The sequence below is a fragment of the Pontibacter sp. 13R65 genome (assembly GCF_047525655.1).
Taxonomy (GTDB): domain Bacteria; phylum Bacteroidota; class Bacteroidia; order Cytophagales; family Hymenobacteraceae; genus Pontibacter.
In genome coordinates this window covers 1-57671 of the sequence record NZ_JBLIQL010000023.1, presented here as the reverse complement: position 1 = coordinate 57671, position 57671 = coordinate 1, and the positions used below count along the sequence as shown (strand labels likewise).

The window sequence follows — 57671 nt, the reverse complement described above, 5'->3', positions numbered from 1 at the left end:
CTGTTGGATGGGACTGGCTCATGCTGTTGCTGGTCGGCATCCTGACGCAACTGGGGCAGTATTACATGACCATGTCGTACCAGGCAGAGGAAATTTCTAAGGTTGCCAACCTCAATTACATCGGCATGTTGTACGCCCTGGTACTCGGCTATATTCTCTTCGATGAGCAGTTCAGCCTGCTGACTTACTGGGGCATGGCGCTGGTATTGCTGGGTGTTATTCTGAACATCCGCTACAAGTCACGGCAAAACAAGCTACAACTCAAAGCTTCCGAATCCGGAAACACATCCGATACTTAATAGCGTGAGAGAGGCTGACCCGGCAATACAATTATGCTAATGAAATTACCCTTCCGGAGCCTGTTTGTATTGAAATGATCTAAGGTCTTTCTTCTCATAAAGTAGCACAGGTAAAATAGTGTCATCTAAATTCAATATTTTATCAGCTAATATTTTAATTTTTCGTACATTTAAGCATTGGTGCTGTCGTTAATTTTCGCAGCGCCAATGGCCTACTTTATCATGTGCTGGAAACAAGCTCCGTACCTTGTACTGCCCAACCAGATGTTATGATCTTGCGCATCAGCCGGTTAAGGCTTGCGAAACTTTCACCTGAATTTTCAAAACACTAAAAGCCATGGTTAACAAGATTTTATCTTACCTGTATCAGTTTCGTGGCGATGGCCAGTTTCATGATTTAACTCCCCTGATTAACGAAAACCGTAACGATTTATCAGAAGTAGAAGTGGACGAAATGGCGCTTGATGGCTTAATTGAAACCCACCACGAGTCTGCCTTTGATGAGCCGCACATAACTGGCGCCGACAAACCTTTTCTGGCCCGCATAACCGACAAAGGCATTTTTTACCTGGAGGGCGATCAGAAGTTCTTATCTATAATCGAAGCCATTGAGCACCAACGACTACTGCACTTTGTGTACACCCATACCAACGGCAAGCGAGAAGACATACTGCTGGCGCCCTACGTTTACGGCCGCGATACTGAAGACAGACCTGTGGTGTGGGGAGTGCTGCCAGGCTCAGACCGCGAACACCACCGTTTTCTGCTAGAGCACGCTATTATAGCCGACAGTCCCCTGGAAACATTTGAGGTGGACCGGGAAATGAAGCTGAGCCAGCCAAGAGACCTGGAAGTAATAGCTCAGGTGCAATACAGCACCGGCCACTCTTAGTCCCGCTAAGGGCATAATTTTCTGTTAATTCATTTTTTTCGACAACTGCAGCCCGCTCCGGTGCCTGCAGCAGATCCGCCATGGCCTTTTTCCTCATGAAACACCACCATAACCCTAGTGCCTCAAAGCCCTAAACTGCCTCTGCAAGGGTGTTTTTATTAAAATAATTTAGCTAGTAGCTAATCAAAAGCAATGTATTGCGGCAGGAGGCTACAGAGCGAATAAAGTTGCCAAGTGCACTATATGAGGCTCCACTGTCTGAGCGTTCAGCGAGTGGGGGTAGGGGCCCTCGATTTGGAGCATCTTGATTTTTTTGGTTCTTTTTGTATCAAGACAAAAAGAACAAGAAAGCCAGCAATGAAATAGCTTTACGCCGCTGTCACAGCAAAAGCAGATGCTATGCGAACTTAGACTAACTACTGCTTGTGCCTCTAGCCCACACAATCCTTACTGGATGATAAATAAGAGTGAAAGATCAGGATAAATAACTACAGCACAACTTGCCTCACAAGCAATTTAACGCCAGCTAATAGCTTTTAATTTGCTACAACGCCTAACTAATTGCCTGGCCGAAACAAACAAAAGTGTTACATCAATTCTTCTCTTCAATAAGATCCAAAGCGCTAACTGACTTTTATCATATGGAGTAGGGGATGCGGTCATTTTTTAGGGGGCTGAATGGCTGTAGTTTTGCACCATTACCACCTTACTCAGGTATAGGCAGCCAGATGGATTTTACTCGTGGTGCCGCTTTGTCGGAAGGCGGCAAACCCCTTATCGCCTTGCCTTCTGTTACAAGTAAAGGCATCTCCAGAGTTATACCCTTCCTCAACCAGGGAGCCAGTGTGTTAACTATCTGGGCGCATGCTCACTACATTGTAACCGAATATGGTATTGCTTTTCTGTGGGGGAAAAACCTGCGGCAGCGTGCCGAGGCGCTCATTCAGATTGCACACCCCGACCATCGGGAGGCGCTGGAACGGGCTGCTTTTGAACGCTTTAACAAGTATAGCCGTAGTTTGCAAGGAGCTTAGTTTAATTTTATTGAATGCTGGAGCAAAAGTGAGGGCAGGCAATCAGAACAGGCATTACACTTGATCATCTACCAAAAAACATCCGCATATGAAAGTTATTTTCTTCAGCTCGAAAGCTTACGACAAACAATTTTTTATGGAGGCCAACCAAGACCATGGGTTTGAGCTGAATTTTATGGAGGTGCCCCTCAACCCTGCAACCGCCGTGCTGGCAAAAGACCACGATGTAGTGTGTGTGTTTGTAAATGATACCGTAAGTGCCTACATTTTGAAGGTGCTGGCAGAGCAGGGTATTAAACTATTGGCCTTGCGCTGTGCCGGGTTCAACAACGTAGATGTAAAGGCAGCAGTGGCTCTAGGAATAAAAGTGGTGCGGGTGCCAGCCTACTCGCCCTACTCGGTAGCAGAGCACACCATCGCTCTTATATTAACCCTAAACCGCAAAACGCACCGGGCCTACAACCGTGTAAAAGAAGGAAACTTTGCCCTCAGCGGCCTCATGGGCTTCGACTTGCATGGCAAAACTGTTGGCCTCATCGGGCTGGGTAAAATCGGTTTGTGCACCGCCCGTATTTTAAAGGGCTTTGGGTGCCGGGTGCTGGGCTACGATGTGGCCGAAAGTGAGGAGCAACGGGAGATTGGCATCGAATTTACGGACCTCGACACACTGTACAGAGAATCAGACATTGTATCGCTGCACTGCCCGCTCACGCCTCAAACTTTCCACCTGATTAATGAAGAAGCCATAAACAAAATGAAGAAAGGGGTGATGCTGATAAACACCAGCCGCGGTGCCTTGGTAGATACCAAAGCCGTCATTGTGGGGCTGAAGTGTGAGCAGNGATTAATGAAGAAGCCATAAACAAAATGAAGAAAGGGGTGATGCTGATAAACACCAGCCGCGGTGCCTTGGTAGATACCAAAGCCGTCATTGTGGGGCTGAAGTGTGAGCAGATCAGTTACCTGGGCCTGGATGTGTATGAAGAGGAAGCCCACCTGTTTTTCGAGGACCTCTCAAACCAGGTCATTCAAGACGATGTTTTCATGCGCCTGCTTTCTTTTAATAACGTGCTCATTACCGGCCATCAGGCTTTTTTTACGAGCAACGCACTGCAGGGAATAGCCGACGTAACCCTCCAGAACATTGCGGATTATGCTGCTCAACGGCATCTTCAAAATGAAGTAGTGTAGGAGCAAAGCAAGGGCAGGTACTCGGCAACCTAAGCATTCCTGCGTTGCCAGAATATGAATTTTTCTAATGAAAATAGCCTTCCGGAGGTGTTTTGGGCTTCCGGTATACACGGAGCTATGCATTTTCTCTTGTCTTATGGCTGGCATGTGGTTGTGCCGGACCTTCAGAAGCAAAACCTGCTATGATTTACTTGTTGTCTTTTTTACCGGTTGCTGTTCTGGTTGTTGTTTCGTTGCTCAAAGGCGTGCGGGAGGCAGTTATGGTGGGGCTGGTGGTTACGAGTGCGCTTTTCTTTTACTGGGGAGCCTCGCTGCCGCATTTTGCGGGGGTAATCAGTATTTCGTTGCTCATGAGCCTCAACATTCTGATGATTGTGTTCGGGGCGCTTTTTCTGTACAACATCATGGAGGGCACAGGAATGATCCGGCAAATCAGTCAGTCGCTCGACGAGCTGCACCCGGCCAAGGAGGTGCGCTTTTTTCTGCTGGCCATTTGCCTGACGGCTTTTTTTGAAGGAGTGGCAGGTTTCGGTACACCTGGTGCTATTGTGCCTTTGCTGCTGATTGCCCTGGGCTTTAATGCGCTGCTTTCGGTGGCGGTAGTCCTGCCGTTCGACAGCCTGTTTGCCATGTTCGGAGCGGTAGGAACCCCTATTCTGACCGGCCTGCAGTTGCCCCTTCACCTGGAGTGGCCGCAGGTGCAGCAAATTGGGCTGTTGGCTGCTGTAACCGGTGTAGTGGCTATGTTGCCCGTGCTGTACTTTATTTTCAGGATGTTCGGGCGACTGCACGCGCCCCTGGAGCACAAAGGCAAGGTGTTGGTGATGTTTTCGTTTTTTGCTATACCCTATTGTCTGCTAAGCTATTTTGTGCCCGACTTGGCCACTGTGCTGGCTGCTCTGGTTATGCTGGTGCTCTCGGTGCTGTACCTGCGGGAGGGGAAGACAAAAATAGATTTAAAGTCCTGGCTTCCGTATGGGGTGCTGGCGGTGCTGCTCCTGCTGCCCAAAGTGTTTGGACCTCTGCGGCACGTGCTGGGTTGGGAGTTAGCTTTTTCCGATTTGTTCGGTACCGGACTAAAGGCTGGTATCCGGCTGCTGCAGTCGCCGCTCATTCCGTTTGTTCTTGTGGGCGTGGGAGTGGGGCTGCTCCGCAAAACCAAGTCGTGGTATCTGGCCGAAGGCATGCAGAAGCTGTTGCAGGTTTTGCTGGTGCTGTTTCCTTCTATTGCCGTGGCGCAACTCATGATTCATTCTGAAGTTACGCAGCCTTCTATGGTAAGCAATATTGCCCATACCTTAAGTGCCATGGGCAGTGCTTACGTTATTTTCTCACCATTTCTGGGTATAATCGGGACTTTTATTACGGGCAGCACTACCATATCGAATGTGGTATTCGGCGCTTCGCAGCTGGGCACAGCGCAGGCTTTGCAACTAGATCCCACCGTAATTCTGGGGATGCAGCTTTTTGGCGCCTCCATGGGAAACGGTGTTTGCCTTTTTAACATTATTGCAGCCGCCTCTATCGCTAATCTCAAAAACTACAAAGATATTTTGTCTATAAACCTGTTGCCCACTGTAGCAGCAGGCTTGGTAGCGGGTGCCGTTGGCTGGCTGCTGTTAAACGCACTTTAGGATTATTGCTTATGGAGGTGTTAAAGGCCGCTTTCCCTGCTCAACCAATTGGCCGTCAAGTCTAAGTTCGCATAGTAACTTGCAAGGCTGTGGTAGCGCAGAGCTCCAATTCTGCTAATGAAATGACCTTCTGAAAGCTTTTTCGGAGGTTATCGATTTGGAGCAAAAGCATTATAACCTTATGGCCAGTACTTTTTCCGTTCGCCTACATTATTCTATTTAACAGATAGATAAGCGATGATGCTATTACTTGATTTTTACTACCGTACAAATACGGTTATACTAGTTCTTTTCCAGATTAAATTGTGCTGTTGTTAAAAAGTGTTGTTAGGCGATAGATAAGATCTGTACCGCCAGATTACCCATAATAGTATTGTAAAGGTTCAGGGGGACAAACAGCCCTTGTGGGTGAGAAAGTACCCCCTCTTTGTTTTCAAAATGTTCTTTGAGATTTCCCGTTACCTTAACATAGGTTTCGGATGGCTCAGCGTAATTCCAGGTGATCATAATGGAGTGTTTTTAATACGTAAATAGCTTGCATTCAGGCTAGTATACTGTTTGTGTTGTGTTAAGTTGCTTTATATAACACTTGTTAGCCTATAAGTTGCAATAACGCACACAGGCAAATTTGAACAGATTTTTCCGTTTCTTAAGTGAGTCTTTAACATGCAAGCTTGTGGGTTGTTACAGCACCTTGTGCCGCTATTTCACTGTAAATCGAATTTCCTGCACTACTTCTGCTGATTCTCCTGCACCAGCTTCCCCAGCTAAAAATGGACTGAAAACAAACAGCTAATTTAAGTTGATGCTTTTCCGGAAGTAGTATAAAAAAAGATTTTGTCTGACCTTAATCTTGCTTTCAAAACATTATTTTTTCTGTTTTTAATGAGAATTTTGCTCAACTTAGGCTTTGTTGCGCAAGTGCCTGTTTAAAAGGGGGACTGGCTCGACCTACTTACCTTTTGGTTTTGTGCCCGGCACAAATATAACTTTGTTACCTAACTACATCAGATATGAGAGCAATGTACCTTCAGTGCCTTGTTTGGCTATGCCTTGGTTTAACTGTACTGCCGTCTTGCCAGGAGGTAGAAGAGCAGCAGGTGGAGCAGCAGGCTATACTGGTTTTTTCTAAAACGGCGGGTTTCCGACATGAGTCTATTCCGGCCGGCATAAAGGCTTTACAGGCACTGGCCCAGGAGCATGGGGTGCGGCTAACGGCCACCGAAGAGGCCGCCTATTTTGCGGCAGATTCGCTTAAAATGTATAAAGCAGTGGTTTTTCTGAACACAACTGGCGATGTACTAAACCAGGCGCAGCAAGAGGCTTTTGAAAGTTATATACAGGCTGGTGGTGGCTTTGCAGGCATACATGCGGCCTCCGATACCGAATTCGACTGGCCTTGGTACAACAAGTTGGTGGGCGCCTACTTTGATAGCCATCCTGCAACGCAGCACGCTGCCATTGAGGTGCTGGATAAAAAACATTTGTCCACCAGCCACCTTCCCGACCGGTGGGAGCGGACTGACGAGTGGTACAATTTTAAAAGCATGAACCCCGATGTGCAGGTGCTGGCGAATCTGGACGAGTCTTCTTACGAGGGAGGCAAAAACGGGAGTCACCATCCTATTGCCTGGTACCATGCCTACGATGGTGGTAGAGCTTTTTATACAGCCCTTGGCCACACCTCCGAAAGCTATTCTGAACCTCTCTTTCTGCAGCACATGTGGGGTGGCATACGCTATGCCATGGGAGAGTAAGTAAGCCAAGCCTTGCCCTTTTAGAACTAGTATTGCCTCTGGAAGGGCATTTTCATTAGAATAATTCTAGTTGCAGGAAGGCTTTGAGTTGTGCAGCAACTGGGTTTATTACACCATTAACAAATCTGTTATCTAATTCTAAAATCAATTTTAAAATACATTACCTATCATGGCCGTCTCATCAGATTCGAAGTTGGAGTTTACCTATTTAGCGCTTGGCGACTCTTATACCATAGGAGAGGGAGTGCCTGAAGCAGATAGGTGGGGTGTGCTATTGGCAGAATTGCTTCGAGAGAGAGGAGTGGCTGTTTCCAACCCCGAAACAATTGCCCGTACCGGCTGGACAACCTCTGAACTTGCCGCCGCTATTTCAGAAGCAGCGTTAAGCGAGCAGTATGATCTGGTCTCACTCCTGATTGGAGTCAATAACCAGTACAGAGGGCAACCGCTTGAGAGTTACCGTACCGAGTTTGCCGGCTTGCTACAAACTGCAATTGAGCTAGCCCGGCAGCAGCAGGGCCACGTGCTGGTGCTTTCGATACCCGACTGGGGCATTACACCCTTTGCCCATGACCGCAACCAGCAGCAAATTTCAGAAGAAATTGATGCTTTCAACCAGGTAGCCCGCCAGGAATGTGAGAATGCAGAGGTTACTTATATAGACATTACACCGCTCACCCGCGCCCATGGCTCCGACCCAACTTACTTGGCTGCAGATGGCTTGCATTATGCGAGAGAAATGCACCTGGAATGGGCTAAACTAGCACTGCCAGCCGCGCAACGGATATTGCGTTAGCTACTTCAGCAACATTATTTTGATCCTCAGATAGTAACCAATCCAATTCTTCTAATCAAAAAGCCCTTTCGGAGCATTTTTAGGGTTTTTATGCTAAGGGCTTCTGCGGCTCTAGGCTTATCTTCTGCGCTTAGGGGCGGCAGAGGCACCTGCCAAATGCTGCAGTTTGCTTACCTCCTCCTGTGTTAGCTCACGATACTCACCGGGCTGGAGGTTCTCGATGGTCAGCGGCCCTATAGCCGGCCGGATCAGGCGTAGCGTAGGAAAACCAACGGCGGCGGTCATGCGGCGCACCTGCCGGTTCATGCCCTGGCTTATTTTAATTTCAACCCAGGTAGTAGGAATGTGTTGCCTGAAGCGGATTGGTTTAGTGCGTTCCCATATCGGTGGCTCCTCCGTCAGAAGCCGTGCCTGTGCTGGTGCCGTTTTAAGATTTTTAAGGTAAACTCCTTTTCTTAGCTCCGTCAGCGCCTGTTCTGTTGGCAGCCCTTCTACCTGCACCCAGTACGTTTTTTCGACTTTAAACTTGGGGTCTGACAAACGGTGCTGCAAGGCTTTGTCGTCGGTGAGTAGCACCAGGCCTTCGCTGTCGTAGTCGAGGCGGCCAACCGGGTAAATTCCGGCTACCTGCACAAAATCTTTCAAAGTAGCTCTGCCAGCCTCGTCTGTAAACTGGGTTAGCACTTCGTACGGTTTATTCAGGATGATGTATTTCAATAGAGTAAATTAAGTAAAGTTGGTGGCATGCGTTTATTAACCAAATGGTGCGGCATTAATGTAAATATAAAAACCAGCGACACTCGGTGGTTAAGCTACCTCGTACAGCTACAACATCTTATGGACTAACACAAAAGAAAACAATCCCTAACACAATTTGAAGTTTATTTACTGCCAGCAAAAATAAAAATGACACTTTTTTGATCTACAGGCGGTTACTTAGGTAGGAGCTTAGCCTTAAGGAAATAATTTACTGAGTTACTTTTTGTGCATAAATTAAGTTATTAAAGTATTGAAAGTCAAATATTTATAGTTGTATATGAAATTTATTTGGTTGTATTTGAATGTTACTTAAGTGGTAGTTGTTTCCTTTTTTTATGAACAACTATGTTGTTGTTTTGAATCATGCCTGGAAACAGGTTATTCATTTTACTTTAGAAACGAAAGCGATGAAAACTTTTATCATAGATGATGACCCGATTAGCTCTTTTTTGACAGAGACGGTCTTAAGTATGGAGGAATTTTCTCAGAATATTGTTACGTTCTCCTCTGCGGAAGAATCGTTGAACTTTCTTTCTGAAGACATGGAGGCCAATGTGCCAGAGGTTATCTTTCTTGACCTGAACATGCCTACTATGAACGGTTGGCAGTTTCTGCAGGCCCTGAGCCCACACGAGAATACCATTTCTAAAAACTGCTCTATTTTTATCCTGACTTCTTCAATAGATTCTTCAGAGCAGAAGTTGGCACAGGAGCACACGGTAGTGAAAGGATTTATCAGCAAGCCCATTACAGAAGAACACATTCATTCTATTAAGCAACACTTGAGTAGAGTGGCTTAATTTACAGGACCAAATAAACTAAAAGCAGAAAGCCCGGCACATGTGCCGGGCTTTCTGCTTTTAGTGAAATTACTGTTTTGTTGGCAATCCTATACTCCAGACAAGCCGTTGTCCTTGATTCAGGAAAACGGCTCGTCTGGAGAATAGCTAGCTTAAATTATTGAAAACAAGCTAGGGAATGCTACTGATACTAGAGTATTGTATCAGATATAGGCTGACTAACCAGTTAATATCCAGGGTTTTGCTTAAACTCATTTTTATTTGTTACAGCGTTCAGCTCTGTTAAGGGTATTGGTCTCAGAACGTGGTGGCTCTGGATATTTGGTGCTGCATCGGGGTTGTGCAGTTTTACACGTTCCACTAATTTGCCTGTTCTTTTTAAATCGAACCAGCGCATCTGTTCGCCGGCAAACTCACGGGCTCGTTCGTCTAGTATAAAGTCTAAAGTTAACTGCGCTTCCGTAACTTCCATTTCAGATTCTTTACCTGGTTCGGCAGCTCTTTTACGTATAGTGTTCAAATAGTTGATGGCACTGGCTGTGTTGCCTAGCTTCATGTCGGCTTCGGCGGCAATCAAGTACATTTCAGCAAGCCTGATTAAAAAAACATCGCGCACACTTTGATCCTCGTTTACCGACAGTCTGGTAGGATCATCGAATTTTTTCAACGAAATATAGTGAAAGCGATCTTTGGGTGTACCGTCAGCTGCATAGATGTCCTCTATATCATATATGGAATAAACTTTTCCCTCTCTTTTGGCTGCGCTAACGGTGTTTTTGGCTATATAAATAGCAGTATCGCCTATACTCATGCCGGCAGGACGTTTTGTCTGGTCGGGGTTGTTGGCGTACCAAACCTGTTTAAAAGATCCAGCAAAACGAGCATCTGTTTCTTCGTTAAATAGATTTAGCAGAAACCGGGTTGGCATGTACCGCATGTCTGGTCTTCCGTTGGCAAGATCCTGCATCATCCCGGGCATATCTTTGTATTGAAAACCATATAGTGGTGCGGCTTTGTTGCTGCCTGCATTCAAGGCCAGGTTGGTAGAGTGGTTAATGGCCCACAAAACTTCTGGGTTTCGCAGATTGCTCATGCTCCATAGGTCGGCATAGTTAGGTAATAGGCTAAAATTATAGTTCTTAATTACCTTTTCAGCATACTCTTTCGCCTTTAGATTTTCTCCCCTGGTCAAGTATACCCTGGCAGAAAATGCTTCGGCGGCTGGTTTGGTTACTCTGCCATAATTAGTAGTGGTTGCCGGAAGGTTTTCTGTTGCAAAAGCCAAATCAATAAAAATCTGCTCATAAATTTGGGCGGCAGGTGTGCGGTTAGCAGTAGTGACAATTCCTTTTGTTGGCTCTAACGAAAAATGGGTATCGCCAAAAGTTTCTGTTAAATGCCAGTAATACCAGGCCCTTAAAAAGCGTAGTTCTCCTTCCAGTACAGCTTTACGTGTGGCAGGGAGCCCAACAGTATTTAGGTAACTAAGGGCCGTGTTTGTTAAGTTTATAGCGGCATAACATTGCTGCCACATTTTAGACCTGATCCAGGTTTGGTCAGATAACAAATTTTGGTATGTTGCCAATTGCGGCTCCTGCGCATTGGCTGCAATGGTCCAGATGTCAGTTCCTACTTCTAAAAGCCCGTGGCCTTCTAATTTGCCGTAGAGTTCCCGCTGATAGGTATAGGCGGCATTTACAGCCGTTTCTATTCCGGCGGGGGTTGTGTATACACTTTCTGCTGTTATGCCACTAGGGTTGTATTCTTCAAGCTGTTTTTCACAGGAAGCAAACAGAGAGGCTGCTAAAAGTATGGGTATGGCCCTAAATATATATTTTTTCATGTTGCTCAAGTTTTGGTATTAAAAAGTAAGATTTAATCCGCCTACATACAGTCTGTTCAAAGGTTGGTCTGTAATACCTTCGCTCTCAGGGTCAAAGTCTTTAAAGTCGCTAATGGCGAACAGGTTTCTGCCAGATATGTAGATGCGCACATTCTCTAATTTGAACTTGCTGGTAATGGCGTTAGGAATGGTGTAACCCAGGGTGGCGTTGCGGAGCTTTACATATGATGATTCGTAAAGAGTGGTAGTAGTAATAAAGTTGTATGCCGCGGTGGCATGCGGGCTCGGAAAGGCATTGGTCGGGTTTTCTGGAGTCCAATAGTCCACCCGAGGGTTGTTGTTTTGCCCGTTTCTTCTGTATTTACCATAATAATCAGAAGATGCCCATTGGCCTACTCTGGCGAAGAGGTAAACATTCAGGTCAAAACCTTTGAATTTGAAATTGTTATTCAGGCCACCACTCCACTTAGGTACTGTAGTGCCAATTATGGTTTTGTCGTCGGCTGTGATTTTGCCATCCGGCACCCCATCCGGACCAGATAAATCTGCTATTTTTATTTCTCCAGGCTTAGCACCAAACTGAGCTGCCTCTGCTTCCTCACCAAGTTGCCAGATGCCTATCTTTTTGTAGTCAAAGTAAATCTGGGCAGGCTGCCCCTTGATTAAGGATCGGCGGTAATCATTATCTATTACATTGCCATTGGGCAGCTCCACAATCTCTTCTTTGTTTTTAAAGAAGGTGAAGTTAGATGACCAGGAAAAGTTTTTGGTTGTAATGTTGTGGGTTGTAATCGCTAGTTCAACACCCTTGTTTCTGGTTTTGCCAATGTTCTGGTTTACTGTGGCTACCCCGGTAGAAAGCGGTAAAGACAAGGGAAAAATAAGATCGCTGGTAAGAGCGTCGTAATAGTCTATAGAGCCAGTTATTCTGTTGGTTAGGATGCCGAAATCGAGTCCAAAGTTAGCAGTTGTGGTAAGCTCCCACCTTAGATTAGGGTTGCCAATGGTAGGATTTAGTCCATAGGCCATAGCAGGATTGGCATCGTCGTAAGAGAATTGAATTTGGGTAAGGGAGTTCTGAGTGGCATAGGGGTTTATTACGTCGTTACCCGATACACCATAACTTGCTCTAAGTTTAAGATCATTTACCAGCTCCTGGCCCCGCATAAAGCTTTCGTCACTGATTCTCCAACCCACCGCAGCCGAAGGAAAAAACGCCCACTTGTTACCTGGTCCGAGTTTCGAAGAACCATCGCTTCTGCCGGTCAGGGTGAGGAGGTATTTGCCTTTCCAGCTGTAGTTCAGTCTTCCTGCAAAAGAGATCAGGTTATGCTGTGTATAATTGCTGCCTAAATACATGTTTTGGGCTGCACCGGTCAAGTTAAAATATTCCTGACTTTCCAGTAGCTGATTGTTTCCACCGGCATAACTGGAAATGCTCATACTCGATATGTTACTAGCAATACCGGTAACTGAGATAGTATGATCCTTAATGTCTTTAGTATAATTCAACACGTTTTCCCAGCTGATAAAGCGATTTTTAGAGGTGGTTATTTCCGATCGGGAATTAGCACCTTTGCCATCTATGGTATATTTGGAGTTAAAATGGCCCTGGTCGCTGTCAGAAAGTGTAGCAGCAAAACTTGAGCGGAAACTCAAATCTTTTATTGGTCTTATTTCCAGGTAAGAAGACATGGAACCTGTAATGCCTTGCACGTTTCTTTTCCAGGCTCCAGGCTGCTCATCGGCAAGTGGGTTTACTTCATTGCCATGCCCGGGAAGAAAATTTAAACTACCGTCTTCGTTATAGGGAGAACCGAGTGGTGCCACTTTAGAGGCAACATTAAACGGATCTCGTCTACGGTCATTATCGGTATAGGCCAGCTGAGTCTGAATTCCTACTTTCAACCAGTTATTGATGGTTTGGTCTACATTCAGCCTACCTGTGTAGCGTTTAAATTCATCGTTTTTGAGAATTCCTTTTTCGTTAAAGTAATTGCCAGAAAAATATACTTTTGTTTTTTCTGAGCCACCTGATATGCCTAGCTGGTAGTCCTGCTGATAGCCGTTGTTTATAAGAAGCTCGGGCCAACTGGTATATTCCTGGTTTTCAATGGCGGCCAGCAGGGGAGCATTAAATATTTTGCTGTCGTCTTCAGGGCTGTTCCAATTACCAGCCGCTCTATAAGCCTCTCTTCTAAAAGCCACATATTCTGGGCCCGTCATATACTTGCCATAGCCCGCTACCTCTGATACACCGGCATAAGAATTAAAAGTAAACTTTGGTTTGTCGGACACACCTCTTTTGGTGGTGATAATTATAACACCGTTCGCACCTCTTGATCCGTAAATAGCGGTGGAAGAAGCATCTTTTAGTACATCGATAGACTCAATATCGTTCGGGTTAATGACAGAGACATCGACACCCTGAACGCCATCTACAATGTAAAGAGGCCGGTTGGAGCTGCCTGGGTTACCAATAGACCTGTTTCCTCTAATTCTGATGCTCGGACCTTGTCCTGCGTAACCGTTGCTGCGGGTTATATCAGCGCCGGGTACTTTGCCCTGCAGTGCCTCCACTACCGTGGTTACCGGAAATTTGGTAAGCTCTTCTCCTTTAACTGAAGCCACAGATCCAGTTAGATCCCGCTTTTTTACTTCGCCATACCCAATCACTACTACCTCGTCAAGAGCAGTGCTGTTTGGGACCAGGTTAATATTTATGCTTGCTCTCTTATTAATGGGCACCTCCTGAAGCTGGTAACCAATAAAAGAAATGACAAGTGTACCGGTTGCATCCGGAACACTTAAAGAGTAGAATCCATCGGAATTGGTAGCGGTGCCCTTTGATGTTCCTTTTAGTACAACTGTTACTCCTGGCATGCCTACTCCCTTTTCGTCCAGCACCTTACCGGTTACTACTTGCTCCTGAATAGAAGCTTCTCTAGCCAATAGAAAGTCTATGGCTTGCAGGTTATGACTCTGAAAAGGGTTTTGGTTATCCTCTTTCACAATAATGTATACATCCTTTACCCTCTTAAATGTCAGTCCATTTGGTTTTAGCACCTTTAATAAAATGGACTCTACCGACTCCTCTTTGTTGAACGATACATTTGCCTTAGACTGCAAGTTCTGCACCACATCCGACTTGTAGGATAGTTGGATACCATAAACTCTCCTGACTTCGAGTAATACATCTTGTACAGTTACCTTGGAGGGACTTTGTGCTGAAGCAAAGCTGGTTGCCGAGGCAAATTTTGCATTCGAACCAAAATTATTTTGGCCCGAACCAGGAAAACCAAGACACAGAAGTGCCAGGGTCAGAGCGCATGGGCCTAGCCATTTTGTAGATTTATCTCGCATAGGTATCTTATTATTTAGGTATAGATTTAATGATTATTCTTTGTCTTTCTTTCTGGATCTTAACATCAAAAGTCTCTGAAATTGCCACCAAAATATTGCTCATGCTACTCTCGTTTAGGAAAGCTGTCATTCTTTGGTTCATTATTGATTTGTCTTCAAATATCACGGCATAGCCATAGTCTTCTTCCAACATGGTGGCAATTTCGCCTAGGGAGGTATTGTCTAATATAAGTTTGTTGTCTTTCCAGGAGGTGTAAATTTCTGGCCGCACTTCTTTTACAGTTGCTTTTTGAAGCTTATTAGAAACCTCAACCATTTCTCCCGGTTTCATGATCAAGTGCTCCTGAGAATTGCCACGTCCTATGTTAAGCCTGACTTTGCCTGATGCTAAAACAACGCGCTCTTTCCCTTTTTTGTCGGATACACTAAACTCTGTACCCAATACTTCTACCTGCAGCCCATTTTGCGTATGAACCAAAAATTTTTGGTTATTTACCTGGTGGGTAACTGAAAAGTACGCTTCCCCGATAAGGTCCACTTCCCGCGGTTTATCTGTTTGCCAATCAGCAGGAATCGTAATTTTTGAATTAGCATTTAGTACTACCATGGAGCTATCTGGCAGGTAAATAGTTCGCCTTTCGCCAAAGTTTGTAGCATACTCGATGGTGGAGGGCTCGCCTGAATTATAAAGCAAAAAGCCAACCATGCAAATCAATAAGCCAATAGCAGCGGCAGCTACAAGTCTAAATGTACTAGTCCATGGCTGAAAGGGTATGATCCTAGCTTCTGTGGCCTGTTGTGCTGCATATTCGTTTCGTGCCTGCTTTAGTTTAGTCCAGATCGTTTCCAGTTCAGCATCCTGCATGTCATCTTCATCCTGAGACAATAGAGTTACTAGCTTGCGGGCTTCCAGTATGGTTTCATACTTTTCAGGGTGCTCCTCTAGCCAATCTGACCAAAAGGTATTTTGCTCAGCTGTGCCTTCGTTGACCCAACGAATGAAAAAATAATCTGCTGCAAAATCTGCTGCACCATAGTTTAAATAATTCATGCTATATGCTCGGAAGTAAGTTGGATGCTAACTAACGTTCGCTTTAATGGTAATAGTCAGGGTAGCCTATATTTATCCCTCCTAACTGAAAAAAATATTTAATTTTTTTTGAATCGTAGGTGCAAAGACTTTGCAGCCAGTAATTCAATAGAGCAGACATTATCTTTTGGTGCCATCAGGAGGCTTGTTCTACAACTGCTGAGCATTGAAAACTAAAATCGACTGGGGGAAGTGCGCTTATTGCCCTCAGTCTTTTTTCTTGAAAATACCTCTGGAAGGCTAGTTTCATTAGAATAATTTAGCTGCTATTTATATTAGATAGTTCCTTAACAGCTTAAATACTGTGCATGCTAATATCGGATTTCTCTTGACAAGCTTGTAGTTAAAACATCATAAGTATTTCCTGGTTTTTACTCGATCGTATAATGTTGTTTAATCAACTTCCAAGTTGAGGAGCGCATCGTTTTTAGTAAGGGTGCTATGGGAGAGAGTGCAATGCCTGTGGTAGGAACAGGCATCTAGAAACTACTAAAATTATTAAGTTTACCTGGGGGAAGGGAAAAGGCGAGATTTATAAGTGTATCACAATAATAGTAAAAAGCCTAGCACCAAGGATACTTTTAGAAAGAGTTGCTGCAATTTATCCAGTGCCTTGTAAGTGAGCTTATACACTGACTCCTGCTCTATGCCCATAATGCCGGCTATTTCCGGGTAGCTCAAATTCGTAAAATACTTCAGAAATATTACTTCACGCTGCCTGTCTGGTAGCTGCGAGAGCAGTTTTTTAAATTTTTCCTGCAGTTGTTCGGCTGTCTGGCTATGAATCAGGTCCGATTCGTAAGAATCAGTTAAATGGTAATGGTAATCATCAGGTAAGGAAACGCAGGTGTTTTTGTCTGTTAACTTTTTTACTACCTCGCAACGAAGCGCTTTTAACAGGTAGTTCTTTACACTTAATGGCGTGCTTATACTTTCTCTGCTTTTCCAGATTCTGAAAAAGACCTGCTGCACACTATCTTTAATTAGATCTCTGTCCTGAGTTATTTTACAGCCATATTTAAATAAGATGGGCGCATACTTACGATAAAGTATAGAATAATCATGCTCACTCCCTTGCTTAAAATTTTCCCAGATTTCCAGTTCATTCATTACCTTACCCTTAAATACTCAGTTGTTTCTCAGGCAACTCTTGCTTGCACTAAACTAGCAGCAGCAGCAGCTAAAACAGGTGATTTGCTGCTGTAACGAGAAATTTCATCAGCTTATCTTGTGTACTTTGCCGTGTAACTCAGGAAAACCTGTGAGATTTAAAGATGAAGGGCTTCCTTTTGCACTGCTTCAGCATTTAAGTTTGCAAATTAAAATATGAATTGCAAATTTATATACAAATAAATGGTAGTTAGTGTAACTGTAATGGTATGATTGCTATTGGATTAGGGGAAGTACATGAACAAGGGGCCAGCAGTTGCTAAGATGGGCAATATTTTTTTGGTAGGAAACGATACATGCAGGGTGGATGACATAAAGCCTGGGTTCAAGCCTGTTCTACTTACCTTTAGTGGTAGTAGAACAGGCTTGAACCTATTAGTAACTGCCGTTATATTTCCGCACAAACCACTCCGCACAAACCAGGGCCAGAATCACAAAGAAAATCCATTTCATGTCTACTAAGTCGTTGAACGATTCGGAGCTGTAGATCAGGTTTTTGTGATCGGCCTTGAGGATATCTTCTTCCAGTTGCTGGAGCTGTGTGGGGTAGTAGAGGCGTGAGCCGGTGTTATTGCCTAGCTGAAAGAGCAGGTTATGGTCGGCCACCGCGTTAAGCGCTTCCAGCTGCAACTCCTCAACCACAAACTCACCTTTATCTTGCTGTAGCTGCCCGCCTATAGTAGCGCTTGCCGCATAGGTGTAGCGGCCTCCAGGCAAAGAGCCGATGTTTACACCCGCCTGGTTTTCGCCGTTGGCAAATGTAAATGACCTGGTGTTATCTTCTTCGTCTGTAATTTTAAGACTGATATTTTGGCCGTAAATAGGCTCAAGCGCCTGGTTATAAGCTTCCGCCTCAAAGTAAATTTCGTCTGCGCTGGAATATTCGTCGCGAGCCGGAAATACATTCAAGCGTTTCTTGTTGCGGGGGGCGGTGAGGAGCTGTACCAGGTTCGTAATCAGCTTATCGTACACTTCAGGTTTTTCATGTGCCGATGCCTCTGCCAGGCGCCATTGCCAGGTTCCGGAGGCAAGGAGGGTGGCGTTGCGCTGGTCGTTGGCATTTTGTACAACCAGCAGCGGCCTGTTGGTGCGCACCCGCCCCACTTGTTGGTAAAGTACTGTTTCAGCGTTTTTAGAAAGCTCAAATTCGGCATAAGGTACTGTTGCAGGTGGGTACTGCTGCAGGCGCTCCGTTGCCTCTGTCGCCAGTTTAAACGTGCTGAAGTTCGGGTTGAGGGCACTGGTTACCTCATCGCTATCGCCGGAGCCGCCAATAGAGAGGCCCATGTTTAAGCGATTAAAAGCCGAAATATCACTTTGCGGACCAATTATGTACAAGGCTGGCATTTGTTTCTGGCGCACCAGGTTGAGCACAGCTTCGCCTCCTGCCGTTCTGGAGGGGAGCTGGTGCAGCACCGCTACATCGTATTCCTGCTGCTTCAGTGTGTTCACTCCTGGCAGAAAGAGCTCCGTTTCGTAGTTCTCGTTCGATTCTATAGCTGCCCTTATCGCCTTGATGTCGGGGTGGGGAGAGGCCGCCGCAACAAGTATCTTGATTTTACCTTTCACAACATCTATGTAAGCATGCTTGGTGTTGTTGAGGGTAGTAAACTCTCCTTGCAAAGGCTGAATTTCTACTTCGTAGTGCTTTTTGCCAAGCCCGCCGGCCAGGACCGAAAACGGCACTACCTGTAGCGCTCTATTGGCTTGTAGTGTTACCTGTTTTCTTTCGAGCACCTTTCCGTTTTCTTTTAGCAGGACTGTGGCAGAGGAGCCGCCAAAGCCTTCGTGCTGCAGCTCGGCCTCAATCGGGAATTTGTTGCCGCTATAGTTTACTTTGTTGTAGCGCAGGGAGGCCAGGATTATATCCTTCTTTGGCACGGTATCGCCAACAGCAATGGGATAGATGGTGAAATTGTAGTTGGAGTAAGTAGGAGAGGTACCTTGGTTCACAATGCCATCAGAGAGCAGGATTACGCCTGCGAGATTTTCGCGCTCCTGCTCATTTTGAGCCTGCCGGAGCAGCTGACTCAGGTTGGTGGCCTCTTGTTTAAACCGAATATCGGTTAGAGTTTGGGCCTGTTCTCCAGTTTCTAGTGTCCTGATTTGGGTGTTATAGCCATTATCTTGCAGCCTGGTCATAAGCTGCTGCAGGCCCTGCTGGGTTTGTTGTAGCTGGGAAGTATCAGAAAAGAGGGTAACGGAGCTGGAATTATCTACCGCAAATACAATGGTAGGCTGCAGCGTGGTGTTCTTAAAATAGCGCACCAGTGGCCCCAACAGCAGAAAGCACAAAAAACTAACTACGGCAAACCGCAAAAAGGCGAGCGCGTAGTTCAGGTTTCTGGACCAGGGCGTACGCTTGCTGTAGAGCAGCCAGGCATACAAAACGCCAGCCGCCACACAGACTAATATAAGCCAGGGGGAATAAGTAGTGAGGATTCTAAAAGAAGACACGTGTGTTAATTAGAAATTAAAAATTATGAATCAGTAATTCAGAGCATGCATAAACTTCATTCTTGCACTGCATAAAATGGAGTTTAAAGATGGCCTAAAATAATTATATAATCTGTGAACCAGCAAGGAAAGTACAACGGGCCACTTACATGTTTAGCATATTACACTAGACCTTACTACGATTAAAATCCACAAATTAATTTATAATTCATAATTTTTAATTTCTAATTAAAAAGCTTAGGTCAGCATACCGCCATCTACCTGCAGCACCTGCCCCGATATGTAAGCTGCTTCGTCGGAAGCCAGGAACGCCACACAATTAGCTACATCAGCTGGTGTACCGCCACGTTTCAACGGAATGGCCTTACGCCACTCGTCAACCACTTTCTGGTCGAGTTCGCCTGTCATTTCGGTTTCTATAAAGCCGGGAGCCACTGCGTTGCAGCGAATATTGCGGGAACCAAGCTCGAGCGCTACTGATTTGGTAAAACCAATAATGCCTGCTTTTGAGGCTGCATAGTTGGCCTGGCCGGCATTGCCCTTAATGCCAACCACAGAGGTAATATTAATGATAGAACCAGCTTTGGCACGCATCATGTGCTTGGTGGCCGACTTGGTAAGGTTGAAAACAGATTTCAGGTTGGTGTTGATGACGGCATCCCACTGGTCTACGCTCATGCGCATCAGGAGGCCATCGCGGGTAATACCGGCGTTGTTTACAAGAATATCTATTTTGCCAAATTCGCTGATTACGTCTTCTACCAGCTTTTCTGCCTGGGTGTTGTCTGCGGCATCGGACCGGAAGCCTTTTGCATTGCCTCCGTCAGCAGTGAGCTCCTGTTCCAGCTGCTGTCCTTTTTCAACGCTCGACAGGTAGGTGAACGCTACCTGGGCACCCATCTCCACAAATTTTTGTGCGATGGCACGGCCAATACCTTTAGATGCTCCCGTTACCAGAGCTACTTTTCCTTCTAATGTTTTCATAAGGGCCAAAGTTAGAAAAGATTTTTAAATGCGGTTAGGTGAATTCGTTGTTTTGAATGGCAGGCAATGGCTTTTCGAAGAGGCGGGGGCTTCTGGAAGGCCTATTTCATTAGAATAATTAAAGATGTGCAGCAGGGAATAGCCTCTAACAGCTTTACCTCGTTTTGTCTGTTTGAAAGAGGCTTGTGCACAAGGGTAAAAGCAGGGGCTAGAGCTAGTGGGTGCATCGGGCAATTTTGTTTACCCTGATAGTGATCGGCCGGTTGATAGTTCTATAAGGAACTTGCCCACCCTTTAGATCAGGGATTTTTGACCTGCCCAGCCTGGAGGTGTTATAGTGCCCATTTGCGGAGGAGACCTAGGCGCTCGAGAGTAACTGGTTAACATCCTGATTATTGTCCGGACTTTATTTTTAATTCTATAATTTTACCCATATTTTAGCACCTGTTTTCAACCAAAGCCTTAGTACAATGTTTAAACGCCTTATCGGATTTGCCATCCTGATAGCCAGCTCTCTGTTAATTTTTTTTACAGCGGCGCAAACCTTCAATTTTACTTTATCAGACGATTTAGAGCAAGAAACAGACGGTTTCTCCATTGTTACTGAAAATGAAGAAGAGGAGGAGGAGGAAGGTCCGGCTCCAATTGTGTTTGGCATTCCGACCGATTCGATGAGAATTGTGGAAGGTGAAGTGGAGCGGGGGCAGAGCATGTCAGTTATATTGGCTGATTACAATATTTCTGCTGCTACCATCGACCTGCTTTCTCAGAAAGCGAAAGGTGTTTTTGATCTTAGAAAAATTAATGCGAAGCGTAACTACATTATTCTTCATGCCAAAGACGCGAACCGCACGGCCCAATATTTTATTTACGAGCCCAACAATATAGAATACATTATATATGACCTGCGCGGAGACCTGGAGGTAACAAAGGTGAAGCGGGAAGTGCAGGTAATCGAAAAAGCCATATCCGGCGAAATAAACCACTCGCTCTATGCCTCTATGTTAAAGGCTGGAGGCTCTGCCCAACTGGTAAATACCTTTGCCGATATCTACGCCTGGCGCCTCGACTTAAACAGAATTCAGCCTGGCGATAAATTCAAGCTTATTTATGAAGAGAAAGTGGTAAACGGCACGCGCATTGGCGTAGGCAAACTCAAAGCTGCATATTTTGAGCATCAGGGCCAGCCGCTTTATGCCATCGCCTTCGATCAGGACAATAGCTCCGGTTATTTCGATCAGAACGGCAAAAGCCTCAAAAAAGCATTTTTACGGGAGCCGCTGGAGTACAGCCGCATCAGCTCCCGCTATACCATGAACCGTTTTCATCCAGTTCAGAAAGTTAATAAACCGCACTTGGGCACCGACTTTGCCGCCCGCGCCGGCACCCCTATCCGCACAGTGGGCGACGGAGTAGTGGTAGAAGCAAAATTTACGCGCGGCAACGGCAACTATGTTAAAATCAAACACAACGGTACCTACACCACCCAATACCTGCACATGTCTAAGTTTGCTAAAGGCATCAAGGCAGGCGTGCGTGTGCAGCAGGGGCAAACCATCGGCTATGTGGGTAGCACCGGCCTGGCTACTGGCCCGCACCTGTGCTATCGTTTCTGGAAGAATGGCAAGCAAGTAGATGGTCTGAAAGTGCAGTTGCCTGAAGCGGAGCCTGTAAGAAAAAGAAATTTGCCTTCTTTCCTGACACAGAAAGAAATTATTGTGCAGCAGCTAGAAGCACTGAATACAACCGGTAATCAGCCTCAGGAATTATTAGCTGTAAAAGAGGGCAATAAATCGGATGGTGTTTGAGTTGTATTAATGTTCAATATTGGTTTTGTTAATGTGAAGGGGCAGTCGTAATGGCTGTCCTTTCTCTTTTTAGACTTTTCCAATAGAGTTGATCTTCAGAGGGAATTTGTGCCGCTATTCTTTGTTACCTTCTAATTTTCCACTCAGCCCTTTCCTTTTGTCATCCTGAAAGGATCTTGTGGGCGAGATGCATTAGCAATGGCTATTGCAGTTGTAGTTTAAGTTTGCATAGTAGCTTTTCTTGCTGTGACAGCGGGGTGGGGCCGTTGTATTGCCTGTGTCTTTGTTCTTTTTGTCTTGATACAAAAAGAACCAAAAAAATCAAGACGATTTTGAACTCGCTGAACGCTCAAACATAAAATCGTCAATGGGTGCACCTGGCTCAGGTGTTCTGTTCGTTACCTCCTGCCGCAATGCATTAGTTTAGGTTAGTCTTCTGCTAAATTATTCTAATGGAATTGCCCTTCCAGAGGCTTATTGAAAGTTTTAGATGCTAGACTAGGTTTTAGATGTTAGACCCTTGGCAGTTAAAAGTTAAAAACGGATGTACATTCTCCGCACAACCAATCAACAATTCAACAACCAGCTATTATAAAGGTTTAAACTGCTCAAACATTTGGTGGCAGTCGTTGCAGTAGTGGAGGGCACGGCAGAGGGTGGGGCCGAAGGGCGAACGCATAGTGGTGTTGGTGCTCTTGCAGTTAGGGCAGGTGGCGTATTCCAATATGTCCAGGTCCAGTATCAGGTCGTAGGTGGGTGGAGGAGCCAAACCGAATTGCTTTAGTGCGGCACGTCCTTTTTCCGTAAGTTTATTGCTGTTCCAGGGGCTGTCGAAAGACATCCGGACTGTGAAATTGTTGATGCCGTGCCGTGCCAGCGTCTGCTCTACATCTTTTTTCATGTAGTCCATAGCGGGGCAGCCGGCAAAGGTCGGGGTCATGTTCACGGTTACATGGGCGTCTTCTGCTATCTCTACACCTGTTATCACCCCCAGGTCCACCAGCGACAAAACAGGGATTTCCGGGTCTTTTACCTCCTCCAGTATAGCGAGTATATCTTTTTTCTGTAAGGTCATGTTACCATTCTGCAGTAGGATCAATTTTTATGACTTCGGCCATTTCGTTTAGCAGTGGCTGCAGGTGTCGGGTGTGGGTGCCGTAGCGGCCCCCTACCATAGGTGTAAGGCTAGCTAAATCCGGCATGGTAAGTGCAGTGGCCGATAGTACCTGTTGTACCTTACTTAGCCACTCTTCCTGAATAACGGCTTCTCCCTTGTACACACCGCTCTTTATCAGCTCCTGCTCATAAACGGAGGGTTCAAATAATCCCAATGCATACGGCATGAGGCTATTCAGTGAATTTTGCAGCCGCGTGATAGCTTCTTCGGTAGAGGAGCCCAGGTTCCGGATCCAGGTGTTGGCATGCAGCACGTGGTATTTAATCTCACCTTTCAGTTTGGTAGCGACTTTAGCAATTGGCTTGTAACTGGAATTGCTAAGCATCTCGAACCGGATAGACTCTGCATGGTCGTAAAGAAAGTGGCGGATCAGGCTGAAGTCAAACTCGCCATTGGGCAGCTCTGTAAACTGACTGTTGTGGAACTGAGTAGCCTGTCTGGAGAAAGCAATGGTATCTTGTTCTGGTTCGCCTAAATCGTGCAGCAGCGTGTAAAAGGCCAGGCTGTGGCCTATTTTATCCTGTGCCATAGAAGAAAAGGCAATGTCCTCTTCCAGAATGGGACCAAGGCCAGTCCACTCCGAGTTGCGGTGGCCCAGAATAAGCTGGTCGTCAGCTATTTTGTATAGTAAATCTTTTATGGCTTCCTCTATCATGCTGATTGGTCTTGTGCCTGCTCTTCTTTAAATCGCTTTATCTTATCCAGTACCTTATAGGCAGCGGGTTCTCTGTATTTTTTCTCCGGCAGTGTCAGCCACATATCCCGGTCTTCCTCTGCCGACTGCAGCACGTTTTTCGACTTTACTACCCACATGTTTACTGCAGGATGTTGCGCGGCAAAAGCTGTTTTCGCCTTGTGGTAAGCTTCCTGGTAAGAGGTAGCACCTACGCGGCCCACGTGGGTATGGGCTTTTCCTCGCTTTTTCTGATGAAACACTTCGTAAGACTCCAGCGGCCATACTGTATCTTCGGGTATGTCGACCTCAAAAGAATCGTAGATACATTCATCGTCGTTGGCATAAGGCGATACCATAATATGCCTTGTAAGCACTACCCACAAGCCACTGCAGGCTGAGCGCCGACTGTATTGTTCTTTGGCAAACAGGAAGGCAACATCGGCGTTAGGAGCATGTACTGGCCCAACATAAGTAAATGGTGTATTATCGCGTTTGCGGGCAAAAACCTCAAAGGTCTCGAACTGGTCGAATTCTGCTTTGGGCTCCATGGGTGGCAGCTCCCCGTCTGGCAGGTGCAAACGGTTAATTCTCGGATCTAAAGACTTCAGCGACATAAGCAGCAGATTTAAATTGAACAAAAAGAGCCATTGCATTTTACCATGTAACTCGGTCTCTATACTTGTTAAGGAAACAAGGTGCTATAAATCGCACCTTAGAACAGAAGGGACAAAAGGAAGAGCTTGAAGTAGATTCTTATTTTACAGAATAAACCATGTGCCTCAAAATGGCTACTTTGATTTTAAGTGCAGGTACTTAAGCAAGTGGCCGTACGTATTTGGCAGTGGGGTTTTGGAGGGCAAGGCGTACCCAGGCTCCCCGTTCCTCAGCCATGCGGCGTACTCCCAGCCGTTCTGCGTTGCAGGGGCCGTCTCCGTTAATTACCCTTCTGAACTCCTCCCAATCTGGCTCAGTATATTCCCACTGGCCGGTTTGCTGGTTCTTTTTCAGGAGCGGGTCGGGTATGGTCAGACCTATTTCCAGAATTTTGGGCACATACATGTCGAGGTATTGCTGGCGGCACTCGTCGTTAGAAGCCATTTTAACTTTCCAGCGCATCAGCGTTTCTGTGTGAACACTTAATTTATCGGAAGGGCCAAAAAAGGTCATGATCTGGCTCCACCAGCGGTTAAGTGCTTCCTGCACCATCTGGCGCTGCGGAGTGGTGCCAGTTGCCATGTATACCACAGAATCGTGCCCGTACTTCAGGTGAAAAGCCTCCTCGGCGCAGATGCGTTCCAGAGCACGGCAGTAGGGGCCATAGGATCCCTTGGAATTAGCCATTTGGTTTACAATCGCTCCCGCGTCAATGAGCCAGGAAATAATGCAGGAGTCTGCCCAGGTGTAAGTGGGGTAATTGAACACGTTAGAGTATTTCGACTTGCCGTTTATCAGGTCTGTCAGCATTTCTTCCCTCGATTTGCCAAGGGTTTCGGCTGCACTGTAAAGCAACTGTGCGTGACCAACCTCGTCCTGAACCTTTGCCATCAGGGCCAGCTTTCGCCTAAATCCCGGAGCGCGAGTAATCCAGGTGCCTTCCGGCAGCGCTCCGATAATTTCTGAATGGGCATGCTGCTCTATCATACGTATAAGCTGCATGCGGTAGAGCTTTGGCATCCAATCGTCGGGCTCTATTTTTTCGCCCTGGGCTATGCGTTCTTCAAACTCAGCCAGTTTCGACTGGTCTTCCTGCTCCAAGCCTTCTGCTTTGGTAGCTTCAAAAGTGTTTCCTCCTCCGTACATAACCTCTCAATTTTCTGATTTAGCTAAAAAAGCCGGACTGCATAACAGCCCGGCAATTGTAGTTTTGTAGCGTATAAGTAATTATGTTCCTGGAAGAGGTAGATGTAGTTTTTTGCTGTCGTGATATAAAAATTTGACTTTGATAAATCCAAGTCAAAACTTCCGTTTAAGAGTTCTGGCTAAAACCAATGGTAGTGCCAGAGTTAGATATTCTCCCATTAACATATTTAAATGTACACAAACTAACGTTAGTTAGCAATATATTTTGTATTTACGAGTAATTTTTAGTGAAAGTTTTATAAGAGGGGCAATTTCGAAACACTTTGATCGCTATAATATTAGGCGAAGCATTAAAAAGATGTTTGTTAAATTGAAGCTTATTTTATTTTTGATGCGTAAAGTCAGAGTAGGAGATCGGGTTACTTGAAACAGCGGAGCTTGGAGGGGCAGGAGAGGTAGGTTCCCCGGCGTATAACCTCAGTTCTATTTTAATAGAGGTAGAGGAACGACTGGTTAGAGGAGCAGTTGGAAGGTCTCTTTATTTTTTGTTATTTAATTAGTGTCTGCTGCTCGTATTTGCCTGCAAAGCAAAATGCTGTTGCCGGAACAGGCCCCTGGGCTAAACAAAGCGCAGTCTGTTGTTGTTAACAGTTGCCGGTAATACCAGTGCAGGTTCATTTGAAAACTTCTGAAATTATGACTGATACTATGAATACTGCTGAAAAGCAAGTGATGGATTTTGTACGGTACCATGTAAAAGACCGGGTAGGCTATATAACCATTGCACGGTCCGAAAAGCGGAATGCCCTTAATTTTGAAGTGGTACTGGAACTGAAACGAGCTTTTGCGAGGGCCGAAGACGATGAGAACTGTAAGGTAATAGTTTTTCGGGCCGAAGGAAAGGTGTTTTGTGCCGGTGCAGACTTAGAGTATCTGCAACTGCTGCAGAAATATAATTACCAGGATAACCTGGCCGATTCCACACACCTGATGGAGCTCTTTCGGACAATCTATACACTTAAAAAAGTAGTGATTGCGCAGGTAAATGGCCATGCCATTGGCGGTGGCTGCGGACTGGCAACTGTTTGCGATTTTGCCTTTACCGTGCCTGAGGCAAAGTTTGGCTACACCGAGGTTAAAATAGGGTTTATTCCGGCTATCGTTAAAGTGTTTTTACTTCGTAAAATAGGGGAGGCGAGGGCCAAGCAACTCCTGCTCACTGGTGACCTGATTTCGGCGCAGGAGGCGCAGGCATTTGGCCTGGTAAATTATGTGGTGCCGGCAGAAGAGCTGGAAGACAAGGTTTTTGCCTTTGCGCAGAAACTGTGCACCGAAAACTCCCGCCAGTCTATGGAGGTAACGAAAGAGATGATTGCCAGGGTGCAAGGCAAATCGTTGGAAGAAGCACTGCAATACGCTGCTGAAATGAATGCTGTTGCGCGTAGCAGCGAAGATTGCCAGCGTGGGATCGCGGCTTTTTTAAATAAAGAGCGTGTAACTTGGTAATTAAAAATTTCAATTTCATAAACCATTTGTTCATCTTGCTGTTTGTTCGTTATGCTGACTGGCATTGGAATCATGGTACTTACTTTTGTAGCAATGGAAGCTGTGGCCTGGGCCACGCATAAGTACGTGCTACACGGTTTTATGTGGTTTCTTCATAAGTCGCACCATACCAGGCACCAGCACACATTTGAGCTGAACGACTTGTTTTTTGCCTACTACGGCATGCTGGCAATGCTTTTCTTTATATTTGGGGAAAGTCCGCTGGATTACCGCTTCTGGATAGGCGCAGGTATTACCCTCTATGGTGTTGCTTATTTCCTGATTCATGATGTGTTCATTCACCGCAGAATCAAATTATTTGGTAAAACATCTAATAAGTATCTGAGGGCACTTAACATAGCACATAAGGTGCATCATAAAGTGAATCAGCGAGATGGATCCGAATCATTTGGTATGCTTTGGGTGGCACCCAGGTATTTCCAGTCAGCTTCTAAATCAATCAGGAAACAGAAGCAAATAAACCGTGGCTCTCTACTCAATTAAGGAACTGGAACATCTTTCCGGCATCAAGGCGCATACTATCCGCATCTGGGAGCAGCGCTATCAGATACTGTCTCCATCCAGAACCGATACCAACATCCGGTTTTACGACGATGAAGACCTGAAATGGCTGCTCAACATCTCTTTGCTAAACGAGAAAGGCTTTAAGATTTCTAAAATCGCCAAAATGAGCAAAAGCGAGGTAGGGCAATTGGTGCAGCAACTCAGCGAGGAAGCCAATGAGTTCGACCATCATATTAACGGGCTCATCACGGCTATGCTCGACCTCGACGAGCCGCTTTTCGATAAAGTATTGTCTACCGCCACGCTGCAAATGGGGATCCAATTTATGATGCAGGAGGTCGTGTATCCGTTTCTCAAGAAAATAGGCATTCTATGGCAAACCGGTAATATCAGCCCGGCGCACGAACACTTTATCAGTAACCTTATCCGACAGAAACTACTGGTTGCTATTGACGGGCAGGTAGTGCGGCGGCAGGAGGGAGTTCCTACCTACATGCTGTTTTTGCCAGAAGGAGAAATGCACGAAATTGCGCTGCTGTACATGAACTACCTGCTGCGTTCGCTCCATATTTACACGCTTTACCTGGGGCAGAGCCTACCTTTTGAAGATCTGCGGCTTTGCTATAAGAATTTTAAGGCCGATTACCTATGCACAGTGCTTACTTCCACGCCCGAGCGCAGCGAAGTGCAGCATTATATCAATCTGCTGTCTACTACTTTTCCGGAAGCAACGGTGCTGCTGTATGGGAACCAGGTGCAGTACGAGTTCCTGACTATTCCGGAAAATGTAAAGCGTCTAACCTGTATGCAGGACTTTGTTAATGTGATTAGCGACAAGAATATGCTGGTTAGCTCGCTAAGATAGCAGCTTGTACTGCACTCCCAATTATTCTAATGAAAAAGGCCTTCCGGAGGAAATTTCAATTTAATAAGCCCATGACCTGGTTACTTTGAGTATATCGCCAGTGCCAACCTGCTATGATTGATGCAATAAATATGCTGCTATTTTCCCTGCTTCTGCCATTCAATAATTGGTGGAGGCAGGGAATTTTGCTTAAAGATGCCTAATAAACAAACGGTGGTGGAGCGGGCCAGCGGTAAATTCTACTAATGAAAGTGGCCTTCCAGAGGCTGAATCAGGAAATTGGCATTTAGGCCGTCGCAGAGTTTTAGCATCCGCAGAGGCTTTCTGCTGACTTTGTGCCGCTGTGTTTTAATATGTCAGTTCACTTCTTCAACTCCAGTTTCGAATTTTGGCAGGTCATCCTCCACCTTACGTTATTGGTTTGATGCGTCAATCCTTCAGGATCTCTTCTAGTAAACTCTTATTCACATCACTTATAGTGGAAGTTACAGAAAAGGGAAGTGTATAACATACTTGCTCTGCTTTTTTAGGTTTTCAGGCTTGAAAAGGTAGAATTGTTTACAGTCATTTTTATGACCCTAACATGTTGTATTTAACTTATTTGGTTCCTATAACTAAAGATTGAACCATTAAATGAGTGACTAGTGAAAAATAAACTGTTTAACATTTTTTATATTAAATTAAACAAAATACCTTGTATACTCTTAACTAGTAAAGTTTGTTTACGTATAGGGTAGAAAAAGTTAAACAGATATGACAGCTCTGGAATTTAGTAATCATGTGCAGCTAATGGCCCAAAACATGCGTCAGGCTGCTATGCGCCTTACTCAAGACGCAGACGATGCCAAAGATTTGGTTCAGGAGACCCTGCTGAAGGCACTGTTGAACCGGGAAAAGTTCTTGCCCGGCACCAACCTCAAAGCGTGGTTGTTTACTATTATGCGTAATTCTTTCATCAACAATTACAATAAAGTAACCAAGCGCAGCAGTAATTCGGATTTCGACGATTTTTTGCACCACCTCAATCACGATGAAAATTTCATGACACAAAACAAAGGCACTGCAACTTTCGTCATGAACGATATTGAATCTGCTATTGAGGCCCTGCAAGAGGAGCACCGAACTCCGTTTATGATGTATTATGTAGGCTATAAATACCTGGAAATAGCCGAAATGCTTAAAATACCGATCGGTACAGTAAAAAATCGCATATTTATAGCCCGGCAGGAGCTTAAAGCGATGCTTCGGACTTACCAGCTAGATGCTTGAATAAATACGCGTGCTATAATTAATTTATGATTCGGAAAAAAGTAATTGTCATTGGCTCCGGTTTCTCCGGCCTTTCGGCTGCTACCAGTTTGGCGGCAGAAGGCTTTGAGGTAACGGTGCTGGAAAAAAATGCCAGCCCCGGCGGCCGGGCAAGAAGCTTTGCAGCGCAGGGGTTTACCTTCGACATGGGGCCTAGCTGGTACTGGATGCCTGATGTATTTGAGTCATATTTCCAGGGCTTTGGCAAAACTACTTCCGATTACTACCAGCTAAAACGCCTCGACCCATCTTACACTGTCGTTTTTGGCGAAAAAGATTTTATGCAGGTTCCTGCCGCCCTGGATCAGCTGCGGGCTATGTTTGAGGACCTGGAACCAGGGAGTGGTGCAATGCTTGATGAGTTCCTGAGGCAGGCTGCATACAAATATAAAGTGGGCATAAAGGAGTTGGTGTACAAGCCAGGTCGTTCTGTTACTGAGTTTATGAGCCTGAAGCTCCTGTATGATGTTGTTCGGATGGACGTTTTTCAGTCGTTCCATAAGCATATCAGACGGTTTTTCAAGCACAACAAAATCATCAAGCTCATGGAGTTCCCTATTCTGTTTTTAGGGGCGCTTCCGGAAAATACACCGGCACTGTATAGCTTAATGAACTACGCCGATATTGCACTCGGTACCTGGTACCCGATGGGAAGCATGTACCGCATTGTAGAAGGCATGATGCAATTGGCCGAGGAGAAAGGTGTCAGGTTTCTGTTCAATCAGGATGTAAAGCAAATTGAAGTAAGTCAGGGTGTAGCAACTGGCGTTGTAACCATAAATAATCGGTTTGAGGCAGATGTTGTAGTGGCAAGTGCCGATTACCACCATGTAGAAAAGCAATTGCTGCCAAAAACTTACCAGAGTTACTCCGACAAATACTGGGATGAAAGGGTAATGGCCCCTTCTTCGCTCATTTTTTATCTGGGCATTAACAAGCGATTGCAAAACCTGAATCATCATAACTTGTTTTTTGATGAAGATTTTGGACCACATGCCCGGGAAATCTATACAGATCCTAAATGGCCGACAAAGCCGTTGTTTTATGTGTCAGCACCGTCGGTAACAGATGCTAGTGTAGCGCCGGCAGGCTGCGAGAACTTATTTGTGCTTATACCGGTGGCTCCGGGCCTAACCGATACCGACGAGGTACGCGAAAAGTATTATCACCTGGTTATGGAGCGGCTGGAGCAGCTCACCAAGCAGGAAATTAGAAGCAGCGTGGTATACAAGCGAAGTTATGCGCACCACGATTTCGAAACCGACTACAATGCTTTTAAAGGAAATGCTTACGGATTAGCTAACACGCTCATGCAAACGGCTCTATTTAAACCTGCGCTTAAAAGTAAAAAAGTAAACAATTTATATTATACAGGTCAACTCACGGTGCCCGGTCCCGGCGTGCCGCCTTCTCTTATTTCGGGGCAGGTAGTGGCGAAGGAAATTGTAAAAGAAAGCAAAATGGAAGTGGTGGCTTAGCGGCATATTTGTTTTACTCGTAAAAGCAATAAGTGCCTCCCTAAATAATTGTAAAAGAAAATTAATTTGTACATGGAGCTATTCAACCAAACTTGCCTGAAGTGCAGCAAGGTTATTACCGAGGCCTACAGCACCTCCTTTACCTTAGGCATTAAAACGATGCATCGCAAATTCCATAGCCCTATTTACGCCATTTATGGATTTGTAAGGTTGGCCGACGAAATTGTCGATACTTTCCATGATTACGAAAAGCGGGAGCTGCTCCATGATTTTAAAAAGCAAACCTACGATGCCCTGAAAAAACGAATTAGCCTGAACCCGGTACTGCAGGCTTTCCAGGAGGTGGTGACAAATTACGACATAGACACTGCTTACATAGATGCTTTTTTGAAAAGCATGGAAATGGACTTGGATGATAATGTGTATGACAAGGCTTTGTACGAACAGTATATTTATGGCTCGGCCGAAGTCGTAGGCCTGATGTGCCTGAAGGTATTTTGCGAAGGAGATAAGGAAATGTTCGACCGTCTGAAGAAACCCGCCTGCAGCCTTGGCGCCGCTTTCCAAAAAGTGAATTTTCTTCGTGATTTTAAAAGCGATTATGATGAGCGTGGCCGGGTGTACTTCCCAAAAGTAGATATCAAAAACTTCAATAATATAAGTAAAGCCGAGATAGAGGCCGATATTGTTAAAGATTTTGAAGATGCTTACCAGGGTATACTAGGCCTGCCTCGTGGAGCCCGTATGGGGGTTTACCTGGCCTACGTGTATTACCTGAAGCTTTTTAAACGGATACAACGCGTGCCCGCAACCCATATACTGCAGGAACGCGTAAGAATACCTGACAACACAAAGCTGGCACTTTTGCTTGGCTCTTATGTTCGGTATAGACTAAATGTGATTTAACGTGAGAATATTTCTACTTACTTTCCTGCTTTTTGTAGCAGGCGCGACCTTGGGTAACAAAATAAACAATTACAACCTTTCCGAATTACGGAAACAATACCTGGCCGCCAGCCAGGACAGTGAGGCCGGTAAAAACTTTTACCAACTCATGAGCGATTACAAAGAGAAGGAACCGGTACTGATGGCTTATAAAGCAGTGTCAGAGGCAACTATGGCTAAATACGTCTGGAACCCTTACCAGAAACTGAAGCACCTGAAGCAGTCGGCTGCCATTTTTGAGGAGGCAGTGCAGTTGGAAAATAGAAACCCGGAAATTCATTTCCTGCGTTTTACAGTGGAGCATTATGTGCCCCGCTACCTGAACCTGAGTGGCCACCTGGCCGAAGACAAAAAAGTGATTCTGGATAGCCTGAAGGCGCACCCGAAATCCGGTATTTCTACAGACTGGGCCCGGACCATGCGCGATTTCATGCTGACCAAAGACCATTGCACAGAAGAAGAAAAAAAGGCCTTGCGAAGCATCAAAATCTAAATGTACATCTACCTATACCTCAACATATTCACTATACTTTTCCCGTTGTTGCTGTCTTTTGATAAGAAAGTGACTTTTTACAAGAGTTGGCCTTATCTTTTTCCGGCCATGGCGTTAAACGGGGCACTTTTTATTATCTGGGATGTGTTATTTACCAGAGCAGGCATCTGGGGCTTCAACGAAGAGTACCTGGTTGGTGTTAAATTGTTTGGGCTGCCGCTGGAGGAGGTACTCTTTTTCGTGACGGTGCCTTATGCATGTGTTTTTATTTACAGTGTACTCAATGCCTATATTGCCAAAGATCTGTTACAGTCTGTAGCAAGGCCGGTTACATATGGGTTAGTGCCTGTGCTGGCTGTGCTGGCAGTGTTTAATATATATAATTTATATACCTCCATAACGTTTAGCCTGCTGGCAGTGCTGTTGGTAATACACCTGCGGCTGTTTGGCACCAAAGTGCTAGGGCGATTTTACCTGGCATACCTGGTCCACCTGGTGCCTTTTCTGCTGGTAAACGGGGTGCTAACCTATCTGCCGATAGTGTGGTACAACAACGACTATAACCTGGGGCTGCGCATTGTGTCTATTCCAGTAGAAGATACCATGTACTCAATGCTCATGCTGCTGCTTACTATTTCCATTTTTGAAGGACTGCGGCAGCGCCAGGCTGTGAAACATTTTGAGCCTCATCTTGTTTAAAAGATATGAAGAGCCTGCGTATAACCATCGATACTAATTCCGGTTTCTGCTTTGGAGTGGTGTATGCCATCCAAATGGCAGAAGATATACTGCAGGAGCAGGGCTACCTCTATTGCCTGGGAGATATTGTGCACAACGATGTGGAAGTGGAGCGTCTGCAACAGCGTGGGTTATGTATTATAGACCATAACCAGCTCCGGCAACTGCACAACGAGACTGTGCTTATCAGAGCGCACGGCGAACCACCCGAAACTTATCAAACCGCACTGGCTAATAACTTAACTATTATAGATGCCTCCTGCCCTGTGGTGCTAAAGCTACAGAACCGCATTAAATCCTCCTACGACAAAAAAGAATCTATTTACATTTACGGCAAGCATGGCCATGCCGAGGTATTAGGACTGCTGGGGCAAACAAATAATAAGGCAGTCGTGTTTGAAAACATTGCCGAATTGCTGCAGCATAAGCTACCTTCTCAGCTTACTCTCTTTAGCCAAACCACCAAAAGCACCGATAGTTTTTATAAAGTAAAGCAGGTGATGGAAGAGCAGGGGGTAGCGGTATCGGCCAACGACACTATTTGTAGGCAGGTATCTAACCGTGATAAAGACCTGCGCAAGTTTGCCGCTCAGTTCGATAAGGTTATTTTTGTATCGGGCACAAAATCATCTAACGGCAAGGTGCTTTACCAGGTATGCAAAGACACAAACCCGGAAACCAGGTTTGTGTCTAAGGTAGAGGAGTTGCGGCCGGAATGGTTCGCAGCCGGTGAGTCGGTGGGGATTTGTGGTGCTACTTCTACTCCACTTTGGCTAATGGAAGAAGTACGGGACGCCTTGCAAAAATTCTAAATGATAAAAACAGCCAGAAAAGATAATCGGGGCATTGTAATAGCAGCTGTTATTATAACTGGTTGGTTTCTGTTGCTGGCCTATCTGCTGCAATTGCCTGTAAGTTTTTCATCGCCTATTACTTATCTTTTTGTGCTGCTACAGACGCACCTGTACACAGGCATGTTTATTACGGCGCACGATGCCATGCACGGTGTAGCGGCTCCCGGCCGACCTGGTTTGAACAAGGCAATAGGTACGGTGGCAGCCTTCCTTTTTGCCTATAACTGGTACCCGCGCCTGCTCCCCCGGCACCACCAGCACCACCGGCACGTTGCCACAGAGCACGATCCCGATTACCACCAGGGCAGCTTCTGGCCCTGGTACCTTAGCTTTCTGAAGCAGTATATTACCTGGTGGCAACTCCTGCTAATGGCCATCACCTTCAATGTGCTGAAGTTTTTTTTCCCGCTCGAGAACGTGGTGCTGTTCTGGATGTTGCCTGCTATTCTGGCTACTTTCCAATTGTTCTATTTTGGCACGTACCAGCCACACAAAGGAGAGCATGCTCCGCACAACAGGCACAAATCAGGTACTCAACCAAAAAACCATATATGGGCTTTTCTGAGCTGCTATTTCTTTGGCTATCACTACGAGCACCACGAAAAGCCTTACCTGCCCTGGTGGAAGCTCTACAAAGAGAAGTCATGATCGATTTAGCCTTTTCTTCCTGCTGCAAAGCATAGACACCTCAAGTTAAATTATTCAAATTCTTTTGCCCTTTCGGAGGCTTTATTGCTTATAAAAGGTCTAGGGTAGGTCATTGTTGCTATCAACTTGTCTCGCGGAAGCTCGCTGTTTATGTGAGTATTAGGTTTTAAATGTGGTGCAGCATGAGTAATAGTGCAGCACCTTACCTGTAGCAGGTGGTTGACCCTTTTATTCTTCACAACGCTAATAGAGGCCCCTTTATCATTTATGGCTTGCTAATTTATTCATGCGCCAATTACCTGGTGTAGTTATATCTGCATGTGCTTTAGGGCCAACCGGTAACGGGCCAATTCCGCTAATGAAATTGCCCTTCCGGAGGGCATTTGCCACCTGCCAATCCCATGCTTTTTAGCGAAGAAAGACAAGCCCTTTCTAACGAATTTCTCTTACCTGCTTGAGCCAGGTAAGCAGGCCGGCATTCTATGGTTTTTTGCTCCACCACTCCCTGATTTTCCTATTTTCTCCACTTCAAGTTTATCCACCAACCTTCTTCTGCCACTTTCTCCCACTTTTGCCATTGTTTAAGAGGGTGTAAAGTATCGGGTTATGTGATAAAGGTTAAGGTATTGAAAATCAATGAATTATTATTTTGCCCCTCGAATATTAGTAACTTTTAATGTATGATGCAAATTTAGTTTTCACCAAAATGAGCGGAAAAAATGTGGATAATGTGGATAAGTGGGGTGGATAACCATAATTTATCCACAAAGTGGTAAAAAGTGGTAGATTGTGGTTGTGGTGTTTTCCTGATTCGTTACATTTGTATACTCCTGAAAACTATAGGAGCCACTAAACAAATGTTGCATGAACTTCCTATCTGGCGAATACGAATGCAAGATTGATCCAAAGGGAAGGTTGGTTTTACCTGCAAAGATAAAAGCCAACTTGCCGGAGGCGTCTGGCAATCATGTTGTCCTGATGAGAGGGTTTGAGCCTTGTTTAGTGCTGTATCCGAAAGTGGAATGGAAGTCTATTTATGATAAGGTGGCTGGCCTGAACGAGTTTAATGAAGAGTATCGTCACTTTCAGCGCAATTTCTTTCGCGGAAACACAGAGATCGAGCTAGACGGGACGGGCCGTTTTATTTTGCCCCGCACCATGGCTCGCTTTGCCGAACTGGAGAAAGAGGCGATTGTAGTGGGGCTCGGAAACAGAGTGGAGATCTGGAACCCTGATAAGTATGAGGAGTTCCTGATTAAGGACCAGCAGAGTTTTTCACAGCTTGCCCAGAAGTTTCTGGGCGATAAGCCAGCAGAGGAGGCGTCGATTTAATGGAGTATCATCGTCCGGTTTTATTAGAGGAGTCGGTAGATGCCCTGGCTATTAAGCCTGATGGTGTTTATGTGGATGTGACTTTTGGAGGTGGTGGTCATTCGTTCCTCATTTTAAGCAAGCTTACAACCGGTAAGCTTTATTCTTTTGATCAGGACCGTGATGCCGAAGCACAGGCCAAAAAGATCGATCACCCGGGTTTCAACTTTGTGAAAGCCAATTTCAGGGATCTGAAAAAGTACCTGCGACTACACCGGGTGAAAGAAATTGACGGGCTGCTGGCAGACCTGGGTGTTTCATCGCACCAGTTTAATGTGCCGGAGCGGGGTTTTTCCACTCGTTTCGAAGGACCTCTGGATATGCGCATGGACCCGCAGGCGGCCTTGTCGGCAAAAGAAGTGGTTGCCACTTATTCGGAGGAGCAGCTTCATCGGATATTCGGCATTTACGGCGAAGTGAAAAACGCACGAACGCTGGCTCGTTTAATTGTGGAGCGCCGGATGCGCAACCCGATCGAAACGATTAGCGACTTTAAACAGGCAATTAGCGCCTGTACCCCAAAAGGGAAAGAGAACAAATACCTGGCGCAGGTTTTTCAGGCCTTGCGCATTGAGGTGAATGATGAGTTGAAGGCACTTGAGGAGATGTTGGAGCAGACAGCAGAGTTGCTGAAGCCAGGGGGACGGTTAGTGGCTATTTCTTACCACTCCTTAGAAGATCGCCTGGTGAAGAACTTTATTGCAAAAGGTAAGTTTTTTGGAGAGGTAGAGAAGGATTTGTTCGGAAACGAGATTAAACCGCTTGATGCCATAAGCCGAAAACCAATAACCCCCTCGGAGCAGGAATTGCTGGAAAACAGCCGCTCCAGAAGCGCCAAACTTAGAGTAGCCGGGAAGAGAGAATTGAATGATTAAATAATTTGAACTGCAACAGCAGTTAGTAACGAGCAAAAAGTTAAATATCGACTATGGCTTCTAACCTTATGACCAGGAAACCACGCGCGCCTAGAGCAAACAAGGCACGCCTGCAGGCAGAGGAAGAACCTCAGGTGCCAGCTGCACCTAAGGGGTCGGGGTTTAGCATATTTAAACTGCTTGAAAAATATACAAATGTCGATTTTTTGTTTGAGGAAGGCGTTCCGCTCCGGTACCTGCCGAACGTACTCTTCCTGACCGGCATTACGCTTTTCTATATCGGCAATACGCATTACGCCGAAAAAATAATCCGCAGAATAGATAAAATTAAGGTGGAGACCGAAGACCTGAGGGCAGATTACACTACCCTTAAGTCTGATTACATGGATGCCAGCAAGCAATCGGTGGTGGCTGGAAATGTGGCACCCTTAGGTTTGCTCGAAAGCTCTTCCCCTCCTTACCAAGTAGAAGTAGCAGCAGATGAATATTAAGAAATCCATACTCGTTCGGGTAAGGGTAGCTTTTTTGGCTATCTGTTTATTTGCGTGCGCCATTGTTTACAAAATCGTGCACATTCAGTTTCTGGATAAAACCAACTGGAAAGCCATTTCGAAAGAGCGTCGCGTGCGTTATCAGCCAGTGTTTGCTACCCGTGGCAACATTTATTCCGACAACGATGTGTCTTCGGGTAACGAGAGTATACTGGCAACTTCCCTTCCTTTTTACCGGGTAGCCTTTGATCCGACTATTGCCGAAACGCAAGTGTTCAATGCCGGTATCGACTCACTTGCCATGTTGCTGGCTCGTTTCTACGGCGACAAATCAGAAGACCACTACCGCCGCAGAATCAAGAACGCCCGCACCAACGGTCGTCGTTACCTTCGCCTGAATAGCCGTCAGATCAACTACCAGGATAAGAAGATGATGGCCCAGTGGCCTATTTTCAGAGCCGGTAAAAACAGGGGCGGAGTAATTTTTGAAAAGGTAGAAAAGCGCTTCAAGCCGTTTGGCCTTCTGGCAGAACGCACCATTGGGTTTATTAACGTAGATAAAAATGGGGCGGGGCTGGAGTTTAGCTTTAACGATAACCTGGCTGGTACCGATGGGGAGGCTCTTTTTGAGCGCATAGCCGGTGGCAACAAACCTATTTATGATGGTACCGAAGTGAAGCCCCAGCACGGTTACGACATCAAAACCACCATTGATATTAACCTGCAGGATGTGGCAGAGAATGCCCTGTATAAAGCGCTGGCCAAAACGGATGCAGATTATGGTTGCGTGATTATGATGGAGGTTAAAACCGGGGAAATAAAGGCTATTGCCAACTTGGGAAAAACAAAAGGTGGTTATATAGAAGATTATAACTATGCAGTTGGTAACCAGGGTCGTACAGAGCCAGGGTCAACTTTCAAGCTGGCCGCTATGATGGCGTTGTTTGAGCACGCCAACGTAAACCTCACTGACTCGGTAGACACAGGAAAAGGTTCCTTCCGGATAAAAGGCAGAACCATGACTGACTCTAAAATAGGTGGCTACGGTAAAATTACCGTTCAGGAAGTTTTCGAGAAGTCTTCTAACATAGGCGTTGCCAAACTTACCGAAGAGCACTTTGGCACTAACCCAACTGCCTTTACGGATTACCTGAACCGGTTTGGTTTGGGTAGTACACTCGGTTTTCAGATGGATGGTGAGGCAAGACCTTACTTGAAGAGCCCGCAAGACAGAAGCTGGAGTGCTACATCGCTGGCTTCTATGTCTATTGGGTATGAACTGAAGCTGTCCCCGTTGCAAACACTTGCTTTTTATAATGCGGTGGCCAACAATGGTGTCAAAATACAGCCTATTATTGTAAAAGAAATCCGCAAGGCCGATAACGTAATCCAGACCTTCCAGACGCGGGTGTTGGACGAAAAAATCTGCTCCGACGCAACACTTAAAAAGCTTCGCACCATGATGGAGGGAGTAGTGGAGAACGGTACTGCCAAAAACATCAGGAGTAACGATTATAAAGTGGCCGGCAAAACCGGAACAGCCCGTAAGGTAAAGAACGGTAAGTATGTAAAAACCTACTCTACTTCTTTTGCAGGCTATTTCCCTGCCGATAACCCTAAGTACAGCTGCATTGTTATAATTGATTCGCCAAAAGGAGTAAATGTGTACGGTGGCGATGTGGCAGCGCCTGTTTTTAAAGAGTTGGCCGATAAAGCCTATGCCCGCGACCTGGCCATGCACAAGCCTTTGCTCGCGCGCGTGGTGCCAAACAAAGAAAGCCTCCCCGATATTAAGTCTGGCAGCCTCGATGATCTGAGCCTGATCTGCAACAAAATCGGGATTAGCAACCATTCAAAATCACCGGATGAGGATTGGGTGTACGTGGAGCCGCAGAAGCGATCGCTTGTATTTAAGCCTAATCCTGTAAATGCAGCTACTGTGCCCGATGTAACGGGCATGACCCTTCGCGATGCGCTCTTTATTCTGGAGAACCAGCGCCTTAGAGTAAAAGTGGAAGGTACAGGCAAGCGGGTGCAGCGCCAGTCGGTGGCACCAGGCGCAGCTATTGAAAAAGACGGACAAATAGTGTTGATATTAAGCTGATGAGACTGCTGCAAGACATACTAACCCAGGTACAGGCCCTTGAAACAAGAGGGCCTCTTGGCGTTACGGTAGAGGCTATCTCCTTCGACTCTCGACAGGTGCTTGAAGGAGTGGTGTTTGTGGCGGTGCGTGGGGTGCAGTCTGATGGCCACGAGTATATCTCAAAAGCAGTGGAGGCAAAAGCCGCCGCCATTGTTTGTGAGGTATTACCGGCTTCTGTTCCGGATGGTGTTACTTTCGTGGTGGTAAAGGATTCGTCTCAGGCGCTGGGGCAAATGGCTTCTGCTTTTTATGGCCATCCGTCTAAGAAGCTAAAGTTGATTGGAGTAACTGGCACTAACGGTAAAACCACCACGGTTACTTTGCTGCACAAGCTGTTCCGGGAGTTGGGCTACCACGTAGGCATGCTCTCTACGGTACAGAACCAGATCGATGAAATAGTGTTGCCAGCAACACACACCACGCCCGATGCCATAACGCTGAATGACTTGCTCGACCAGATGGTAAAAGCAGGCTGTGCTTATTGCTTTATGGAAGTGAGTTCACATGCCATGGTACAGCAGCGGGTAGCTGGTTTGCAGTTTGCAGGAGGTGTTTTTACCAACATCACCCACGATCACCTCGATTATCACAAAACCTTCGACGAGTACATTAGAGCCAAAAAGCTGTTTTTTGACCAATTGCCTGCCAAAGCGTTTGCGCTTGTGAACAGCGACGACAAACGAGGTGCAGTAATGGTGCAAAACACTAAGGCGAGCGTACATTTTTACTCGCTCCGACGTGCTACTGAGTTCAAGGCCAAAGTTATAGACAATACCTTGCAGGGGCTTCATCTGGAAATTGATGGCTACGAAACTTGGTGCAAACTGATAGGCTTGTTTAACGCCTATAATTTGCTCAGCGCTTTTGCCGTCGCGGTGCTGCTGGACGAGGACCCGGTAGAGGCGCTGACTGTATTATCAAGCCTTACTTCAGCCTCCGGTCGCTTTGAGTATGTGGTGTCTGATACTCAGATTACCGGTATTGTAGACTACGCGCATACGCCCGATGCCCTCGAAAATGTGCTGAACACCATTCAGCAGATCCGCAACCCAAACCAGCAGGTAATAACAGTAGTGGGTTGTGGTGGCAACCGCGATGCAGCCAAAAGGCCAGTAATGGCAGACCTTGCCTGTAGACTGAGCGATAAGGTAGTGCTGACCTCTGATAACCCTCGTTTTGAAGAGCCGCAGGCTATATTAGAGGAGATGCAAAAGGGAGTAAAACCTTTAGATTATAAAAAAACGCTGGCCGTGCTCGACCGGCGTGAAGCCATTAGAACGGCCTGTATGCTTGCTTCTAAAAACGACATAATATTAGTAGCAGGAAAAGGCCATGAAACTTATCAGGAGGTAAAGGGAGTCAGGTACCCATTCGACGATAAACAGGTTCTGCAGGAAACGTTTGAGCAATTAGGTAAATAAATACGCGCAACTAAACAAAAGCAACACCCAAAATAATTACATGCTCTATCACCTCTTTACATACCTAGATCGCGAATTTGATGTATTGGGAGCCGGTGTGTTCCAGTACATTTCCTTCAGGGCGGGTATGGCGACTATTGTTTCTTTATTGATTGCCATGATTTTTGGTGGCAAACTAATTAAAGTACTGCAGCGGAAGCAGGTAGGCGAAAGTATCCGCGACCTGGGCCTGGAAGGGCAGTTGGAGAAGAAAGGCACTCCTACCATGGGGGGGCTTATTATTTTGCTGGCCATACTGGTGCCAACACTGCTCTTTGCCCGCTTAGATAATGTTTACATCCTGCTGATGCTGGTTTCCACCGTTTGGTTAGGTCTTATCGGTTTTCTGGACGATTACATCAAAGTATTCAAAAAGAACAAGGAAGGACTGGCTGGGAGGTTTAAAATATTAGGTCAGGTAGGCTTAGGAATCATAGTAGGGCTTACGCTTTATTTTAATGATGATGTAGTGGTGCGGCAATACATTTTTTCAGATGGCAGCACCTCCGCCGTAAATGCTTCCTCCAGGTGGATCGACGTGAAATCAATGATCACGACCATCCCGTTCCGGAAGAACAATGAGCTGGACTACTGCAATCTTTTCTCTTTTGCAGGAACTGCTTTTCAGGACTGGACCTGCTACCTCTACATTCCGTTTGTGATCCTGGTAATAACAGCGGTCTCTAACGGAGCAAACATTACAGATGGGATAGATGGCTTGGCTGCCGGAACATCTGCCATTATCGGCATGACGCTAGCTATTTTTACCTATGTTTCTGGTAACACTATTTTTGCCGATTACCTGGACATCATGTTTATCCCGAACTCCGGTGAGCTGGCTATTTTTTGTTTGGCCTTTGTGGGGGCCTGTGTAGGCTTTCTGTGGTACAACTCCTACCCGGCACAAGTGTTTATGGGCGATACGGGTAGTTTGGCCATTGGCGGCATTATAGCCGTGCTATCGCTTATTGTGCGCAAAGAGCTGTTGATTCCGATTCTGTGCGGCATCTTCTTAGTAGAAAACCTGTCGGTGATGCTACAGGTGAGTTACTTTAAGTACACCAAAAAGAAATATGGCGAGGGACGAAGGATTTTCAAAATGGCTCCTTTGCACCACCATTACCAGAAGCGGGGTTACCACGAGTCAAAGATTGTTTCGAGGTTTTGGATCATGGGTATTATGCTCGCTATTCTGAGCCTGGCTACCCTGAAACTGAGGTAATAACGCATTGGCTAAGTGTATAAGCCTGGCATATGAAAGAGTAAAAATGCCTCAGAGAGGGTATTTTAATTAGAATAATTTAGAGCAGAAAAGGCAACGGCAGGTATAATGTCCCGTAAAGGCAGAATTTCTTGGAAGATATATAGGCCATGCGCAATACATAACCCAAGGCAAGCTTGAGCCTGAATCAGCTCTGGAAGGCCAATTTTATTTAAATAATTGCGGGTGACCGCTAAACTGAATACTTGACACCGAACACTAAAAACAAACTATGAAAATAGCCATACTGGGAGCAGGAGAGAGTGGGGTTGGAGCTGCTATACTGGCACAAGCAAAAGGCATCGAGGTATTCGTGTCGGATATGGGCCAGGTAAAGAAGGTGTACAAAGATAAGCTGCAGGCGGCCGGTATTGCTTTTGAGGAAGGACAGCATTCGGAAGCGCGCATTCTGGAGGCGAATGAAATTATCAAGAGCCCAGGTATTCCGGACAAAGCACCTTTGCTGCAGGAAGCGAAAAAACGCGGTATTCAGGTAATTTCAGAAATAGACTTTGCCGGAAGGTATACAGATGCCAAGTTTATCTGCATTACGGGCACCAACGGCAAAACAACTACTACACTGCTTACTTACCACCTGCTCAAAAGCGCAGGTCTTAATGTGGGGCTGGCTGGCAATATAGGCGAAAGCCTGGCAGAGAAAGTAGTAGAAAACAAACACGATTACTACGTAGTGGAGTTGAGCAGTTTTCAGCTCGACAACATGTACCAGTTTAAGGCGCATATCGGGGTTTTGCTGAACATCACCCCAGACCACCTCGACCGCTATGAGTACAGCATGGAGAAATATGCAGCCTCAAAGCTGCGGGTGGCGCAGAACATGATGGGGTCAGACTTTTTTGTGTTCAATGCAGATGATCAGCAAATTGCCAAAGCTTTTAATTCAGAGGCATTTGGCGGTACTACCATTCCGATCTCACTGGAGGGCGCGGCTAATGCCAAAGTTACCTACCAGGAAAAGGAGATACAGGTGGCGGTACAGTTTTACGAAGGCAAAGTCGATACTTCCAGTTCGCCGCTGATTGGGAAGCACAACCAGTACAACACCATGGCGGCGGTGACGGTGGCTAAGCTTCTGGGCATGGAAGACGCGAAGATTGCAGAGGCCCTGGCCACTTTTAAAAATGCGGAGCACCGGTTGCAGCCCGTAGGTGAGGCAAAGGAAGTTAAGTACATCAACGATTCTAAAGCGACCAATGTAGAAGCGGTGTGGTATGCGTTAGAAGGCATTAAGCGACCGATAATCTGGATTGCTGGCGGCGTCGACAAAGGTAACGACTACACCGTGCTGCAGGAACTGGCAAAGGAGAAAGTAAAAGTTCTCATTTGCCTGGGCAAAGATAACAGGAAGCTGCAGGAAGCATTTAAAAGAGTAGTGCCAGTTATGGCTGAAACAACCTCTATAGAATATGCCGTGCGACTGAGTCGCTCATTGGCCGACCCTGGAGATGTAGTGTTACTCTCGCCAGCCTGTGCCAGTTTCGATTTGTTTAACAATTACGAACACCGGGGGCAGCGCTTCAAGGAAGCTGTAGAGAAGATTGTATTGAAAAAGTAGTAAGTAAACTTTTAGCCAAAGAGTTGATATGGTAAAGCAGTGGTTGCAGCAGAACCTGAAAGGAGATGCTGTACTTTGGGGGATAGTATTTTGCTTTTCATTGATAAGCGTGGCCGTGGTATATTCATCAACCGGTACGCTGGCTTATAAGCAGCAGGAAGGAAACACAGAGTATTACCTGATCCGGCACTCAGCCCTGATCCTGATCGGACTTGGCTTTATGTGGGCTGCCCATAAAATTAACTACCGCTACTATTCCAAGCTTTCTTTATTGGCCCTTATTCTTTCGGTGCCACTCCTCATCATAACTTATTTTTACGGTTCTAATATAAACGAGGCTTCGCGTTGGCTTACCATTCCGGTAATAAAGCAAACCTTTCAGCCTTCGGATTTAGCCAAGCTGGCCCTTATTTCCTACCTGGCCAGTATGCTGTCGAAGCGGCAGATGATGCTCGACGACATTAAACATACACTGGGCCCCATCTTCGCCTGGACGATTGCCATCTGCGGTCTAATTGCTTTGTCGAATACCTCTACGGCAGTGTTGCTTTTTATAACATGCCTGCTGCTGATGTTCATCGGGCGCGTGTCGATTAAATCGATGGCAGTGGTGGTGCTGGCCGGGGCATTGCTAGGAACCATTGCACTGGCGGCTGGCCAACGTATGGGCACGGCTACGAACCGCGTAAAAGACTGGCTCGACCCAACGGACATCCCGTTTCAGTTGGAGCAGTCGTACATTGCCATTGCAACTGGAGGAGTGGTGGGCAAAGGCCCTGGCAACAGCGACCAACGCGATATTTTGCCGCACCCTTACTCCGACTTTATCTACTCTATTATAGTAGAAGAATACGGCCTGCTAGGTGGGGTCTCTGTGCTGCTACTGTACCTAGCGCTGCTTTACAGGGGGCTGGTCACGGTAAGCAAAAGTAATGGAGCCTTTGGCGGGCTATTATCTGCCGGATTGAGTTTCAGCCTTGTGATGCAGGGTATGATTAATATGGGAGTGGCTGTTGGCTTAGGACCGGTTACCGGTTTGCCGCTGCCGTTGCTGAGTATGGGGGGAACTTCACTTATTTTTACAGGAATATCGCTGGGCATTATTTTAAGTGTGAGCCGGGGAGAAAAAGCAGAGCGGGCAGCTGCACAGGGTGCCGTACACGAAAACAGACCAGTGAATGCCTGATAAGAAAAGACCATATCGGATTATTATCAGTGGCGGTGGAACCGGCGGGCATATTTACCCGGCTGTGGCCATAGCCAACCAACTGAAAGCCCTAAGCCCAGACACAGAAATTCTGTTTGTAGGTGCGAAAGGCCGTATGGAGATGACAAGGGTGCCAGAGGCAGGCTACAAAATTGTAGGACTCTGGATAAGCGGTTTGCAACGCCGCCTAACCATCGATAACCTGTCTTTTCCCCTGAAGGTGCTTTCCAGCGTGCGAGCATCGCATAAGATCATAAAAGAATTTAAGCCCGATGCAGTGGTAGGTGTAGGAGGTTATGCCAGTGGTCCGCTATTATATGCTGCCACTGCCCGTAAAATTCCTTCGCTTATTCAGGAGCAGAACTCCTACGCGGGCATTACAAATAAGCTGCTGGCCAAACGGGTGAGCAAAGTGTGTGTGGCCTATCCGAACATGGAGGCTTTTTTTCCACCAGAGAAGCTGGTGCTCACTGGTAACCCGGTACGAAATGACATCATGGACAGCCAAGCCAGGCGGCAGGAGGCCTTGGTGCATTTTAACCTTTCGGCAGAACGAAAAATAATACTGGTAATTGGAGGAAGCCTTGGCGCCCGCACCATTAACCAGAGTATGGCAGCAGGCCTTTCGCAGATAGCGACAGCTGGCTACCAACTCATCTGGCAAACAGGTAAAGTCTATTACCCGGAAGCCCAGGAGGCAGTGAAGCAGTACGCGGAGCAAGGTATAAGGGCATACGACTTTATAAAACGAATGGACCTGGCTTATGCCGCCGCCGATGTAGTAATTTCGAGAGCCGGAGCGCTTTCTATATCGGAGCTTTGCCTGGCAGCCAAACCGGCTATTCTGGTGCCCTCGCCTAACGTGGCAGAAGACCATCAGACTAAAAATGCTATGGCGCTGGTGCAGCAACAGGCAGCCAAACTGGTGCGCGACGCCGATGCCAGGGCAGAAGTGGTGCAGGCGGCACTGCAATTGGCCGCCGATGAGCAGGAGCAACTACGCCTGGCGCAGCAAATTAAAAAGCTGGCAAGACCAAATGCCGCCGCCGACATAGTGAATGAATTGATCAGATTGATAAAATGAAACTGGAAAATTTTAAGTACATCTACTTCCTTGGTATTGGCGGCATCGGCATGAGTGCGATTGCCCGTTGGTTTCATGCCAAAGGTTTTCCGGTTTGGGGATATGACAAAACGCGTACTTCTCTTACGGAGGCGCTGGAGCAGGAAGGTATTGTGGTGCATTATACCGACGATGTGAACCAGCTGCCGCAAGAGGTGTTGCAGCATAAAAACGATACGTTGGTGATCCTGACGCCGGCTGTACCGGTAGATCATCAGGAGTGGACTTACCTGCGGGAGCAGCAGTACACTATCAAAAAGCGATCGGAAGTGTTAGGTATAATTGCCGCCTCGGCCTACACCATAGCAGTGGCAGGTACACATGGCAAAACCACTACCTCCTCTATTGTGGCGCACCTGCTGCACAGTGCCGGTGTAGACTGCTCCGCTTTTTTAGGAGGTATCGCCACTAACCTCAACTCTAACCTGTTGATTGGGAGCGGGAGCGGAGCAAGAGAAACAGTGGTGGTAGAGGCCGATGAGTTTGACCGCTCGTTCCTGACGTTGTTTCCTGATGTGGCCATAGTAACTTCTGCAGATCCGGATCACCTGGATATCTATGGCGACAATGAAGAGTTGATTCGCACATTTCAGAAGTTTATTGGGCAGATAAAGCCGGGTGGGCTACTGATTGTACACGAGAATGTAGACACAAGGCTGACAGAGCATGTGCAGGAGGGGGTGCGGGTTATAAAATATGGCTTAAATGCTCAGGAAGCGAAGGCCGGTAACTTGACCATTGAAGGTCGTTGGTTTAAATTCGCAGCTGAGACGCCGTTTGGTAATATTACAGGAGTGGAACTTGGGCTTCCGGGTTTTCATAATGTAGAAAACATGTTGGCGGCTATTATGGTGGCGCAACATTTACAAGTAACGCCAGCAAGCATAAGAAGTGGTGTGGCTAGTTATAAAGGCGTGAAGCGGAGATTTGAGTTTGTATATGAAGGTGCCGATAAAGTGTTTGTAGACGATTACGCGCACCACCCTCGGGAAATAGATGCTTTTATGAAATCGCTTCGTGCCCTTTACCCGGAGAAGAAACTGAAAATTGTATTTCAGCCACATCTATATAGCCGCACCCGAGACTTTGCGCAGGAGTTTGCAGAGAGTTTAAGCCAGGCAGATGAGCTGGTGTTGCTGGATATTTACCCGGCACGCGAGCAACCTATTCCAGGCATTACCTCTGATATTATATTTTCGGAAGTTCGTTGCGCTAAAAAAGCCTTGCGGAGCAAAGAAGAATTTTTGAATGATTTTCTGAATAATATGGATTTTGACGTGTTAGCAACCGTTGGTGCCGGCGATATAGATACACTTGTTCAACCTTTGAAAAATTTATTAAAAAATAGGAGGGATGGGCTTGAATAGTAAATTAAAATCTTTAATTTTTGCAGCTTGTAGCATTGTTTCTATTGGTGCACTGGCAGGATTCGCCTCATCGAGGCAGAGTGTAAAGACCTGCAAAAAAGTATCGATTAACATTGACAATGAATATAACAATTACTTTATTGGAGATAAAGAGGTACGGGACCTGCTGACCCGTGAGGGTGATCGAAAATTGGAAGGATTACCAAATCAGCAAATAGATTTAAAAAACCTGGAAAAGCGCATAGAGGCTCATAGCTTTGTAAAAGAGGCAGACGTATTCAGAGACCTTAGCGGAAATATTCAGGTACATGTAAAACAAAACAGGCCTATTGCCAGAATTATACGACCAGAACAGGATGTTTACATCGATGCCGAGGGCAATATGCTCCCACTATCCGACAGATATACCGCTCGTGTTATCCCAATTACCAAGTCGGCTGTAGTTAAGCCTTTAAATAATAGTTTCTTTCAGGATTCAACTGGCAGAGAATACCTATCGCTGGTGCTTCGCATTGAAAAAGACGAATTTTGGAAAGCGCAATTAGCCCAGATGCATATTGATGCCAAGGGCATGGTTTCCTTTTTGCCTCAGGTAGGCGAACATACCATCGAGTTTGGACGACCGGTTCAGGTAGATGAGAAGTTAAAGAAGTTAATGGTCTTTTATAAAGAGGTGCTGCCTGTAATGGGGTGGGACAGATATAAAAGAGTAAACGTAGCGTTTGAAGATCAGATTATTTGTGAATAATATAAACCAGGATATGCAAAGCGACAAAATAGTAGTAGGCTTGGACATCGGCACAACCAAAGTTTGCGCACTTGTTGGTCGGAAAAATGAGTTTGGGAAGCTGGAGATTTTAGGAATGGGCAAAGCCCAATCTGAAGGGGTGGTACGTGGCATCGTCAGCAACATCGACAAAACGGTAGACGCAATCAGAAAAGCTATCCGGCAGGCGGAAGAGCAATCAGGAATTAACATTGGCGTGGTGAACGTAGGCATTGCCGGTCAGCACATCAAAAGCCTGCAACACAACGGCAGCATTACACGGCAGGTAACCGATAATGAAATTACAGTAGACGACGTTAACCGCCTTACTAATGATATGTATCGTCTTGTAACTCCTCCAGGTAGTGAGATCATCCACGTGATGCCACAGGAGTACAAGGTAGATTACGAAGAAGGTATTGTGGACCCGGTTGGCATGTCGGGGGTGCGCCTGGAGGGTAACTTCCACATCATTACGGCGCAGTCAAATGCCATCAACAACATCAACAAATGCATCAGCCGTGCCGGCTTGGAAATAGACAACCTGATACTGGAGCCACTCGCTTCTTGCATGTCTGTTTTAAGTGATGAAGAGAAAGAAGCCGGGGTTGCCCTGGTAGATATTGGTGGAGGTACTACAGATTTAGCAATTTTCAAGGACAATATAATTCGGCATACAGCAGTTCTACCTTTCGGAGGCAATATCATAACTTCAGATATTAAGCAAGGCTGCATGGTAATGCAAAACCAGGCGGAGCAGCTTAAAGTGAAGTTTGGTAAAGCCATTGCTGATGAAGCCTCTGAGAATGAGATTGTTTCAATACCAGGTCTGCGCGATCGTACGCCAAAAGAAATATCTTTAAAAAATCTTGCTTATATCATAGAAGCAAGAATGGAGGAGATAGTTGAACTCGTTTACGCAGAAATTGTTAGATCAGGGTATGTTAAAAGCCTGGCAGCAGGTATTGTGATTACAGGTGGTGGTGCGCAATTGCAGAATCTGATGCAACTGGTGGAGTATATTACGGGTATGGATACCCGGATCGGGTACCCGAACGAACATCTTGGAAAATCAAAGATAGATGCTGTAAAGAGCCCTATGTATGCTACTTCGGTAGGTTTGGTGCTGGCAGGCTATCAATCAATTGACCAACGAACTTCCCACTACGAGAAGGTCCCTCAGCAGGAGGAGTATCAGAAGCCAGTTCAGAAGAGCAATTCTACCACTAGCAGCAGCTCCGGTAGCAGCAGCAGTAGCGGCGGAAGCTTGTTCCAGAAACTGAAAGGCTTCTTATCGGATGATATTGATAATAAACAAAGTTATTAACCCAAAATTGAGCAGGAGAAAATAGCATGACTTCAATGTACAGCTTTGACTTACCGTCTAACGACAAGTCTATTATAAAAGTGATTGGTGTCGGGGGCGGGGGCAGCAATGCCGTTAACCACATGTATAACCAAGGCATCAAAGATGTTGAATTTATAATATGTAATACCGATGCGCAGGCTTTAAAGAGCAGTGGCGTTCCAAATAAACTGGCTATTGGCCAGAACCTAACCGAAGGTCTTGGAGCCGGTGCCAATCCTGAGAAAGGAAAGCAGGCGGCTTTAGAGAGCAAAGAAGAAATTCGTGAAATGCTGAGTGCCGATACCAAAATGGTATTTATCACGGCTGGTATGGGAGGTGGAACCGGAACCGGAGCGGCTCCTGTAATTGCCAAAGTAGCAAAAGAACTCGGCATTTTAACGGTAGGTATTGTAACGGCTCCTTTTGTTTTCGAAGGTAAAAAGAAAAAGGTAGCTGCCGAAAACGGCGTGAAAGAGCTTAGCGAGAACTGCGACACTATTCTGGTGATCCTGAACGACAAGCTCCGTGAGATGTTCGGTAACCTGACAATACGTGAGGCATTTGCAAAAGCAGATAACGTTCTGACAACGGCAGCCAAATCTATTGCCGAAATTATTACGGTAACAGCCGAAGTGAACGTTGACTTTGAAGACGTTAAAACAGTAATGAAAGATTCTGGTGCTGCCGTAATGGGATCTGCCACCACAGAAGGCGAAGGCCGCGCTTTACGTGCTGCCGAAGAAGCGCTTTCTTCTCCATTGCTGAACAACACCGATATTCATGGTGCTCAGAAAATATTGCTTTCTATTATGTCTGGAGAGCAAGCTGAGCTTGAAATGGACGAACTGACCGAAATTACAGAGTACATCCAGGACAAAGCTGGTCAGGAAGCTGAAGTTATTTTCGGCCATGGTATCGACTCAAACTTGGGTCAGAGCATCCGAGTAACGGTTATTGCTACGGGCTTTGCAAAGAGCGCCGAAGAAATGTTAGAGCCAAAAAAAACAGTTTTTGACCTCAACAGCCAAAAGCAAATCGTTAACGAACCTGTAAGAACAGAAACTCCAGCATTTGTACCGCCTGCACCTGCTCCTGTAGCAGCTCCGGCACCAACTGCGTATCAGGAGCCTGCTCCGCAACCACAGCAACAACCGCAGCACGATGTGCGTCGACCTATTGAGCAGCCGAAGCGCATTGTTCATGATCTGGGGGCATCGCACCATAGCAACAACTACGGGAGCATAGAGCCAGACCACAGAGCATTAGAATTGGAGCGTATGGCACATGAGCGTGAACTGATGCAACGTAAAGCAGAAGAAAGACGTGAACGCCTGCGCATGTTAAGCACAGAAATAACTTCTGAAGCGATAAAAGAAAAATTAGAGGTTCCTGCGTACCTGCGCCGCAATGTGTCGTTAGATCGCGTGGCACATTCTTCAGAGCGTACTGTATCTCGTTTCAACCTGAACGACGACAACGAAATACTTGGTGATAACCGTTTTCTTCATGATAATGTAGACTAGTATTCCTGAAACTCCTGCTCAAAAACACATCGGCCAGCAAGTAAGCACTTGCTGGCCGATGTGTTTTAAGGGCTACCCCTATGCCTAAATTCCGGAAAAACCTTTTGGAAGGCTGTTTTTATTAAAATAATTGGATTGCCATACTATTGAAATACTACCTTCCACCCCAACGGCTCTTTCGCAGCTGTAAATACTTATTTTTATTGATAGCAAATTTTCAACTTGAAGGACTTTTTCCCATCACCAATCAGGTAACGAGCACAAATTATTTTAATGAAATAGGTATCCAAAGGGATTATTGCCTGTTTTTATGCAAGGGGTTCCTTCTATTAAAAGTTTAGGAATTGCTCTATTTGTTGTTCAATCAGGTCGAGGTATAACTTATTGGTGAGCGTGTTGCCATCAAAATTTTTGTTGATAAAGGCTAGTTTTGGCTTCAGCGCCAGCACATGCATGCCCAGGTAATGGAAGATGTCGGTGAGGTGGCTCATGGCCATGCCGCTGCCTTGCATACCAGACGAGAGGCCCACCATAGCTGCTTTTTTGTTATTAAACGTGTTAGGGTAGTCTAACCCATCTATAAAAGCTTTGAGTACGCCAGGGAAAGAATTGTTATATTCCGGAACTATAAAAACGAATTTTTCAGATAGCCGGAGTAACTGACTGAGCCGGTTAAATTCTTCGTTTTTACCTGTATTATGGTAGAGGGCAGAAGTAATAAAGTCTGCGGGAAGTTCAGCCAGGTCCAGCACCTGGTACGTGACCCCTCGTTTCTCAAGCAAGGAAGCGTATAGTTTTACAATGGCACTGGTAGTAGATTCAGGCCGGTTAGTGCCTGATATTATAGTAATCATGGGCAGTTTCTAATTTGCTGTTTACACTTACAGAAGGCGTTGCCGATGCCGGTGAGCACTATGTTCTTTGATGCAGGGGCTAGCTTTCAGAGTACAAGTAAACCAAAAAAGGCGAAACATGTTATGTTTCGCCTTTCCTTTTAGAATAAAATCTACCTTATGCTACGTTTTCTGACGTTGCTTTAGCGCTTATGTATTCTCTGTTCAAGATCGCAATGTTCTCGAGCGAAATACCAACCGGGCATTCTGCAGCGCAGGCTCCTGTGTTAGAGCAGGCTCCAAAACCTTCTATGTCCATTTGGGCCACCATGTTTTCTACACGAGTTTTACGCTCTACTTTACCTTGCGGCAACATAGCCAACTGAGAAACCTTGGCACTTACAAAAAGCATGGCCGAAGCATTTTTACAGGCTGCCACACAGGCTCCACAGCCAATACAGGTAGCTGCGTCGAAAGCTTTGTCGGCAATAGTTTTCGGAATCGGAATTTCGTTTGCATCCGGCACACCACCTGTGTTTACAGATACATACCCTCCTGCCTGCTGGATGCGGTCAAAAGCGGCGCGGTCTACGATTAGGTCTTTGTATACCGGGAAAGCGGCTGCTCTCCAAGGTTCAATCGTAATGGTGTCACCATCTTTAAAGCTACGCATGTGCAGCTGGCAGGTAGTAGTGCCGCGCTCAGGTCCGTGGGCACGGCCGTTAATAAAGAGGCTGCACATCCCGCAGATTCCTTCACGGCAGTCGTGGTCGAAAGCAATTGGATCTTCTCCTTTAATAAGCAATTCCTCATTTACCACGTCGAGCATCTCCAGGAAAGACATGTCCGGAGAAATGTTTTTCACTGGGTAAGTTACCAGCTGACCTGGGGTATTCATATTTTTTTGGCGCCAAACCTTTAACGTCAGGTTCATTAGTTTAGCATTTGGGTTATTACCAGCCATTTTTTTTCAATTAGAAATTAAAAATTATGAATTAGAAATTATTTTAGAACTGATGCCCTGCTTCCATTACTTCACTTGAGCCTCTCATTTCTATTCTTGAATTTCTAATTTTTAATTATTCCTCAACTATTTGTAGCTACGCTGCGTCAGTTTCACGTTCTCAAACTTCAGCTCCTCTTTATGCAAGATAGGCTCTCTGCCTTCGCCTGCATACTCCCAGGCAGCTACATAAGCGTAGTTTTCGTCGTCACGCAGGGCTTCGTTTTCCGGAGTCTGAGACTCTTCTCTGAAGTGACCACCGCAAGACTCATTTCTGTTCAACGCATCGTCTACCATCAGCTCACCCAGTTCTAGGAAGTCAGCTACACGGTGCGCTTTCTCGAGTGTCATGTTTAGTTCTTCGTTTACACCGATCACTTTAACATCTCTCCAGAACTCAGCGCGTAGTTTTTTGATTTCCTGCTTCGCAAATTTAAGTCCTTCTGCGTTACGGGCCATTCCGCAATAATCCCACATAATCTGGCCGAGTGCCTTATGGAAATCATCTACTGTGCGAGTACCGTTAATAGAAAGCAGCTTGTTAGTAATAGCTTTTACATTCTGCTCCGCCTCCACAAAGGCAGGATGGTCGGTGCTTACTTTTGTGGCTGGCATTTGCGCCAGATAATCACCAATTGTATAAGGTATTACGAAGTATCCGTCGGCAAGGCCTTGCATCAGAGCAGATGCACCTAAGCGGTTGGCACCGTGGTCGGAGAAGTTACACTCGCCTGTGGCGTATAAACCTGGCAGGTTTGTCATCAGATTGTAATCTACCCAAAGGCCACCCATCGTGTAGTGAACAGCTGGGTAAATGCGCATGGGGCTTTCGTATGGGTTCTCGTCTGTAATCTTAGCATACATATCGAAGAGGTTACCATACTTGGCGCTAATGGCATTTAAGCCATCACGCTTAATGGCATCGGCAAAATCGAGATAAACTGCCAGACCAGAAGCACCTACACCGCGACCTTCATCGCAAACCAGTTTGGCATTTCTGGAAGCCACGTCGCGTGGTACCAAGTTACCAAAGGCAGGATATTTACGCTCCAGGTAGTAATCACGATCAGCTTCTGCAATGTCGCTAGCCTTTATTTCGCCCTTCTGCAGTTTCTTCGCAAGTTCAACGGTTTTAGGTACCCAAACACGTCCGTCGTTTCGGAGCGACTCCGACATAAGCGTCAGCTTAGACTGATGTCCGCCTGAAACAGGAATACAGGTTGGGTGAATTTGAGTATAGCAAGGGTTAGCAAACAAAGCACCTCTGCGGTGTGCTCTCCAGGCTGCCGTTGTGTTAGAGCCCATAGCGTTGGTAGAAAGGAAGAACACGTTGCCGTATCCGCCTGTTGCCAATACTACTGCGTGGGCACTGTGCGACTCTATTTTGCCGGTAATCAGGTTTCGGGTAACAATACCGCGCGCCTTGCCATCAACCATAACCAGGTCCAGCATTTCGGTACGCGGGTACATTTTGACTTTTCCGTAAGCGATCTGGCGGTTGAGGGCAGAGTAAGCACCTAACAGGAGCTGCTGACCAGTTTGGCCACGGGCGTAGAACGTACGCGATACCTGCGCGCCACCAAACGAACGGTTAGCCAGCAATCCACCATATTCGCGAGCAAAAGGAACACCTTGTGCCACACACTGGTCGATGATGTTAACAGAAACCTGGGCCAGACGATACACGTTTGCTTCGCGGGCACGGTAGTCACCACCTTTAATGGTGTCATAAAATAAACGGAACACAGAGTCTCCGTCGTTCTGGTAATTTTTTGCTGCGTTAATACCACCCTGTGCGGCAATTGAGTGCGCACGACGTGGTGAATCCTGGTAGCAGAAAGCTTTAACATTATAGCCCAACTCACCAAAAGTAGCAGCAGCAGAGGCTCCGGCCAATCCGGTTCCAACTACTATAATGTCGTATTTACGTTTGTTTGCTGGGTTAACCAGCTTTACATTAAATTTATGTTTCTCCCACTTTTCAGCCAACGGCCCTTCAGGGATCTTAGAATCTAATATCATAGTAAAGGAACAATTTTATTGTTGAGTGAAAAAGAAATACAGCGGAATGATAGCGAAGCCAAGGCAAACTAGCACTGAAAAGGCAAATCCGAAAACCTGAATAAACGGTGTGTATTTCTTGTGTGTAAGGCCGAGTGACTGAAATGCACTCTGGAACCCATGAATAAGGTGGTAAGCCAGGGCAATCATACCGAGCACATAAATGAGCACGTACCACCAAACTTGAAACGACTGAACAACTCTCACGTAGAGGTTTTCATATTCAACGTCCTCGATTACCACTGGGTCCAAACCTCCAAAACGGGCAGGAACAAAGAAGTTCCAAAGGTGAATGATTAGAAAAACAAGAATAACGGTACCTAACAACCCCATATTACGAGAAGCCCAGGTTCCTGTATTCTGCTCAGGATGGTTCTCTGCATATTTAATTGGCCGGGCGGAGCTGTTGCGGCGGTTCAGTACCAAGGCATCATAAATGTGGAAAAGGAAACCAAGCAAAAGAACAATTTCCATGGTACGGATAATGCCGTTGTGAGCCATGAAGTGGGAATAGAGGTTAAACGCCTCTCCGCCATCGTTCCTAAATAAGGTCAGGTTGCCAAGTAAATGAACCACCAGGAAGGAGCACAGGAAAAGTCCTGTGATGGACATCACGAGCTTTCTCCCAATTGTACTGGAAAACGTTTTTGTAAACCAATTCATTTGTAACAGTTAAGGGGTTATAGAAATAAGCATTTATATTGTCCCAAAGTTACATGGCGGTCTTTTATGAAACAATTCTTACTTCTATTTTGAATGAATCTAAATTGTAAACCGCAAACCGCAAACTTTATTACTCCGTACCAAGAAAACCTGCATCATGCCCGGATGTTTAACAATATTATTTCTTTATTTAAGTTAAAAATATAGCTTCACTTCCTACAGACTTGCCTTTGTCCTATGTTAAACGGTTTACGCTCAAGGTTTTTGTTGTGCCCCAGCTTCGGGCTGCTGTTTATGTTTTTAGCTTTCCTGCAAATAGAGGCGCAAGCCACCCACCTTCGAGCCGGAGATATTACAGCTAAGCGAGATACAACGCCTAATCCAAACCCGAGGCGTTTCTTCTTTACCATGATTATCTATACCAACCAGGATTCGAATGCAGAAGACCCGCAGGTTACTATTTCGACAGGTGTAGGAAACGAAACCATTGTAGTGCAGCGTGGCCGGGTTACCTCTATTGGCAACCGCACCGATAGGGAAGAATTTAAATGGGAGTACACATATCCGGGAGATGGAAATTATACCGTGTCCTGGACAGGTGAAAACCGAAACGACAACATCCTTAATCTCGCCGCACCTTCTCTTCAGCACAGCTTTTTCTTATCTACTACCATATCAGTTAATGCACTTAGGGGGTTTAACAGCACGCCTGTTTTACGGTATCCTCCTATTGACTTTGCAAATGTTGGTCGCCAGTTCGTGCATAACCCTGGTGCCTATGATGCCGATGGCGATAGCCTTTCTTTTAAATTTACCACTCCAAAACGTCGCGACGTAAATAACAATGTAATTACGGTACCTGGCTATCAATTACCAAGCCAGCGGTTCACCTGCAATAACTCTACAGACTCAGGCATTAGTACCATGACACTCGACCCTATTACCGGTCAGCTAGTGTGGGATGCACCTTGTGTAAGAGGTGAGTATAATGTGGCCTTTGTAATAGAGGAATGGCGTGTGTCGCCCAACGGTGGAGCTGTAAAGCTGGGCGAGGTGGTGCGCGACATGCAGATTCTGGTGCGGGAAGGACCAAACCGTCCGCCGGTACTGGAGCCAAAAGACACCTGTGTAGTGGCAGGTACTGTGCTCGAAGGTATAATTAGAGCTACCGACCCGGATAATGATTTGATTACTTTAACGGCCATAAGCGGTATACTGCCGCCTGCTACGTTCAGGCAAATTACAAATACTGCAGGGTTAGCCACAGGCGAGTTCAGATGGGCTACCGAGTGCGCAGATGTGCGACAGCAACCTTATCAGGTGCTCTTCCGGGCAGAGGATATGCGACCTGACGCTGCCGAACGTTTGGTAGGCCTGCAGCCCTGGAATATCACGGTAGTCGGCCCACCTCCTGAGAACCTGGTGGCGACGGGGCAGGGGAAGGACGTGGCCCTCTCGTGGGACCCGTACGTGTGCCGCAACGCCTCGGCGATCCGGATCTACCGGCGGGAGGGCCCCTCGGGCTTCGAGCCCGGGGAGTGCCAGACGGGCATCCCGGGGAGCACGGGCTACGCGCTCATCGCCGAGGTGGGGGCCGACCAGGTGGGCTACCTGGACAACAACGGGGGCCGCGGGCTGGAGTCGGGCAAGGAGTACTGCTACATGATC

Annotated in this window: 47 protein-coding genes and 3 pseudogenes (1 of these 50 running past the window's edge); 34 read left to right on the top strand and 16 right to left on the bottom strand. The window is 46.1% G+C overall.

The window, feature by feature from the left end; genetic code table 11:
* The 6 genes and pseudogenes from ACMA1I_RS19820 to ACMA1I_RS19795 form a co-directional block, all read left to right on the top strand.
* Positions 1-299 carry the end of a DMT family transporter gene (locus ACMA1I_RS19820; protein WP_337070217.1) on the top strand. The gene continues 586 nt to the left of window position 1, outside the view, so only the last 299 of its 885 coding nucleotides appear in the window; its start codon lies off the left edge, out of view; it ends in the stop codon at positions 297-299.
* Between the two features lie 337 nt (positions 300-636).
* Entirely contained in the window at positions 637-1191 is a 555-nt protein-coding gene (locus tag ACMA1I_RS19815) for a hypothetical protein (protein ID WP_337070216.1), read from the top strand.
* A gap of 707 nt (positions 1192-1898) precedes the next feature.
* Positions 1899-2225, top strand: a pseudogene (locus ACMA1I_RS19810) (acetyl-CoA hydrolase/transferase C-terminal domain-containing protein); the annotation flags it as partial.
* 88 nt (positions 2226-2313) lie between these two features.
* Positions 2314-3087 carry a 2-hydroxyacid dehydrogenase gene (locus tag ACMA1I_RS19805; protein ID WP_414703947.1) on the top strand — a complete coding sequence of 258 codons (774 nt, stop codon included), beginning with the start codon at positions 2314-2316 and terminating at the stop codon, positions 3085-3087.
* Between the two features lie 89 nt (positions 3088-3176).
* Positions 3177-3416, top strand: a pseudogene (locus ACMA1I_RS19800) (2-hydroxyacid dehydrogenase); the annotation flags it as partial.
* 182 nt (positions 3417-3598) lie between these two features.
* Complete coding sequence (locus ACMA1I_RS19795; protein WP_337070212.1) at positions 3599-5050, top strand: L-lactate permease; 1452 nt, start codon at positions 3599-3601, stop codon at positions 5048-5050.
* A 327-nt stretch (positions 5051-5377) separates the two neighbouring features.
* Here ACMA1I_RS19795 and ACMA1I_RS19790 read toward each other — a convergent pair whose 3' ends face one another.
* Positions 5378-5557, bottom strand: a complete 180-nt coding sequence (locus ACMA1I_RS19790; RefSeq protein ID WP_337070211.1) for a hypothetical protein — start codon at positions 5555-5557, stop codon at positions 5378-5380.
* Positions 5558-6063: 506 nt separating this feature from the next.
* Between ACMA1I_RS19790 and ACMA1I_RS19785 the strand changes: the two genes are divergently transcribed.
* Both ACMA1I_RS19785 and ACMA1I_RS19780 read left to right on the top strand, forming a co-directional pair.
* Positions 6064-6807: a ThuA domain-containing protein gene (locus tag ACMA1I_RS19785; protein WP_337070210.1), complete on the top strand. Its 744-nt coding sequence runs from the start codon at positions 6064-6066 to the stop codon at positions 6805-6807.
* A 169-nt stretch (positions 6808-6976) separates the two neighbouring features.
* Positions 6977-7603 carry an SGNH/GDSL hydrolase family protein gene (locus ACMA1I_RS19780; RefSeq protein ID WP_337070209.1) on the top strand — a complete coding sequence of 209 codons (627 nt, stop codon included), beginning with the start codon at positions 6977-6979 and terminating at the stop codon, positions 7601-7603.
* A gap of 117 nt (positions 7604-7720) precedes the next feature.
* Here the strand turns inward: ACMA1I_RS19780 and ACMA1I_RS19775 are convergent, their stop codons facing one another.
* On the bottom strand, positions 7721-8320 hold the full coding sequence (locus ACMA1I_RS19775; RefSeq protein ID WP_337070208.1) for a pseudouridine synthase: 600 nt from the start codon (positions 8318-8320) through the stop codon (positions 7721-7723).
* Positions 8321-8769: 449 nt separating this feature from the next.
* Here ACMA1I_RS19775 and ACMA1I_RS19770 point away from each other — a divergent pair, with 449 nt between their 5' ends.
* Positions 8770-9162: a response regulator gene (locus ACMA1I_RS19770; protein ID WP_337070207.1), complete on the top strand. Its 393-nt coding sequence runs from the start codon at positions 8770-8772 to the stop codon at positions 9160-9162.
* A 226-nt stretch (positions 9163-9388) separates the two neighbouring features.
* On the opposite strand, the gene ACMA1I_RS19765 is transcribed toward ACMA1I_RS19770, so the two are convergent.
* The 6 genes from ACMA1I_RS19765 to fabG all read right to left on the bottom strand — a co-directional run bounded on the left by ACMA1I_RS19765 (position 9389) and on the right by fabG (position 20069).
* Positions 9389-11005, bottom strand: a complete 1617-nt coding sequence (locus ACMA1I_RS19765; RefSeq protein WP_337070206.1) for a RagB/SusD family nutrient uptake outer membrane protein — start codon at positions 11003-11005, stop codon at positions 9389-9391.
* A gap of 18 nt (positions 11006-11023) precedes the next feature.
* Positions 11024-14368, bottom strand: a complete 3345-nt coding sequence (locus tag ACMA1I_RS19760; protein WP_337070205.1) for a SusC/RagA family TonB-linked outer membrane protein — start codon at positions 14366-14368, stop codon at positions 11024-11026.
* Between the two features lie 10 nt (positions 14369-14378).
* Positions 14379-15419 carry a FecR family protein gene (locus ACMA1I_RS19755; protein ID WP_337070204.1) on the bottom strand — a complete coding sequence of 347 codons (1041 nt, stop codon included), beginning with the start codon at positions 15417-15419 and terminating at the stop codon, positions 14379-14381.
* A 582-nt stretch (positions 15420-16001) separates the two neighbouring features.
* A complete protein-coding gene (locus ACMA1I_RS19750; protein WP_337070203.1) occupies positions 16002-16568 on the bottom strand; it encodes a sigma-70 family RNA polymerase sigma factor in 567 nt (188 codons plus the stop codon).
* 435 nt (positions 16569-17003) lie between these two features.
* Positions 17004-19085 carry a VWA domain-containing protein gene (locus ACMA1I_RS19745; RefSeq protein WP_337070202.1) on the bottom strand — a complete coding sequence of 694 codons (2082 nt, stop codon included), beginning with the start codon at positions 19083-19085 and terminating at the stop codon, positions 17004-17006.
* A gap of 237 nt (positions 19086-19322) precedes the next feature.
* A complete protein-coding gene (gene fabG / locus ACMA1I_RS19740) occupies positions 19323-20069 on the bottom strand; it encodes a 3-oxoacyl-[acyl-carrier-protein] reductase (protein WP_337070201.1) in 747 nt (248 codons plus the stop codon).
* A 470-nt stretch (positions 20070-20539) separates the two neighbouring features.
* Between fabG and ACMA1I_RS19735 the strand changes: the two genes are divergently transcribed.
* Positions 20540-21877 carry a peptidoglycan DD-metalloendopeptidase family protein gene (locus ACMA1I_RS19735; RefSeq protein ID WP_337070200.1) on the top strand — a complete coding sequence of 446 codons (1338 nt, stop codon included), beginning with the start codon at positions 20540-20542 and terminating at the stop codon, positions 21875-21877.
* Positions 21878-22466: 589 nt separating this feature from the next.
* Here the strand turns inward: ACMA1I_RS19735 and paaD are convergent.
* The 4 genes from paaD to paaA all read right to left on the bottom strand — a co-directional run bounded on the left by paaD (position 22467) and on the right by paaA (position 25530).
* Entirely contained in the window at positions 22467-22952 is a 486-nt protein-coding gene (paaD, locus tag ACMA1I_RS19730; RefSeq protein ID WP_337070199.1) for a 1,2-phenylacetyl-CoA epoxidase subunit PaaD, read from the bottom strand.
* A 1-nt stretch (position 22953) separates the two neighbouring features.
* A complete protein-coding gene (gene paaC, locus ACMA1I_RS19725; RefSeq protein ID WP_337070198.1) occupies positions 22954-23709 on the bottom strand; it encodes a 1,2-phenylacetyl-CoA epoxidase subunit PaaC in 756 nt (251 codons plus the stop codon).
* A complete protein-coding gene (locus ACMA1I_RS19720; protein ID WP_337070197.1) occupies positions 23706-24344 on the bottom strand; it encodes a phenylacetic acid degradation b in 639 nt (212 codons plus the stop codon). Before ACMA1I_RS19720 ends, paaC begins: the two co-directional genes overlap by 4 nt.
* A gap of 199 nt (positions 24345-24543) precedes the next feature.
* Complete coding sequence (gene paaA, locus ACMA1I_RS19715) at positions 24544-25530, bottom strand: 1,2-phenylacetyl-CoA epoxidase subunit PaaA (protein ID WP_337070196.1); 987 nt, start codon at positions 25528-25530, stop codon at positions 24544-24546.
* Between the two features lie 696 nt (positions 25531-26226).
* Between paaA and ACMA1I_RS19710 the strand changes: the two genes are divergently transcribed.
* From ACMA1I_RS19710 to ftsZ, 23 genes are all read left to right on the top strand, one after another.
* Complete coding sequence (locus ACMA1I_RS19710) at positions 26227-27036, top strand: enoyl-CoA hydratase/isomerase family protein (RefSeq protein ID WP_337070195.1); 810 nt, start codon at positions 26227-26229, stop codon at positions 27034-27036.
* Between the two features lie 72 nt (positions 27037-27108).
* Positions 27109-27579 (top strand): sterol desaturase family protein, encoded by a 471-nt coding sequence (locus ACMA1I_RS19705; protein ID WP_337070194.1) that lies wholly within the window; start codon positions 27109-27111, stop codon positions 27577-27579.
* Entirely contained in the window at positions 27560-28465 is a 906-nt protein-coding gene (locus ACMA1I_RS19700; RefSeq protein ID WP_337070193.1) for a MerR family transcriptional regulator, read from the top strand. The genes ACMA1I_RS19705 and ACMA1I_RS19700 overlap by 20 nt, the downstream gene beginning before the upstream one ends.
* A gap of 753 nt (positions 28466-29218) precedes the next feature.
* Positions 29219-29734, top strand: a complete 516-nt coding sequence (locus tag ACMA1I_RS19695) for an RNA polymerase sigma factor (RefSeq protein ID WP_337070192.1) — start codon at positions 29219-29221, stop codon at positions 29732-29734.
* 26 nt (positions 29735-29760) lie between these two features.
* Positions 29761-31251 (top strand): phytoene desaturase family protein, encoded by a 1491-nt coding sequence (locus ACMA1I_RS19690; RefSeq protein ID WP_337070191.1) that lies wholly within the window; start codon positions 29761-29763, stop codon positions 31249-31251.
* Positions 31252-31323: 72 nt separating this feature from the next.
* Positions 31324-32157 (top strand): phytoene/squalene synthase family protein, encoded by an 834-nt coding sequence (locus tag ACMA1I_RS19685; RefSeq protein WP_337070190.1) that lies wholly within the window; start codon positions 31324-31326, stop codon positions 32155-32157.
* Between the two features lies 1 nt (position 32158).
* Positions 32159-32689, top strand: a complete 531-nt coding sequence (locus ACMA1I_RS19680) for a hypothetical protein (protein ID WP_337070189.1) — start codon at positions 32159-32161, stop codon at positions 32687-32689.
* Complete coding sequence (locus ACMA1I_RS19675; RefSeq protein WP_337070188.1) at positions 32690-33388, top strand: lycopene cyclase domain-containing protein; 699 nt, start codon at positions 32690-32692, stop codon at positions 33386-33388.
* A gap of 5 nt (positions 33389-33393) precedes the next feature.
* Positions 33394-34239, top strand: a complete 846-nt coding sequence (locus ACMA1I_RS19670) for a 4-hydroxy-3-methylbut-2-enyl diphosphate reductase (protein ID WP_337070187.1) — start codon at positions 33394-33396, stop codon at positions 34237-34239.
* On the top strand, positions 34240-34929 hold the full coding sequence (locus ACMA1I_RS19665) for a fatty acid desaturase (protein ID WP_337070186.1): 690 nt from the start codon (positions 34240-34242) through the stop codon (positions 34927-34929).
* A gap of 864 nt (positions 34930-35793) precedes the next feature.
* Positions 35794-36261, top strand: coding sequence for a division/cell wall cluster transcriptional repressor MraZ (mraZ, locus tag ACMA1I_RS19660; protein WP_337070185.1), 468 nt, complete (start codon positions 35794-35796; stop codon positions 36259-36261).
* The gene (gene rsmH, locus ACMA1I_RS19655) at positions 36261-37175 is read left to right on the top strand and encodes a 16S rRNA (cytosine(1402)-N(4))-methyltransferase RsmH (RefSeq protein ID WP_337070184.1); all 915 of its coding nucleotides are present in this window, start codon (positions 36261-36263) and stop codon (positions 37173-37175) included. Before mraZ ends, rsmH begins: the two co-directional genes overlap by 1 nt.
* 53 nt (positions 37176-37228) lie before the next feature.
* The gene (locus ACMA1I_RS19650) at positions 37229-37666 is read left to right on the top strand and encodes an FtsL-like putative cell division protein (RefSeq protein ID WP_337070183.1); all 438 of its coding nucleotides are present in this window, start codon (positions 37229-37231) and stop codon (positions 37664-37666) included.
* The gene (locus ACMA1I_RS19645; RefSeq protein ID WP_337070182.1) at positions 37656-39770 is read left to right on the top strand and encodes a penicillin-binding protein; all 2115 of its coding nucleotides are present in this window, start codon (positions 37656-37658) and stop codon (positions 39768-39770) included. Before ACMA1I_RS19650 ends, ACMA1I_RS19645 begins: the two co-directional genes overlap by 11 nt.
* Positions 39770-41233, top strand: a complete 1464-nt coding sequence (locus tag ACMA1I_RS19640; protein WP_337070181.1) for a UDP-N-acetylmuramoyl-L-alanyl-D-glutamate--2,6-diaminopimelate ligase — start codon at positions 39770-39772, stop codon at positions 41231-41233. Before ACMA1I_RS19645 ends, ACMA1I_RS19640 begins: the two co-directional genes overlap by 1 nt.
* Before the next feature lie 40 nt (positions 41234-41273).
* Positions 41274-42494 (top strand): phospho-N-acetylmuramoyl-pentapeptide-transferase, encoded by a 1221-nt coding sequence (mraY, locus tag ACMA1I_RS19635; RefSeq protein ID WP_337070180.1) that lies wholly within the window; start codon positions 41274-41276, stop codon positions 42492-42494.
* Positions 42495-42765: 271 nt separating this feature from the next.
* Positions 42766-44109, top strand: a complete 1344-nt coding sequence (gene murD, locus ACMA1I_RS19630) for a UDP-N-acetylmuramoyl-L-alanine--D-glutamate ligase (protein ID WP_337070179.1) — start codon at positions 42766-42768, stop codon at positions 44107-44109.
* Between the two features lie 28 nt (positions 44110-44137).
* Positions 44138-45295, top strand: a complete 1158-nt coding sequence (locus ACMA1I_RS19625) for an FtsW/RodA/SpoVE family cell cycle protein (protein ID WP_337070178.1) — start codon at positions 44138-44140, stop codon at positions 45293-45295.
* The gene (gene murG, locus ACMA1I_RS19620) at positions 45288-46400 is read left to right on the top strand and encodes an undecaprenyldiphospho-muramoylpentapeptide beta-N-acetylglucosaminyltransferase (protein ID WP_337070177.1); all 1113 of its coding nucleotides are present in this window, start codon (positions 45288-45290) and stop codon (positions 46398-46400) included. Before ACMA1I_RS19625 ends, murG begins: the two co-directional genes overlap by 8 nt.
* Complete coding sequence (gene murC / locus ACMA1I_RS19615) at positions 46397-47806, top strand: UDP-N-acetylmuramate--L-alanine ligase (protein ID WP_337070176.1); 1410 nt, start codon at positions 46397-46399, stop codon at positions 47804-47806. Before murG ends, murC begins: the two co-directional genes overlap by 4 nt.
* A complete protein-coding gene (locus tag ACMA1I_RS19610) occupies positions 47793-48554 on the top strand; it encodes a hypothetical protein (protein WP_337070175.1) in 762 nt (253 codons plus the stop codon). Before murC ends, ACMA1I_RS19610 begins: the two co-directional genes overlap by 14 nt.
* A gap of 13 nt (positions 48555-48567) precedes the next feature.
* Positions 48568-49899 carry a cell division protein FtsA gene (gene ftsA, locus ACMA1I_RS19605; RefSeq protein ID WP_337070214.1) on the top strand — a complete coding sequence of 444 codons (1332 nt, stop codon included), beginning with the start codon at positions 48568-48570 and terminating at the stop codon, positions 49897-49899.
* Positions 49900-49925: 26 nt separating this feature from the next.
* Positions 49926-51443, top strand: a complete 1518-nt coding sequence (gene ftsZ / locus ACMA1I_RS19600; protein ID WP_337070174.1) for a cell division protein FtsZ — start codon at positions 49926-49928, stop codon at positions 51441-51443.
* 329 nt (positions 51444-51772) lie between these two features.
* Here the strand turns inward: ftsZ and ACMA1I_RS19595 are convergent, their stop codons facing one another.
* The 4 genes from ACMA1I_RS19595 to ACMA1I_RS19580 all read right to left on the bottom strand — a co-directional run bounded on the left by ACMA1I_RS19595 (position 51773) and on the right by ACMA1I_RS19580 (position 56003).
* Complete coding sequence (locus ACMA1I_RS19595; RefSeq protein WP_337070173.1) at positions 51773-52297, bottom strand: NAD(P)H-dependent oxidoreductase; 525 nt, start codon at positions 52295-52297, stop codon at positions 51773-51775.
* A 157-nt stretch (positions 52298-52454) separates the two neighbouring features.
* Entirely contained in the window at positions 52455-53210 is a 756-nt protein-coding gene (locus ACMA1I_RS19590) for a succinate dehydrogenase/fumarate reductase iron-sulfur subunit (RefSeq protein WP_337070172.1), read from the bottom strand.
* A gap of 156 nt (positions 53211-53366) precedes the next feature.
* Positions 53367-55301: a fumarate reductase/succinate dehydrogenase flavoprotein subunit gene (locus ACMA1I_RS19585; RefSeq protein WP_337070171.1), complete on the bottom strand. Its 1935-nt coding sequence runs from the start codon at positions 55299-55301 to the stop codon at positions 53367-53369.
* Positions 55302-55316: 15 nt separating this feature from the next.
* A complete protein-coding gene (locus tag ACMA1I_RS19580; protein ID WP_337070170.1) occupies positions 55317-56003 on the bottom strand; it encodes a succinate dehydrogenase cytochrome b subunit in 687 nt (228 codons plus the stop codon).
* A 294-nt stretch (positions 56004-56297) separates the two neighbouring features.
* On the opposite strand from ACMA1I_RS19580, the pseudogene ACMA1I_RS19575 reads away from it, so the two are divergent.
* A pseudogene (locus ACMA1I_RS19575) lies at positions 56298-57671 on the top strand (gliding motility-associated C-terminal domain-containing protein); the annotation flags it as partial.

Bases quoted from the DNA above. Each gene is read 5' to 3' on its own strand.
- ACMA1I_RS19750 (WP_337070203.1), bottom strand. From the start codon at position 16,568: ATGAATGAACTGGAAATCTGGGAAAATTTTAAGCAAGGGAGTGAGCAT.
- ACMA1I_RS19705 (WP_337070194.1), top strand. From the start codon at position 27,109: ATGGTACTTACTTTTGTAGCAATGGAAGCTGTGGCCTGGGCCACGCAT.
- fabG (WP_337070201.1), bottom strand. From the start codon at position 20,069: ATGAAAACATTAGAAGGAAAAGTAGCTCTGGTAACGGGAGCATCTAAA.
- ACMA1I_RS19795 (WP_337070212.1), top strand. From the start codon at position 3,599: ATGATTTACTTGTTGTCTTTTTTACCGGTTGCTGTTCTGGTTGTTGTT.
- ACMA1I_RS19685 (WP_337070190.1), top strand. From the start codon at position 31,324: ATGGAGCTATTCAACCAAACTTGCCTGAAGTGCAGCAAGGTTATTACC.
- mraY (WP_337070180.1), top strand. From the start codon at position 41,274: ATGCTCTATCACCTCTTTACATACCTAGATCGCGAATTTGATGTATTG.
- ACMA1I_RS19650 (WP_337070183.1), top strand. From the start codon at position 37,229: ATGGCTTCTAACCTTATGACCAGGAAACCACGCGCGCCTAGAGCAAAC.
- paaC (WP_337070198.1), bottom strand. From the start codon at position 23,709: ATGATAGAGGAAGCCATAAAAGATTTACTATACAAAATAGCTGACGAC.
- ACMA1I_RS19580 (WP_337070170.1), bottom strand. From the start codon at position 56,003: ATGAATTGGTTTACAAAAACGTTTTCCAGTACAATTGGGAGAAAGCTC.
- ACMA1I_RS19610 (WP_337070175.1), top strand. From the start codon at position 47,793: ATGGGCTTGAATAGTAAATTAAAATCTTTAATTTTTGCAGCTTGTAGC.
- ACMA1I_RS19595 (WP_337070173.1), bottom strand. From the start codon at position 52,297: ATGATTACTATAATATCAGGCACTAACCGGCCTGAATCTACTACCAGT.
- ACMA1I_RS19585 (WP_337070171.1), bottom strand. From the start codon at position 55,301: ATGATATTAGATTCTAAGATCCCTGAAGGGCCGTTGGCTGAAAAGTGG.
- ACMA1I_RS19675 (WP_337070188.1), top strand. From the start codon at position 32,690: ATGTACATCTACCTATACCTCAACATATTCACTATACTTTTCCCGTTG.
- ACMA1I_RS19785 (WP_337070210.1), top strand. From the start codon at position 6,064: ATGAGAGCAATGTACCTTCAGTGCCTTGTTTGGCTATGCCTTGGTTTA.
- ACMA1I_RS19765 (WP_337070206.1), bottom strand. From the start codon at position 11,005: ATGAAAAAATATATATTTAGGGCCATACCCATACTTTTAGCAGCCTCT.
- ACMA1I_RS19590 (WP_337070172.1), bottom strand. From the start codon at position 53,210: ATGAACCTGACGTTAAAGGTTTGGCGCCAAAAAAATATGAATACCCCA.
- ACMA1I_RS19690 (WP_337070191.1), top strand. From the start codon at position 29,761: ATGATTCGGAAAAAAGTAATTGTCATTGGCTCCGGTTTCTCCGGCCTT.
- ACMA1I_RS19625 (WP_337070178.1), top strand. From the start codon at position 44,138: ATGGTAAAGCAGTGGTTGCAGCAGAACCTGAAAGGAGATGCTGTACTT.
- ACMA1I_RS19710 (WP_337070195.1), top strand. From the start codon at position 26,227: ATGACTGATACTATGAATACTGCTGAAAAGCAAGTGATGGATTTTGTA.
- murD (WP_337070179.1), top strand. From the start codon at position 42,766: ATGAAAATAGCCATACTGGGAGCAGGAGAGAGTGGGGTTGGAGCTGCT.
- ACMA1I_RS19815 (WP_337070216.1), top strand. From the start codon at position 637: ATGGTTAACAAGATTTTATCTTACCTGTATCAGTTTCGTGGCGATGGC.
- ACMA1I_RS19755 (WP_337070204.1), bottom strand. From the start codon at position 15,419: ATGAATTATTTAAACTATGGTGCAGCAGATTTTGCAGCAGATTATTTT.
- ftsZ (WP_337070174.1), top strand. From the start codon at position 49,926: ATGACTTCAATGTACAGCTTTGACTTACCGTCTAACGACAAGTCTATT.
- mraZ (WP_337070185.1), top strand. From the start codon at position 35,794: ATGAACTTCCTATCTGGCGAATACGAATGCAAGATTGATCCAAAGGGA.
- murC (WP_337070176.1), top strand. From the start codon at position 46,397: ATGAAACTGGAAAATTTTAAGTACATCTACTTCCTTGGTATTGGCGGC.
- ACMA1I_RS19640 (WP_337070181.1), top strand. From the start codon at position 39,770: ATGAGACTGCTGCAAGACATACTAACCCAGGTACAGGCCCTTGAAACA.
- ACMA1I_RS19670 (WP_337070187.1), top strand. From the start codon at position 33,394: ATGAAGAGCCTGCGTATAACCATCGATACTAATTCCGGTTTCTGCTTT.
- ACMA1I_RS19780 (WP_337070209.1), top strand. From the start codon at position 6,977: ATGGCCGTCTCATCAGATTCGAAGTTGGAGTTTACCTATTTAGCGCTT.
- ACMA1I_RS19770 (WP_337070207.1), top strand. From the start codon at position 8,770: ATGAAAACTTTTATCATAGATGATGACCCGATTAGCTCTTTTTTGACA.
- paaA (WP_337070196.1), bottom strand. From the start codon at position 25,530: ATGTACGGAGGAGGAAACACTTTTGAAGCTACCAAAGCAGAAGGCTTG.
- murG (WP_337070177.1), top strand. From the start codon at position 45,288: ATGCCTGATAAGAAAAGACCATATCGGATTATTATCAGTGGCGGTGGA.
- paaD (WP_337070199.1), bottom strand. From the start codon at position 22,952: ATGACCTTACAGAAAAAAGATATACTCGCTATACTGGAGGAGGTAAAA.
- ACMA1I_RS19790 (WP_337070211.1), bottom strand. From the start codon at position 5,557: ATGATCACCTGGAATTACGCTGAGCCATCCGAAACCTATGTTAAGGTA.
- ACMA1I_RS19645 (WP_337070182.1), top strand. From the start codon at position 37,656: ATGAATATTAAGAAATCCATACTCGTTCGGGTAAGGGTAGCTTTTTTG.
- ACMA1I_RS19760 (WP_337070205.1), bottom strand. From the start codon at position 14,368: ATGCGAGATAAATCTACAAAATGGCTAGGCCCATGCGCTCTGACCCTG.
- ftsA (WP_337070214.1), top strand. From the start codon at position 48,568: ATGCAAAGCGACAAAATAGTAGTAGGCTTGGACATCGGCACAACCAAA.
- ACMA1I_RS19720 (WP_337070197.1), bottom strand. From the start codon at position 24,344: ATGTCGCTGAAGTCTTTAGATCCGAGAATTAACCGTTTGCACCTGCCA.
- rsmH (WP_337070184.1), top strand. From the start codon at position 36,261: ATGGAGTATCATCGTCCGGTTTTATTAGAGGAGTCGGTAGATGCCCTG.
- ACMA1I_RS19665 (WP_337070186.1), top strand. From the start codon at position 34,240: ATGATAAAAACAGCCAGAAAAGATAATCGGGGCATTGTAATAGCAGCT.
- ACMA1I_RS19735 (WP_337070200.1), top strand. From the start codon at position 20,540: ATGTTTAAACGCCTTATCGGATTTGCCATCCTGATAGCCAGCTCTCTG.
- ACMA1I_RS19695 (WP_337070192.1), top strand. From the start codon at position 29,219: ATGACAGCTCTGGAATTTAGTAATCATGTGCAGCTAATGGCCCAAAAC.